59 protein-coding genes (1 of these 59 running past the window's edge) are annotated in these 57,671 nt (G+C 34.5%); 24 read left to right on the top strand and 35 right to left on the bottom strand.

Annotation, left to right across the window (positions count from 1 at the left end; translation table 11 throughout):
• From ettA to A9G11_RS06105, 3 genes are all read left to right on the top strand, one after another.
• Nucleotides 1-68: the 3' end of an energy-dependent translational throttle protein EttA gene (gene ettA, locus A9G11_RS06115; protein WP_065618613.1), read on the top strand. Its footprint begins 1,600 nt before the window's first position; 68 of the gene's 1,668 nt are visible here — the last part of the coding sequence; the start codon falls outside the window, past its left edge; it ends in the stop codon at nucleotides 66-68.
• Nucleotides 69-240: 172 nt separating this feature from the next.
• Nucleotides 241-489: a type II toxin-antitoxin system RelE family toxin gene (locus A9G11_RS06110; protein ID WP_065618612.1), complete on the top strand. Its 249-nt coding sequence runs from the start codon at nucleotides 241-243 to the stop codon at nucleotides 487-489.
• On the top strand, nucleotides 473-814 hold the full coding sequence (locus A9G11_RS06105; protein ID WP_065618611.1) for a helix-turn-helix domain-containing protein: 342 nt from the start codon (nucleotides 473-475) through the stop codon (nucleotides 812-814). The genes A9G11_RS06110 and A9G11_RS06105 overlap by 17 nt, the downstream gene beginning before the upstream one ends.
• 85 nt (nucleotides 815-899) lie before the next feature.
• Here A9G11_RS06105 and A9G11_RS06100 read toward each other — a convergent pair whose 3' ends face one another.
• From A9G11_RS06100 to A9G11_RS06060, 9 genes are all read right to left on the bottom strand, one after another.
• Nucleotides 900-1,625 carry an HNH endonuclease gene (locus A9G11_RS06100; RefSeq protein WP_065618610.1) on the bottom strand — a complete coding sequence of 242 codons (726 nt, stop codon included), beginning with the start codon at nucleotides 1,623-1,625 and terminating at the stop codon, nucleotides 900-902.
• Nucleotides 1,626-1,628: 3 nt separating this feature from the next.
• The gene (locus A9G11_RS06095) at nucleotides 1,629-2,801 is read right to left on the bottom strand and encodes an AAA family ATPase (protein WP_065618609.1); all 1,173 of its coding nucleotides are present in this window, start codon (nucleotides 2,799-2,801) and stop codon (nucleotides 1,629-1,631) included.
• A gap of 236 nt (nucleotides 2,802-3,037) precedes the next feature.
• On the bottom strand, nucleotides 3,038-4,666 hold the full coding sequence (locus A9G11_RS06090) for a DUF2813 domain-containing protein (protein WP_065618608.1): 1,629 nt from the start codon (nucleotides 4,664-4,666) through the stop codon (nucleotides 3,038-3,040).
• 15 nt (nucleotides 4,667-4,681) lie between these two features.
• On the bottom strand, nucleotides 4,682-5,485 hold the full coding sequence (gene rfaP / locus A9G11_RS06085; RefSeq protein WP_065618607.1) for a lipopolysaccharide core heptose(I) kinase RfaP: 804 nt from the start codon (nucleotides 5,483-5,485) through the stop codon (nucleotides 4,682-4,684).
• The gene (locus A9G11_RS06080; RefSeq protein WP_065618606.1) at nucleotides 5,478-6,602 is read right to left on the bottom strand and encodes a glycosyltransferase family 4 protein; all 1,125 of its coding nucleotides are present in this window, start codon (nucleotides 6,600-6,602) and stop codon (nucleotides 5,478-5,480) included. The genes rfaP and A9G11_RS06080 overlap by 8 nt, the downstream gene beginning before the upstream one ends.
• Before the next feature lie 632 nt (nucleotides 6,603-7,234).
• Complete coding sequence (locus A9G11_RS06075; protein WP_065618605.1) at nucleotides 7,235-7,624, bottom strand: nuclear transport factor 2 family protein; 390 nt, start codon at nucleotides 7,622-7,624, stop codon at nucleotides 7,235-7,237.
• Between the two features lie 9 nt (nucleotides 7,625-7,633).
• Nucleotides 7,634-8,560 carry a TIGR01212 family radical SAM protein gene (locus A9G11_RS06070; RefSeq protein WP_065618604.1) on the bottom strand — a complete coding sequence of 309 codons (927 nt, stop codon included), beginning with the start codon at nucleotides 8,558-8,560 and terminating at the stop codon, nucleotides 7,634-7,636.
• A gap of 80 nt (nucleotides 8,561-8,640) precedes the next feature.
• Nucleotides 8,641-9,051 (bottom strand): hypothetical protein, encoded by a 411-nt coding sequence (locus A9G11_RS06065; RefSeq protein ID WP_065618603.1) that lies wholly within the window; start codon nucleotides 9,049-9,051, stop codon nucleotides 8,641-8,643.
• 181 nt (nucleotides 9,052-9,232) lie between these two features.
• The gene (locus tag A9G11_RS06060; RefSeq protein ID WP_065618602.1) at nucleotides 9,233-9,640 is read right to left on the bottom strand and encodes a hypothetical protein; all 408 of its coding nucleotides are present in this window, start codon (nucleotides 9,638-9,640) and stop codon (nucleotides 9,233-9,235) included.
• Between the two features lie 492 nt (nucleotides 9,641-10,132).
• Between A9G11_RS06060 and A9G11_RS06055 the strand changes: the two genes are divergently transcribed.
• The 10 genes from A9G11_RS06055 to A9G11_RS06010 all read left to right on the top strand — a co-directional run bounded on the left by A9G11_RS06055 (nucleotide 10,133) and on the right by A9G11_RS06010 (nucleotide 19,716).
• Nucleotides 10,133-10,771, top strand: coding sequence for a nitroreductase family protein (locus A9G11_RS06055; RefSeq protein WP_081298438.1), 639 nt, complete (start codon nucleotides 10,133-10,135; stop codon nucleotides 10,769-10,771).
• Between the two features lie 11 nt (nucleotides 10,772-10,782).
• Nucleotides 10,783-11,979 (top strand): FTR1 family iron permease, encoded by a 1,197-nt coding sequence (locus A9G11_RS06050; protein ID WP_218056069.1) that lies wholly within the window; start codon nucleotides 10,783-10,785, stop codon nucleotides 11,977-11,979.
• Between the two features lie 134 nt (nucleotides 11,980-12,113).
• Complete coding sequence (locus tag A9G11_RS06045) at nucleotides 12,114-12,680, top strand: iron transporter (RefSeq protein WP_065618601.1); 567 nt, start codon at nucleotides 12,114-12,116, stop codon at nucleotides 12,678-12,680.
• 82 nt (nucleotides 12,681-12,762) lie between these two features.
• Nucleotides 12,763-14,013, top strand: coding sequence for a Fe-S-containing protein (locus A9G11_RS06040; protein ID WP_065618600.1), 1,251 nt, complete (start codon nucleotides 12,763-12,765; stop codon nucleotides 14,011-14,013).
• Between the two features lie 24 nt (nucleotides 14,014-14,037).
• Nucleotides 14,038-15,324 carry an ABC transporter permease gene (locus A9G11_RS06035; protein ID WP_065618599.1) on the top strand — a complete coding sequence of 429 codons (1,287 nt, stop codon included), beginning with the start codon at nucleotides 14,038-14,040 and terminating at the stop codon, nucleotides 15,322-15,324.
• A 14-nt stretch (nucleotides 15,325-15,338) separates the two neighbouring features.
• Nucleotides 15,339-16,484, top strand: coding sequence for an ABC transporter permease (locus A9G11_RS06030; protein ID WP_065618598.1), 1,146 nt, complete (start codon nucleotides 15,339-15,341; stop codon nucleotides 16,482-16,484).
• A gap of 10 nt (nucleotides 16,485-16,494) precedes the next feature.
• Entirely contained in the window at nucleotides 16,495-17,154 is a 660-nt protein-coding gene (locus tag A9G11_RS06025; protein ID WP_065618597.1) for an ABC transporter ATP-binding protein, read from the top strand.
• Nucleotides 17,155-17,176: 22 nt separating this feature from the next.
• A complete protein-coding gene (locus A9G11_RS06020) occupies nucleotides 17,177-17,632 on the top strand; it encodes a DUF4418 family protein (RefSeq protein ID WP_141674357.1) in 456 nt (151 codons plus the stop codon).
• A 207-nt stretch (nucleotides 17,633-17,839) separates the two neighbouring features.
• Nucleotides 17,840-19,051 carry an ABC transporter permease gene (locus A9G11_RS06015; protein WP_065618595.1) on the top strand — a complete coding sequence of 404 codons (1,212 nt, stop codon included), beginning with the start codon at nucleotides 17,840-17,842 and terminating at the stop codon, nucleotides 19,049-19,051.
• The gene (locus tag A9G11_RS06010) at nucleotides 19,051-19,716 is read left to right on the top strand and encodes an ABC transporter ATP-binding protein (protein WP_065618594.1); all 666 of its coding nucleotides are present in this window, start codon (nucleotides 19,051-19,053) and stop codon (nucleotides 19,714-19,716) included. Before A9G11_RS06015 ends, A9G11_RS06010 begins: the two co-directional genes overlap by 1 nt.
• Before the next feature lie 20 nt (nucleotides 19,717-19,736).
• Here A9G11_RS06010 and A9G11_RS06005 read toward each other — a convergent pair whose 3' ends face one another.
• Nucleotides 19,737-20,318, bottom strand: coding sequence for a Maf family protein (locus tag A9G11_RS06005; RefSeq protein WP_065618593.1), 582 nt, complete (start codon nucleotides 20,316-20,318; stop codon nucleotides 19,737-19,739).
• Complete coding sequence (locus A9G11_RS06000) at nucleotides 20,315-20,725, bottom strand: GNAT family N-acetyltransferase (protein WP_065618592.1); 411 nt, start codon at nucleotides 20,723-20,725, stop codon at nucleotides 20,315-20,317. The genes A9G11_RS06005 and A9G11_RS06000 overlap by 4 nt, the downstream gene beginning before the upstream one ends.
• Before the next feature lie 281 nt (nucleotides 20,726-21,006).
• Here A9G11_RS06000 and A9G11_RS05995 point away from each other — a divergent pair, with 281 nt between their 5' ends.
• The 4 genes from A9G11_RS05995 (at nucleotide 21,007) to A9G11_RS05980 (ending at nucleotide 23,743) form a co-directional block, all read left to right on the top strand.
• Nucleotides 21,007-21,498, top strand: a complete 492-nt coding sequence (locus A9G11_RS05995; RefSeq protein WP_081298437.1) for a GNAT family N-acetyltransferase — start codon at nucleotides 21,007-21,009, stop codon at nucleotides 21,496-21,498.
• 86 nt (nucleotides 21,499-21,584) lie between these two features.
• Nucleotides 21,585-22,013: a universal stress protein gene (locus A9G11_RS05990; protein ID WP_065618590.1), complete on the top strand. Its 429-nt coding sequence runs from the start codon at nucleotides 21,585-21,587 to the stop codon at nucleotides 22,011-22,013.
• A 453-nt stretch (nucleotides 22,014-22,466) separates the two neighbouring features.
• Nucleotides 22,467-22,937, top strand: a complete 471-nt coding sequence (locus tag A9G11_RS05985) for a hypothetical protein (RefSeq protein ID WP_065618589.1) — start codon at nucleotides 22,467-22,469, stop codon at nucleotides 22,935-22,937.
• A gap of 317 nt (nucleotides 22,938-23,254) precedes the next feature.
• Nucleotides 23,255-23,743, top strand: coding sequence for a hypothetical protein (locus A9G11_RS05980; protein ID WP_065618588.1), 489 nt, complete (start codon nucleotides 23,255-23,257; stop codon nucleotides 23,741-23,743).
• A 266-nt stretch (nucleotides 23,744-24,009) separates the two neighbouring features.
• Here the strand turns inward: A9G11_RS05980 and rlmKL are convergent, their stop codons facing one another.
• The 5 genes from rlmKL to A9G11_RS05955 form a co-directional block, all read right to left on the bottom strand.
• Nucleotides 24,010-26,130 (bottom strand): bifunctional 23S rRNA (guanine(2069)-N(7))-methyltransferase RlmK/23S rRNA (guanine(2445)-N(2))-methyltransferase RlmL, encoded by a 2,121-nt coding sequence (gene rlmKL / locus A9G11_RS05975; RefSeq protein ID WP_065618587.1) that lies wholly within the window; start codon nucleotides 26,128-26,130, stop codon nucleotides 24,010-24,012.
• A gap of 193 nt (nucleotides 26,131-26,323) precedes the next feature.
• On the bottom strand, nucleotides 26,324-26,875 hold the full coding sequence (locus A9G11_RS05970; RefSeq protein WP_065618586.1) for an MltR family transcriptional regulator: 552 nt from the start codon (nucleotides 26,873-26,875) through the stop codon (nucleotides 26,324-26,326).
• A gap of 9 nt (nucleotides 26,876-26,884) precedes the next feature.
• A complete protein-coding gene (locus tag A9G11_RS05965; RefSeq protein WP_065618585.1) occupies nucleotides 26,885-28,048 on the bottom strand; it encodes a mannitol-1-phosphate 5-dehydrogenase in 1,164 nt (387 codons plus the stop codon).
• 82 nt (nucleotides 28,049-28,130) lie between these two features.
• The gene (locus tag A9G11_RS05960; RefSeq protein ID WP_065618584.1) at nucleotides 28,131-30,026 is read right to left on the bottom strand and encodes a PTS mannitol transporter subunit IICBA; all 1,896 of its coding nucleotides are present in this window, start codon (nucleotides 30,024-30,026) and stop codon (nucleotides 28,131-28,133) included.
• A 759-nt stretch (nucleotides 30,027-30,785) separates the two neighbouring features.
• Entirely contained in the window at nucleotides 30,786-31,070 is a 285-nt protein-coding gene (locus A9G11_RS05955; protein ID WP_065618583.1) for a hypothetical protein, read from the bottom strand.
• A gap of 521 nt (nucleotides 31,071-31,591) precedes the next feature.
• On the opposite strand from A9G11_RS05955, the gene A9G11_RS05950 reads away from it, so the two are divergent.
• Entirely contained in the window at nucleotides 31,592-31,936 is a 345-nt protein-coding gene (locus A9G11_RS05950; protein ID WP_065618582.1) for a DUF7079 family protein, read from the top strand.
• Between the two features lie 141 nt (nucleotides 31,937-32,077).
• Here A9G11_RS05950 and glmS read toward each other — a convergent pair whose 3' ends face one another.
• A complete protein-coding gene (gene glmS, locus A9G11_RS05945; protein WP_065618581.1) occupies nucleotides 32,078-33,910 on the bottom strand; it encodes a glutamine--fructose-6-phosphate transaminase (isomerizing) in 1,833 nt (610 codons plus the stop codon).
• Between the two features lie 10 nt (nucleotides 33,911-33,920).
• The gene (gene glmU, locus A9G11_RS05940) at nucleotides 33,921-35,300 is read right to left on the bottom strand and encodes a bifunctional UDP-N-acetylglucosamine diphosphorylase/glucosamine-1-phosphate N-acetyltransferase GlmU (RefSeq protein WP_218056068.1); all 1,380 of its coding nucleotides are present in this window, start codon (nucleotides 35,298-35,300) and stop codon (nucleotides 33,921-33,923) included.
• A gap of 152 nt (nucleotides 35,301-35,452) precedes the next feature.
• Between glmU and hemG the strand changes: the two genes are divergently transcribed.
• Together hemG and typA are read left to right on the top strand one after the other, a co-directional pair.
• A complete protein-coding gene (hemG, locus tag A9G11_RS05935) occupies nucleotides 35,453-35,986 on the top strand; it encodes a menaquinone-dependent protoporphyrinogen IX dehydrogenase (protein ID WP_065618619.1) in 534 nt (177 codons plus the stop codon).
• 153 nt (nucleotides 35,987-36,139) lie between these two features.
• Entirely contained in the window at nucleotides 36,140-37,966 is a 1,827-nt protein-coding gene (gene typA / locus A9G11_RS05930) for a translational GTPase TypA (protein WP_065618580.1), read from the top strand.
• Nucleotides 37,967-38,027: 61 nt separating this feature from the next.
• Here typA and A9G11_RS05925 read toward each other — a convergent pair whose 3' ends face one another.
• Entirely contained in the window at nucleotides 38,028-38,780 is a 753-nt protein-coding gene (locus tag A9G11_RS05925) for an RnfABCDGE type electron transport complex subunit B (protein ID WP_065618579.1), read from the bottom strand.
• On the bottom strand, nucleotides 38,780-40,486 hold the full coding sequence (locus tag A9G11_RS05920) for a formate--tetrahydrofolate ligase (RefSeq protein WP_065618578.1): 1,707 nt from the start codon (nucleotides 40,484-40,486) through the stop codon (nucleotides 38,780-38,782). Before A9G11_RS05920 ends, A9G11_RS05925 begins: the two co-directional genes overlap by 1 nt.
• A gap of 146 nt (nucleotides 40,487-40,632) precedes the next feature.
• Here A9G11_RS05920 and sohB point away from each other — a divergent pair, with 146 nt between their 5' ends.
• A complete protein-coding gene (gene sohB / locus A9G11_RS05915; protein ID WP_065618577.1) occupies nucleotides 40,633-41,742 on the top strand; it encodes a protease SohB in 1,110 nt (369 codons plus the stop codon).
• Between the two features lie 179 nt (nucleotides 41,743-41,921).
• Nucleotides 41,922-42,320 carry a hypothetical protein gene (locus A9G11_RS14585; RefSeq protein WP_218056065.1) on the top strand — a complete coding sequence of 133 codons (399 nt, stop codon included), beginning with the start codon at nucleotides 41,922-41,924 and terminating at the stop codon, nucleotides 42,318-42,320.
• A gap of 111 nt (nucleotides 42,321-42,431) precedes the next feature.
• Here the strand turns inward: A9G11_RS14585 and A9G11_RS05905 are convergent, their stop codons facing one another.
• From A9G11_RS05905 to A9G11_RS05835, 15 genes are read right to left on the bottom strand one after another with little or no spacing between them, the layout of a single operon-like run.
• Entirely contained in the window at nucleotides 42,432-43,658 is a 1,227-nt protein-coding gene (locus tag A9G11_RS05905) for a beta-ketoacyl-ACP synthase (RefSeq protein WP_065618576.1), read from the bottom strand.
• A complete protein-coding gene (locus tag A9G11_RS05900; protein ID WP_065618575.1) occupies nucleotides 43,655-44,386 on the bottom strand; it encodes a 3-ketoacyl-ACP reductase FabG2 in 732 nt (243 codons plus the stop codon). Before A9G11_RS05900 ends, A9G11_RS05905 begins: the two co-directional genes overlap by 4 nt.
• Before the next feature lie 2 nt (nucleotides 44,387-44,388).
• Nucleotides 44,389-44,865, bottom strand: coding sequence for an ApeP family dehydratase (locus A9G11_RS05895; RefSeq protein ID WP_065618574.1), 477 nt, complete (start codon nucleotides 44,863-44,865; stop codon nucleotides 44,389-44,391).
• Nucleotides 44,865-46,046 (bottom strand): beta-ketoacyl-[acyl-carrier-protein] synthase family protein, encoded by a 1,182-nt coding sequence (locus tag A9G11_RS05890; RefSeq protein ID WP_065618573.1) that lies wholly within the window; start codon nucleotides 46,044-46,046, stop codon nucleotides 44,865-44,867. Before A9G11_RS05890 ends, A9G11_RS05895 begins: the two co-directional genes overlap by 1 nt.
• Nucleotides 46,047-46,619, bottom strand: a complete 573-nt coding sequence (locus A9G11_RS05885; RefSeq protein WP_065618572.1) for a DUF3261 domain-containing protein — start codon at nucleotides 46,617-46,619, stop codon at nucleotides 46,047-46,049.
• 49 nt (nucleotides 46,620-46,668) lie between these two features.
• Entirely contained in the window at nucleotides 46,669-48,984 is a 2,316-nt protein-coding gene (locus tag A9G11_RS05880) for an MMPL family transporter (RefSeq protein ID WP_065618571.1), read from the bottom strand.
• Entirely contained in the window at nucleotides 48,962-49,567 is a 606-nt protein-coding gene (locus tag A9G11_RS05875) for a LolA family protein (protein WP_065618570.1), read from the bottom strand. The genes A9G11_RS05880 and A9G11_RS05875 overlap by 23 nt, the downstream gene beginning before the upstream one ends.
• A complete protein-coding gene (locus A9G11_RS05870; protein ID WP_141674356.1) occupies nucleotides 49,564-49,992 on the bottom strand; it encodes an acyl-CoA thioesterase in 429 nt (142 codons plus the stop codon). Before A9G11_RS05870 ends, A9G11_RS05875 begins: the two co-directional genes overlap by 4 nt.
• Entirely contained in the window at nucleotides 49,976-51,736 is a 1,761-nt protein-coding gene (locus A9G11_RS05865; protein ID WP_065618569.1) for a glycosyltransferase family 2 protein, read from the bottom strand. The genes A9G11_RS05870 and A9G11_RS05865 overlap by 17 nt, the downstream gene beginning before the upstream one ends.
• The gene (locus A9G11_RS05860; protein WP_065618568.1) at nucleotides 51,727-53,460 is read right to left on the bottom strand and encodes an ApeI family dehydratase; all 1,734 of its coding nucleotides are present in this window, start codon (nucleotides 53,458-53,460) and stop codon (nucleotides 51,727-51,729) included. The genes A9G11_RS05865 and A9G11_RS05860 overlap by 10 nt, the downstream gene beginning before the upstream one ends.
• Nucleotides 53,430-53,993 (bottom strand): hypothetical protein, encoded by a 564-nt coding sequence (locus A9G11_RS05855; RefSeq protein WP_065618567.1) that lies wholly within the window; start codon nucleotides 53,991-53,993, stop codon nucleotides 53,430-53,432. The genes A9G11_RS05860 and A9G11_RS05855 overlap by 31 nt, the downstream gene beginning before the upstream one ends.
• Before the next feature lie 5 nt (nucleotides 53,994-53,998).
• Nucleotides 53,999-54,247 carry an acyl carrier protein gene (locus A9G11_RS05850; RefSeq protein WP_065618566.1) on the bottom strand — a complete coding sequence of 83 codons (249 nt, stop codon included), beginning with the start codon at nucleotides 54,245-54,247 and terminating at the stop codon, nucleotides 53,999-54,001.
• A gap of 13 nt (nucleotides 54,248-54,260) precedes the next feature.
• Nucleotides 54,261-54,515: a phosphopantetheine-binding protein gene (locus A9G11_RS05845; protein WP_065618565.1), complete on the bottom strand. Its 255-nt coding sequence runs from the start codon at nucleotides 54,513-54,515 to the stop codon at nucleotides 54,261-54,263.
• 22 nt (nucleotides 54,516-54,537) lie between these two features.
• Nucleotides 54,538-55,308, bottom strand: a complete 771-nt coding sequence (locus tag A9G11_RS05840) for a lysophospholipid acyltransferase family protein (protein ID WP_218056064.1) — start codon at nucleotides 55,306-55,308, stop codon at nucleotides 54,538-54,540.
• Complete coding sequence (locus A9G11_RS05835) at nucleotides 55,308-56,027, bottom strand: beta-ketoacyl synthase chain length factor (RefSeq protein WP_065618563.1); 720 nt, start codon at nucleotides 56,025-56,027, stop codon at nucleotides 55,308-55,310. Before A9G11_RS05835 ends, A9G11_RS05840 begins: the two co-directional genes overlap by 1 nt.
• 167 nt (nucleotides 56,028-56,194) lie before the next feature.
• On the opposite strand from A9G11_RS05835, the gene A9G11_RS05830 reads away from it, so the two are divergent.
• Both A9G11_RS05830 and A9G11_RS05825 read left to right on the top strand, forming a co-directional pair.
• Nucleotides 56,195-57,262, top strand: coding sequence for a class I SAM-dependent methyltransferase (locus A9G11_RS05830; RefSeq protein ID WP_065618616.1), 1,068 nt, complete (start codon nucleotides 56,195-56,197; stop codon nucleotides 57,260-57,262).
• 38 nt (nucleotides 57,263-57,300) lie between these two features.
• A partial coding sequence (locus tag A9G11_RS05825; protein ID WP_065618562.1) for a hypothetical protein occupies nucleotides 57,301-57,671 on the top strand: 371 nt, incomplete at its 3' end.

Here is a 57,671-nt window from a genome sequence, read left to right as displayed (position 1 = left end):
AAAAACGTACGCTTGGTGCCGAAGCCTTAGAGCCAAAGCGTGCTAAATATAAAAGAATCACCAAATAGTTCTATTGATCAATTCCCGCCGATATCATATCGGCGGAACACTGTTACTAAAATTGCATTTGGTTTATAAAATATAACAAGCAGATCTTTGACCAATCATTAGTTTTTACTCATCTTGAATATTCTTATATATCTTATATAATACTTATAGTGAAATTCTTAAGAAAACAAAATGAATAAAATCATTTATCAAATAAAAGCATTAAAACAATTGCGAAAAATTCAAAATAATGCTTTGATTCGCAATAAAATTGATGAGCTTGCTAACATGCCTAATTGTATTAATGTTAAAACTCTCATTAATCATAAATATCAATACAGGTTAAGAGTTGGTAACTATCGAGTGTTTTTTAATTTTGATGGCTATATTCATATTGTTTCTATTGAAGAGGTGAAAAAACGCGATGACCACACTTACTAATATACAATTTATTAATAATGAGCAAGGGCAACCACAATTTGTGGTTATGCCTTACGCACAATATTTAGAACTTTCAAATAATAAAAAAATCAATATTGAAACAGGTGTACCTAGCAAAGTTGTGAATATGGTTTTTGATAACAACTATTCACCAGTACAAGCATGGCGTGAATATTTAAAATTATCTCAAATTGAAGTAGCAAATAGAATTGGTATTAGCCAGTCTGCATACTCTCAATATGAAAAAAGTCAAAAGTTAAGAAAAGCAACTAGAATAAAAATCGCTAATGCTCTAAAGATTAAACCTGAGTTACTCGATTTCTAGGATAAAACCACCGAAAGGTGGTTATGTCTTTTTGGTATAGTATATTTTTTGTATTTGTTCAATTATTGTACCATCTTGTTATTAGTTATCTTGGATCTAATGCTATTTTTTTACAAGTCTTATACATTTCACTAAGATCATCATCCCATAAGTTATTATCTATTAATAATTGTTTGATTATTTCTGTATCTTGGTTATGAAGTAAAGTAAAAGAAAGAAAAGCTGAAAAAGCTTTATCTGGTTGGCAAAGTTGTAATGTTGTGCTCATACCATTTCTAACCAATATAATATCATCTATGTTACGAGCTAACTTAATCATATCTCGGTTTATATTTTTACATACATTAAATATGGCTAACACCAATCTTTCATCATTTAAGTCTAAATAGTCTATAGTTCTTTGACCTTTAGAATCTTCACCGCCTTTAGCGTACAAATAATAATTTTCTATAGATAAATATAGTTTAGGATCTTCTTCATAAGGGTTAATAATTGGAGTTGTAACAACATTTAAAGAACTTTTTTTATTATTACATCTTTTACAGGAAGGTAATAAATTATCCCAGTCTATAACACTCTCAGGATATAAGCTTTTACACTTAAAATGTTCAACTTCCATGTATGAATCTTCTAATTGTAATTGGCATTCACAATAAGCGCATTTGAAGTTACTACTTTTTAACAAATACTCTATTATTTCAGTATGTTTCCATACAGTATATTTTGGGTTTAATTTAAACTTTTCAGTTAATTCTTTAACTTTTTCCTCCTTTAAATAAGGAGGTTTCTCCCCTTTCTCTAGCTTAATCATGGATTAACCCTTAAGTCCATCCAATTGCATTTTAAAAAGGGCTCTTAAAGGGTATGTAGGATGAAGCATTTGATTTAATTTATCATAGGCTTCTGTAGCAGCTTTTACGTCTTTATTTTTAAGAGCACTATCAAATTTCTCTTTAACATCTTCATACAATTGTGTTCGAAGGTCTTTCATGCCCATTACATCGGTAAGGATTTCTTCTATCGTCCATCCTTTAAAACCACATGGTGCAATATCTAAGGTTCTTTTTTCAAGATTACCATTTTGCCCAGATAGAGCTATAACTTCATTTACTTCCGCTGTTTGAATAACATGAGGACTATGTGTGCTGATGATAAATTGAACATTAGGGAATAAAGTAGTTAAAGCATTACAAATTTTTCCTTGCCATTCAGGGTGAAGATGTAGCTCAATTTCATCGATTAGAATTACGCCATTAAAATCTCCTATATACATATTAGGAAAGCGAATTTGGACCTCTCTAATAATACCCCATACGATGGAAATACATGTTTTAAAACCTGAGGATAGGTATTCATAAGGAATAATTCCCGTTGGGGTATTAACATAAATTTCCATATCTTGTTTAAGTGCAGAGAAGGAATAAGATTGATTTAAAATACCAAATGCTTTTTTAGCAAATTCGATTGAATTTTTATCATTTTTTGCAGTATATATTTGGGAAGATAATAACTCATTTTTAATAAACCAATCTTTTGCATTCTCATTTGACACGCCGTCTAAATTATTTAGATGGCGATCTGCTTGTTCGTAAATATTTAGACTTTCTATCCATTTGTGCAAAAATAACCTTTCTGTTTTAAAATATATTAAATAAGGATTATTATCATTAAAATTCGTCAATGATTTTGATCGAAAATCAAAAGGGTTATTGTTATAATCCCTTGGTTCAAAAGACGCTATTAAACAGGTATAAGGGTCATTTCGATTAAAATCACATTCTATAGTTACGTATCCGTTTACACAATTTGATTTTTTCTTTAGAATAAAATTTGAAAATTGAGTAAAACAATGCGCTATTGAATCCAAAATGTTCGTTTTACCAATCCCATTTTCACCACAAATAATATTCATTTTTGGGTCAAATTTCTTAATTGATAAACTTGATATACCGCCAACATTTTCTATTTTGAGTGACTCAATTTTCATCGCTGTATCCTTTTTATTCCCGTCATCAGGATAATAGCATAATATTTCAATAAGATAATTATTAAATGATAGCTAGTAATCCAACAGTCATCTTAATTTTAGCTGTTTCAAATTTATTGATACTGTTTCAGTGATTGTTTCGAATGATATATTGTCAGGATCATAACAAGTTTCATTTGAAGTGGTTGCTGACAATATATCTGATTTAGGTGAATTTCTTCATTAGCTGCGCTTTATTAATCCCAATCTTTTGACGCTTTAACCACTTTAGCAAAGGTTTCTTTTAATAAGTGTGGAATCGCTTCTACACCACGGGATTTTGCATCATCACATACAGCAATAGCTAAATCGGGTTTTGAGCTTTTGTGAATAGCTTTTTGAATAATCTTGGGTACTGACATATCAATATGCTGCACTGTATTACAAGCCGCTAATTTATATACATGACTAAATCCATGTTTAAACAAAAAGTTTTCAATGTCGCGAGCCGGTAATACAGTTAAGCAATCATCGGGATTCTTCTCTTCAGGACAAAGTGATTGCACGGTTTCGGCATATTTTTTACCAGCCATATCACCATCGGTGATAACATACCAATGGATCCCCATTTTATTTGCATATTTGATTAGCGGTTTTAAACCACATTGAGCGAATTCAAGTAATTGAACCCCTTCAGAACTTAAGTGATAACCACTTTGCTCGGCCAGTTCTCGTAGTAGCCATACTTCAGTCTCACCTTCAACCAGTAACCAACAGCGAGCAAAGAGAGCCAGTGGACGGCGATAAAGCACATGAAATAAAATACGGCGACTAACACCTGCACTGAGTGAGTTTGGAGCAATATATTTTACAACAATTTGATCGGGCAGACGGATTAAACGATAAATACACTCTAACGGAAAAAGTGAAACTAAATCACTCGAATTTGAAGTGATGATTTTTTGAGTTGGTAGATGATGCAATAAACGAAAACCGACCGATAAAATAATCGGATGCAACTGACTTTCAGGCTCTTCTAAAATTAAAATAGGTATTGAACTTTGTGATAATGCATTATCTCCTTTGGCATTAACAATAGAGCCAAAAATACCTAATAACGCAGTTCGCAAGTAATCATTATCCAGATCATCTAACACATTATTAATACGTTCCAGCGAATCCCAATCTTCACTACGAGGACTTGTCTTTTTGGCGATCTGTTTATAGTGATAGCGATGCTCCTGATCGACAAAATAGTATTCTAATAATGACTGGGCAGCTTTTAAACCTCGATGTAATTCATCTTGACTTAATTGGGTAGAACTCTCTTTTAATTGATTAGAAAGTTCCTGAATAAAGTATTCAGATAAAGGCTGATTGGTAATAGGTATATTTTCAGCATTTATTGAACTTTTGAGCGTCATAACGGGGTTTAGACTAATTAAAATAGCAATTAATAACTTATGATTTTCAATATGATAGGGTTTATCGAACTCATCGACTAATAGATGTTGCGTAATAATAGTATCATTTTGTTTATCAGCGGTAATAAGGTAAGTGATACGAGATAAATTATCTTGATTGGATTGATAAGTAACTGGCAATAAAGCTTGATAAGCTTGGCTGGCAAGTTCACCTGAGTGAGATTCACAATAGGTCACTTTAATATGGATTTTATCACCATAATTTTCATATTGGTCATGATAAAAATCTGAATCGACAAATTGATAAAACTTATTATCAAGAGATAAAAGTGTTAGCACACTGATTAAACTTGAACGTCCCCAGCGATTTTCACCAATAAGCACACTTGATTTGGCATTCAGTTTTAAAGATAGTTGACTAATACCTCTAAATCCAATGATATCTACTTGTTCAATAAACATGGCATTTCCTTATATTTAAAGATGATACTTCTCTGTACGTTTAGCAATTCTCGCGGCTTTTTGTTGTGTGCTATTAATTAAATTATGCTCATCATGCAATATCTCTTTTAATGGTTTATTAAAATAGGTTTTTAAAAATAACCAAATATCCCGATTAGTTAATCCAATTTTAGTGGAGGAAAAATACAGACCAATTAAATCCTTATCACGCCAGCGCGTAGGTACTTTATTCCGCGTTTGCGCTCGGTGTAAATCGATAATTGATAGTTTTATCTGTTGCTTGTTTTCAAACAGTGGAATATCCAATAAAAAATGGCACAAATAACAATCACGATGATTCACTCCAGCGGCGTGCATGTTAGCGGTCATTTTAGCCAGATTGATAATCAGTGAACGCTTAAGGTGATAACTAGGTGGGTTTGTTAACCATGGCTTAGTAAAATCTTCTAAACTAATAGTCGGATTAAGATCTTTAGTAATAATAAAAGAGTGCCGGGTCAACGGATTTAATCCTTTACGACCAAAAGCACGGCCGTCCATGGTATTAACTCCAGCTTGTTCTAAGCGATGAATCGCATTCCACTCTTGTTTTGCATCTAAAACAGGTAATCGGAGTGAAAGGAGGTTTTTAACGATCTCTTTGACAGTGGTGCCGCGGTGGATCTTAATAAAATAAGATTCATCTTCGAGATGAAAATTTAACGTTTTACGCTGTTTTACCGCACGATAAATTTCACCTGAAATTAATTCTACCTCTGTGAAAGGATCTTTATCTTTCCATAACTTATCAAAAGGTGACTTAAGTTCAATTTCATTCATAATGACGACAACCTAAAATAATGTCAGCTGCACGGTCAGCTAAGTGATATAAATCTGCGCTTTTACCGTAATTAATGGCATTGTCATGCCACATTTGGCGCTGTTTAGTATTGGTTATGGCAGTTTGAAGCGCTTGGTTTAATTCTGATTGTGAATAAGGTTCAGTCAAAACCACCCCCGCTTTGGCATCATTAATATGATAAGCATAACCCGAAATACCTGACACAATCACCGGAACGCCAGCGGCTAAACCTTCGATAAGAACCATACCTGCGGCCTCATGTCTGGCTGGATGAAGAAGGAGATCTGCTGAAAATAAAAAATCAGGGATATCATTGCGACCAGAATAAAAACGTACTTGATGCTCAATACCGAGCTGTTTAGCTAATTTTTGATAAGCTTCAGGTTTATCTTGTCCAACCACTAAAAAAATGACTTTTTGTTTTAATTCATCAGGTAATGAAGCAATAGCGGTTAATGAACGATCGACACCTTTACGCTTAAAATCAGATCCAATTTGTACAATAACAAAATCATCCTCTTTTATCTGATTGGCTTGTCTAAATTGTTGACAACGATTGATAGACGCTTGTTGATATTTGCGATCTAAAGCAATACCGGGAGGTAATAGGCTAAAACGGGTTTCTTGAGTGTGATAAAAGTGTTCAAAATCAGCAATTTGTTGCTTAGTTAAAACCATAATTTGTGTATGATGTTGTGGACTAAATACTGCATCTTCAAAAGCTAAATAGTGTTTACAACGTTTGGTTAATTTATATAAAAAACCTTTATGTGAAACCTTTTCAGCAAAACAGGTATCACCAGCAAAATAAACATCTAATTCTGGCATCTTGTTAAAACCCACCACACAGTCAACAGGATTAGCTTGTAAATGTGCTTTAACCCAGTGGTAATAAGATTCATTATGACTATGATTTGATAACCCTTTTTTCGGCACTAAAATGATATCAAACTGCGAGGGTTTAGCCCCTTGCCAATCCATCACATAAACTCGAACCTTATGACCACGAGCTTGACAAGCATTAGCAATTTGCAAAAAATCGCGTTGCAAACCGCCAAAAGGGAAATATTTATAAATACAAAAAGCCAGTTGCATGCAGATTGCCTCAAATGATAAAGGGTTATTATATACTTAGTCTTTATTGTTGCGCAAAGTTTGATTTTTGGGGTGAACGTTGTTAAGACGTCTCACCAGAGACTGTATTTGTAGAAAAGATAGCGTTAAAAGTGTAAAAATAATTCAGGAGTCTATACCGTTTCATTTTTTTATTGACGCTAAATTCAACAATAAAATTAACACTTCACCAAAGCGCATTAATGACGCATTTCAAAGTAGTTTGAATGGTAATATGACTTTTTATTACTTTGATTAAAAATCATTTAATAGGCATCACAATAGGCTTTTGTAGCTTAACGTATATTTTAATATCAGAAGGATTTATTATTTCGTATAGCGATTTTTTTGAGGGAGTATCTATACTTTTAGTGGTTTTAATACCTGGTTTTTTTTATATGTTTACTCCAAAAAAACTAAGACTTACTCGCTATAGTCATTGGGCTTTGGTGCCGAATATTCCATGCTAATCGTTACACCCAAAAGCCGTAAGCAGATTTTATTTATTAACGGAAATGGGAATAAATGGTGGTTTGTTTATTTTAATAGTGATTAAAATCAGTGTAACTGTTTTTTAACATTTCAAAACTATTTCATTTTTAACCAATTTAAAATCAGTGTCTGGAGCCAAGATCCTTATCATCACTATTACCGTGTAATTGACGAGTTAATTCATTGCAAGAGACGATCTTGTGATTAACGATTTTAAATAAAGCAAAAACCTCAAACTCGCTGACACTATTGTCTGTTTTAGTGACTTTAACAAAATGGTGAGTGTGAACCTGATCCCCTGATTGACTTATCGCATCTATGGTAACAGCAAATTGTTTGACCACACTACGCAATAATTGCATATGAGCAGCAAACTCACTAAAGCCTAGTGTTTTACCGTCAACTGTTTGTTGATAATCGGTGGAAAAATAGTTTGCGATTAATTTATTAACATCAAGATCTGAAGTAAGCAAATCACTTAATGCATGTTTAACTATCTGAATATTATCCATTAAATCCTCCTAAGCTTTAAAACAGTAACTATCGCCAATGGCGCTGCCTTGTACACCAAATTGGCGTAAATTGTGATCGACCGCATTCATCGATTGCCAATGGTTTTCACACCAATCGGGCGCTAATAAAGTAGGCTTTCTGGCATTGGCGGAAATGCGGTGATATAAAATGTTAGCTGGTGTTTGGCGAATGATATCGCCAGCAATATCTACATACTCTGCCAATGACAGCACATTTAACCGTCCAGCACGCCACGCCTTAGCCATAGTGCTACCTTCAACTATATGTAACGGGTGCAGTTTTAAACCATCCACACCACTATTTAATACTCGTTCTAACGTAAACAAATTATCTTGCTTGCTCTCTTTTGGCAGACCAATGATTAAATGTGTACAAACTTTAATCCCCAGTTTACGGGCTTTTTGTACTGTTTGATGATAATCAGCAAAAGTGTGTCCACGGTTAATATCATGCAACGTTTTATCAAGTGCGGTTTGCAAACCAAGCTCTAACCAAACTTCATATCCATTTGCTTGATAAGTGGCTAATAAATCAAGCGCCTCATTCGGTACACAATCCGGGCGCGTCCCGACACAAAGTCCGACAATATCGGCACTGTTTAATGCCTCTTCATACATATTTTTAAGGATTTCAACTTCGGCATAGGTACTGGTATAAGCTTGAAAGTAGGCAAGATAACGTTTCGATTTTTTCATTTGCTGGGCTTGCGAAGTCAGCTGATCGGCAATCGATTTAACTTGAATAGATTCATCAATAATTGAAGCAACATTACAAAACGTACAACCACCTACACCAATGGTGCCATCGCGATTGGGGCAACTAAATCCACCATGTAATGTTAATTTGTAGATTTTTTCACCATAGCGACGTTGCAGATCTGAACCAAAAGTATTGACGACTAAATGAAGTTGCATAATAAACCTGAAAGATAATTTTGTGTATTGTACGCCTGTAGATATACTCGCTTCAAGCAATGTAGTTTACTGATAGGCTATTATGGTAATGTATACTGTTCATTATGATCATCATCTTCAATAATAGTATGCAATAAACTGATTGAATGATCTTTTGTGGCTTTAGTTAACTTATAAGCATTAATTAAGGTCGCCGGTAAAGTAACCGATAACTCATATGGTTGGTTATTGGTTAATTGACAACCGCTATCAGCCCGTCCCGCTATTTCTGATTCAGTCACCCAAATCTTCAATTGAAAATTTTTTATTTTCTGTGGTGAAGTAGGCGTACTCTCACCAATAACTTTACTATGATCCGATGAACTACTGGCGATTATAGGATCTTCTAATAGTTTTCCCGTTAATAAACATCTGTTTTCATAGGAGGCAAAACAGCATGTGCAAAAGGAAAAAATAATAAATAAAACAAGTAGCCGGATCTTATTTTTCATGTGCATCTATTGTTTTAAATAATAATTAGTGATTATATATTCTTACAATCATTCATGTCTATTAATCGCAACAAGGTTAACGACTAATTAATGAAATAACCAAAATTACACTTTCATTAACAGTAGTAAGCCAATAACAACTCAGTTATAAAGCGTTAACGATTAAGCCTGTTTAGAGAAGTTATTGTTGTAAAATATACTCTTCGTTGGTTGGCGAATGACTACTATTTTTAATGATATGTAATAATTTAATCTGATCACCTTTTTTTGCATCAGTTAATTCATAAGCGTTAGCTAACGTAATTAATAGCTCATAGGGCTGATGATTGGGTAACTGACAACCACTATCAGCGCGTCCTGCTATCTTTGACTCTGTGATCCAAAGCTTTAATTCAAAATCACTGGTTTCATATTCAGAATTAGCCATAATCTCACCGCTATTATCGACACGATTGATTGATTTAATCATGATAGCAGGTGCCTCTAATAACTCTCCTGTTAATAGACAGGTATTTACATATGATGCATAAGCAGCGTGTACAAAAGGAAAAATAATCAATAAAACAAACAATCGAATGATACTTATCATGTGAATATAACACTTCAAATAATTTGCTAATAATTATACAGTTTTAAAATTCATCATGTCTATCGATAGAATTAAAACAACTACTAATTAAATATGACAAACTTTTCACTTTCATTAATCAATAATCATCCAAAGGTAACCCGGCTTATTATTAGTCATCAAGATTAATCAATGAAGCAGGCAATAAACGGCAATATATCAATTAAATAACAGTGAATAACCTATCATCTGAAACTTATATCTTATGTCAATGATGATAACCATTTTAATGGGTATTTTTATTACAGAAGATGATCACTTGATGTAACTACACCCATAAAAATTTGTAAAAAGCTGTGTAAATCCTTACCAATTCGTGTGGTTATTTAACAAAAATTAGCGAAAATGTTGGTGAATTGCTCATCAAATGATAATTATTATTATTTGATGTTGATAATTGTGATCATTAGCAATAAGATATGGCTATTGTTACAAAAATGTTAGAGGTGAACTATGCCGTATCTTATGCGGAATTTAGTTATCATTCTATTTTCATCACTATTTTCTTTATCTTTATGTTATGCCGATATTTCATTACCGACACCTCAAACTAAAGATGGGATGAGCCTATTAGAAAGTTTGAAAAAACGAGCGTCAACTCCAGGTGGCGGATTTCCTGCCGGCAAAGTTTCTGATGATGAACTTTCAACGATTCTTTGGGCTGCCAGTGGTCTAAATCGTGGTAAAACCGGTTGGACAGTGCCAATGGCAAATGGTAAACCGCCCTATGTACGTATTTATGTTGCCGGTGAAAAAGGTGTCTTTTTATATGAATGGGAAGGACATTATTTGCGTGAGATCACCAATAAAGATATTCGCGCTGACATTGGCATGCAGAATTTTACTAAGCGTGCAGCATATTCTTTGATATTTATTCCCGATACCAATGCACTTACCGATCTCTCTCCTGAACAAGCAAATCAATTTAGGCAAATAGCAGTTGGTGCAATGAGTCAGAATGTTTATCTTGTTGCCGCATCACTAAAATTAAGTGCTAGATATATCCATTCTATTAAACCAGAAGTTATCGTCCAAGAGTTACAGTTGCCTGAAAATAGTCAACCAATTGGATTAATGCTATTAGGAAAATAAGGGGTTGCGGCGTGAAACGATTTCTAACTATATCATTACTACTTATTGCCAGTTTAATGGCTTTTGCATCCCCATCGAATGCGACCCAGAAAAAATATGATAGTTGGAATGCAATCATTGATGAGATGGAAGTGATCTTAAATGATTCGTATGACATCTATTTTATGAAAGACAGTGAAAAAGCTAAAGCGCGGGTCAATGAGGCTTATTTTGGTTTTTATGAAAAGCATGGTGTTGAACGTGCGGTCATGTCTTATATTTCGGGTAAGCGTGGTACAGATACGGAATACCAGTTTGCCAAAATAAAACGGCTCATGACTGATGGCGCATCAAATAAAGTAGTTCGGGCTGAAATTGATACTATTATAAAAATGTTACACGAAGATGCTAACGAATTAGATGGTAAAAAAGAGAGTGGTTGGAGTGTTTTATTAGCTTCATTCATCATTATATTCCGGGAAGGATTAGAAGCCATATTAGTTATAGCTGCAATTTCAGCTTACTTGGTACGTTCTGGTAATATGCCAATGGTAAAAATGGTTTATTTGAGTTCACTAGTAGCAATATTTGCTAGCATTTTAATGGCGATTGCACTGCATACTCTTTTTGATATTAGCGGTGCTAATCAAGAGATGCTCGAAGGTGGAGCAATGTTGCTTGCCACGGTCGTACTATTTTTTGTTAGTAACTGGATGTTTTCCAAAGCTGAAGCAGAGGCATGGAAGAGCTATGTTGAAGGTAAGGTGCAGTCTGCTGTCTCATCGGGAAGTAGTTTTGCTTTAGGTTTTGCCGCTTTCTTAGCGGTGTTCCGCGAAGGTGCTGAAACTATCTTATTCTATCAAGCAATGCTGGCTGAGGCTAAAGAGCATATGGACATGGTGTGGTATGGTTTAGGTGTAGGCTGTGTGGTGCTAGCAATTATCTTTATCCTGATCCGTTTTGGTACGATGAAATTACCAATTAAACCATTCTTCATTGGTACTAGTGCATTAATGTATATTATGGCGATTGCTTTTGCCGGTGGTGGTGTGAAAGAGTTACAAGAAGCGGATATTATTCCTGTCACCCCAGTTGATTTTGTCCGTTCAGTTGATATTTTAGGCATTTATCCAACTGTTGAAACATTAATTCCACAACTGTTTATGGTATTAATTGTGGTAATTTCTGTGGTGTATTTAAAAGTGAAACACAGAAAAAAAAGTAGTTAATAAATCATTAAATTTTAGTTAAGATGTTGCCTGAATTTTTTTCGGTTAACATCTAAAAACTAATTTACTCGTAAAAAAGTAGTAATTATAAAAAAAGTCTTAAGTAGTTAACTAAAAAAGTAGAGGAGTTTTCAATGAAAAAATTAGTATTAACAGCAGGGATCTCATCAATATTAGCATTATCTTCATTTGCTTATGCTGCTCCTGCGCCGGCACCAGGAGAACAAAAAGGTTTTGAAGAGTTCCCTATTGGTGATGAAGTAACTGTTGGTCCATTACATATTGGTGCGGTTTATTTCCAACCTGTTGATATGGAGCCTGCTGGAATGGGTGGATTACCTGCATCAAAATCAGATATGCATATTGAAGCAGATATCTCAGCTGCTGAAGGCAATAATCTAGGTTATGGGGTTGGTGAATTTGTACCTTATTTAACCGTTAAATATCAGATCCTAAAAGAAGGTAGTAAAAAAGCGATCGAAGGTAACTTCATGCCTATGAATGCTTCTGACGGTCCTCACTATGGTAACAATATTAAATTAGATGGTGCTGGTAAATACAAAGTTACATTTACTATTGAAAATCCAGAAAAACAAGGTTATTTATTACACGTAGATAAAGAAACTGGTGTTGAAGGTCGTTTCTGGACTAAACCAATTACTGTTTCTTGGGACTTTAATTACGTTCCACGTGCATGGTAATCATCGCGTTACATAAAAATATTACAAATATTGGCGGGTATCAAACTCGCCAATCATATACGGCAATAACTGGTCAATCATTATGCTTCAATATCTTATCAAGATCACCGACAATACTTTTATACCTGTAATCATTGTTGCGCTACTTTGGGCAGTAATATCCAAATTAAATGCAAGTGATAGTAAAAAAATAGTGATCATTGGTTTGGTATTAGGTTTTATTGCGGCACTGATTTATGCAATTTTAAAACGTAATACCGGTTTTGCTGTACGTGAATTTTATGATCTTGGTGTCATCATCCCTTGGGTGATAGTGTCTGTTCCATTATTGATTAGTATCTGGATGTTAAAAATTTTCCCTAATCGCTTTTGGAAATTTCTGTTTATTTTATTATCTACTATAAGTATTGGATTAGTCATTGCACAGTGTCTACCAAATATCATGCTTTATCCATTTGAATTTGCTGTTGGTATGGACACCATTTTCAATAATGACTATCTGTTTAAATGTGTTGGTTATGGCTTTGCTTTAATTGTCATTTTATTAATTGGACTATTTACTTATCGAATTTGTGACCGATTAGCCGATAAATTTGTTTTGGCGATTGCTACTCTTTCCCTGATTATATTTACTATTCAAAATAGCATAAATATCCTGCAAATCTTCATTGTAAGACGTTTTATTTCATCACAAGCATGGATGATGGAGCTGGTTATTTTTATTTTAGGTCATGTTAATTTCTTTATCTTTATTTTCATGGCAATTGTGCTGTTTTTAGCACTTGTTTTATATATTAAATCTAAAACGACTTCATTGGTTGGTAGTAATCCGGCCAAAGTCCGCAAGATGAAAGCACAACTACGCAAAGACAGACGAACTTCACTTTTAGTGTTTGCTGGTCTGGCAATTACTGCTTATACAGTAACGCGGGCGCGTTATATTTTCGAAAAAGGGGTAGAACTGACTCCTGCAGAACCGATTTCACCTAATGCCGATGGCTTAATTGTCATCCCTCTTGATAAGGTCAATGACGGTAATTTGCATCGCTATGGCTATGAAGCCTCAGATGGCACGGTAGTTCGTTTTATTATTATCAAAAAGAGTGAAAATGCATACGGTGTTGGGCTTGATGCCTGTGATATTTGTGGTGCCACTGGTTATTATCAACGAGGCGATCAAGTCGTTTGTATTTTATGTGATGTGGTCATGAATATTGCAACTATCGGATTTCCTGGCGGCTGTAATCCGGTACCACTTAAATTTGAAATTATTGAAGGAAGCATGGTGATTAGGCCTGCTCATCTTGAAGCTGAGAAAAATCGCTTCAAATAAAAGCGTAATATAAGTGAGAAAGTTATGTTTCGTAGAATGTTACTAAGTGTATTAGTTCGGCAAAAAAAGAAACTCGTTTTAATTGCTGTTACGGTCGCTTTAGGTGTGTCTTTAGCAACAGCTATGTTAAATGTGATGTTTGATGTAGGTGATAAAGTTAACCAAGAACTAAAAGCTTACGGTGCGAATTTAAATATTGTGCCAAAGGGTACCGCATTGGTAAATGAAATGTACCAACTGGACAATAGTGACAAACAGCAAACAATGCAATTTATAAAAGAAGATGATTTAGTCAAAATTAAGATGATCTTCTGGGCCTACAATATTGTTGATTTTGCGCCTTATCTCACCACTCAAGCTACATTTAATGATAAACCTATAACTGTTGTGGGTACTTGGTTTAATAAACACCTGAATATTCCAACCGGTGATGAGGTTGATACAGGTATGTTGGCCATGAAATCATGGTGGACAATTGACGGTAATAAAATGACCGATGATAACCTACAAGGTGTAATGGTGGGTGAAACTGTCGCCAATCAATGGCACTTAAAAATAGGAGATAGCATTGCATTAACTTCCCCACAAACTAATGAAACAATCACATTAACAGTGAATAATATTTTTCATAGCGGTGGTGCGGAAGACTTACAACTATTTGTCTCTCTACCGGTGGCACAACGACTGGCGAATAAAGCAGGATTAGTTGAACGGGTTGAAGTTAGCGCATTGACTACGCCGGAAAATGAATTAGCGCGAAAAGCGGCTCAAGATCCTAACAGTTTATCAAGGACGGAATGGGATACATGGTATTGCACCGCTTATATTAGCTCAATTGCTTATCAGTTAGAGGAGTTAATGCCTGATGTACGAGTCAAGGCAATAATGCAAGTCGCTGAATCAGAAGGCTCAATATTACAAAAAACTCAGTTATTAATGTTGTTATTAACTATTTTATCATTGGTTTGTTCCGCGCTAGCTATTTCGAATTTAGTGACAGCCAATGTTATTGAACGCAGTACTGAAATTGGTTTATTAAAAGCACTTGGGGCAACCAATACCTCAGTTGCATTACTGGTATTAACTGAAATACTTGTTATAGCCTTTGTTGGAGGTATTTTTGGTTATTTTATTGGACTTGGATTTGCACAAATTATTGGGCATACCGTATTTGGCTCATTTATTGAACCGAAAATGGTCATTATCCCACTGGTGATCATCATGGTATTTTTAATTACTCTGTTAGGTAGTTTACCCGCACTACGAATGATGATGTTTTTGCGTCCAACTGATGTGTTGCACGGACGATAAACTGGAAGGCAGATATGATCATAAATAAAAATCGCCGTTTTATTATTAAAACGATTCTTAGCTCACTGATTCGTCGCCGTTCACGTATTGCCGTTGCTTTACTCGGTGTGGCAATTGGTGCAACAGTATTACTTGGTATGGTAACCCTCTGTTATGATATTCCTCGGCAAATGGGGCAAGAGTTCCGTTCTTATGGTGCTAATGTGTTATTTATGCCAACCAATAATCAACCCACTATGGATATGGCAGAAGTTAAAAAGGCGGTCAGTTTATTACCACAAAATAAAATATTAGGGGTGACACCGTTTCGTTATGACACTATTCGCAGTAATCAACATCCTTATACTATTGTTGGTACCGATTTTAATCAAGTAACAAAAACAAGTCCATATTGGCAAATTGAAGGTTCATTACCACAAAATCCGCATGAAATTATGATTGGTATCGATATTGCCAATTTTGCGATGTTAAATATTGGTAGTACTGTTTCAATTTCGGGTAAATCTAAACAAGATTCTCGCTTTGAAGAAGAGATGAAAATCACTGGTATTGTTAAAACAGGTCGCAGTGAAGATAATTTTATTTTTATCAACCTACACGATTTAGAACAGCTCCTTGAAGAGAGTGATCAAGCCGAAGTAGTGGAAGTGAGCATTACCGCTACCGAAGCAGAATTAAAGCAATATATTGAAACTATAAACGCTAATTTAACAACGATTGAACCCCATTTAATTAAATGGGTTACCCAATCTGAAACATCGGTATTAGGTAAACTCTCATCACTTCTTTACTTAGTCACATTAGTGGTATTAGTGTTAACCATGATTTGTGTAGCAACTACCATGATGACAGTGGTTATGGAACGTCGAAAAGAGATAGGCCTTAAAAAAGCCATTGGCGCAAATAATAAGAGTATTGCTAAAGAGTTTTTGGCTGAAGGATTAGTGTTAGGTATTATCGGTGGTACCATTGGTGCTTTTTGTGGGCTTATTTTTGCTCAAGTCATTAGCGCCAATGTTTTTGGTCGTTCAATAATCATAGAATTTTATTTAATACCAATCACTATTGTTATTTCAGCAGTAGTAACGGTTATTGCCTGTTTAATTCCAGTCAAACGGGCGGTTGAAGTAGAACCTGCGTTAGTCTTGCGTGGCGAATAGGATATAAAGAATGAATATACTTGAAGTAAATAATGTGTCTAAAATTTATGGTTCTCTGCATGCACTTTCTGAGGTAAATTTGACTGTCGAAGAAGGAAAATGGTTATCCATAATGGGGCCATCGGGCAGTGGCAAGAGTACTTTAATGAATATTATTGGCTGTATGGATAAACCTTCATTAGGTTCTGTAATTCTTGATGGTCAAGATATTACCCAGCTTTCATTATCAGAATTAACAGAGATCCGCCGTGATAAAATAGGATTAATATTTCAACAATTCCATTTAGTCTCTTATTTAACCGCCTTAGAAAATATCATGGTGGCTCAATATTATCATAGTATGGTCGATGAAAAAGAAGCAATGCAAGCATTAGAGCGAGTAGGTTTGGCTGCCAGAGCTAAACATTTACCGCGTCAACTCTCTGGTGGTGAACAACAACGTGTTTGTATTGCCAGAGCGTTGATTAATTATCCGAAGCTAATTTTAGCTGATGAACCAACCGGCAATTTAGATGAAACGAATGAAGAGATGGTCATGAATTTATTGCATCAACTTCATGAGGAAGGAAGCACAATTATTGTGGTTACTCATTCACCTGAAGTTTCAAAACATGCTCAAACAACGGTAGTTTTAGAGCATGGTAAAGTAGCTCGGTTTGTTAATAATTAATATAGAAAAAGGCATTAAATTTATGAAAAATCGTCTCGTCTCATCACTGCTTTTTATCATACTAGGATTATTACTTATCTTAGTACCTTTATATATCATACCAGTTTGTCCAACATCTGATGTTATGCCTATGCAAATGGGTGAAATGAATCATGAAATGGCTCATGGCACGGGTAAAATTATGACCTGTTTTTGGACAGCAAGAGCTGAATTAGGTATCGGAAGTGTTATTGTATTAATCGGTCTACTGATGTTATTTACGCGTACCGTGTTTGTCCGAATAGGATTAAGTATGTCGCTTGCTTGTATTGCACTATTTAGTGCTGCGATCCCAACTATTTTAATTGGTGTTTGCCCAAATGAAATGATGTTATGTAATATGGGTACTAAACCTGCATTAGTTATAATATCAGGCATATTATTTGTGATTGCTATTATTAATACCTATTATTTAAATAAAATATCCAAAAGGATTTAATCTAGTTTAACAAGGTAGAGTTATTTATCTGATAGTTATTTTTTTATAAACCTAAAAAAGTGATGAAAGATCGACATCTTTAAACTAACTATTTTGTGAGTAGCAAAGTTATTTGTGAGCAAAATCAAGTTAAAGATAAAAAGTCACTCAAACCAAAGTTATTTGGTCAAAAAGCAAGATTGAAAAAGAACTCAACAGGATTTAAACATGCAGGAAAAAACTATCACAATATCGAACTTAGCATGGAAAAATGTACAACGGCGTCCGTTTCGTAGTTGTTGTTTAATCGTGATTATCATGCTTTTCTCTGCCACGCTTTTTGGTGGTAGTGTATTGATGAAAAATCTAAGTTTAGGTATCTCTGGCATGGCAGATCGTCTTGGTGCAGACATTCTTATCGTGCCTTATGGTTATGAAAAAAATCTTGAAGTTGCATTATTGCGCGGTGAACCAAGCAGTTTTTATCTCAAAGTCGATTTAATTGATAAAATCAAAGATATCAAAGGGATTGATGCTATTTCACCACAACTGTTTATTGCTTCACTCAATGCTGGTTGTTGTACCACAAAAGTTCAATTAATTGGTTTTGACCAACATAGCGATTTTGTGATTAAACCTTGGTTACAGTCACAACTTTCCGCTCCACTTACTGATAATCAAGTCGTGGTTGGATCTAAAATTACATCAGGTGTGGGTGATGAGATTATGTTCTTCAATCATCCATTTAAAATTGCAGCAAAAATGGATAGCACCGGAATGGGGTTTGATACTTCAGTTTTTATGACCATGCAAGCTGCACAATCATTAATGAAAGATGCCAAATTAATCGAGGGAGATGTCGATCATTTTGCTAACTATGTCTCTTCTATATTTATTAAGGTGAATCCTGATTATCAACCGAAAGATATTGTAAATCAAATTATGCCAAAATATGCCATTGATTATAAGATAGACTTTGTCATGACTAAAGGCATGTTAAGTAATATCTCAAAATGGTTAAATAGCTTCTCAACCATTGTATATAGCTTATCGGCAATTTTTTGGTTTCTTGCCATTATTGTTATTTTTGTGATTTTCTCTTCTATGTTAAATGAACGTAAACGTGAAATTAGTTTGTTACGTATACTTGGGGCTTCAAGACTCACTTTAGTTAAAATGTTATTGCGTGAATCCCTGATTATTAGTGCATTAGGTGGTATCGCTGGTATTTTAATTGCCTCACTATTACTTTATGCCTTTAGTTTATTAATTTGCCAATCGATCGGTTTACCTTGTGTGAATATTTCTCTATTTGATGCCATAATTTATGCCGTTATTGTCTTTGTCCTTACCTTAATTATTGGGCCACTTTCAAGTATCTACTCTGCACTGTCTATGACCAAGTTTGATACTTACAGTACACTGAGGGAGGGTGAATAATGTTACTTGATGTTAAAAATCTACGTAAAGACTATACTCGAGGGCAACAAACTTTTCCGGCGGTAAATAATGTGAGTTTTTCAATGGAGAAAAACGAGTTTATTTGCATTATGGGGAAGTCGGGCAGTGGTAAAACTACGCTACTTAATATGATCGCAGGATTACTCACCCCAACACAGGGAAAAATCACCATTAATGGTACAGACTTATTTGAACTCGATGATCGGCAGGTTTCAGCTTTTCGTAATCAGCATATAGGATATATCCCTCAAGGTAGTAGTTTACTGCCTAACCTAAGTGCGATAGATAATATTCGTTTACCCTTTTATTTAACTAAACGTGAAAATCAAACATGTCTAAGTTATGCGCAAAGCTTGCTGGAAAAAGCCAAAATTAGTTATTTACAAGATGCTTATCCTGCCAATATGTCAGGTGGTGAAATGCGACGCATAGCTATATTGCGCGCCCTCATTTGTAAACCACAGATCATTATTGCCGATGAGCCAACCAGTGATTTAGATGACGAAAGTTCCGAAGAGATTATGCAACTACTAACTGAAATCAATCAACAAGGTACAGCACTTTTAATTGTTACTCATGACAATGATGTTGCACGTTATAGTCAAAAAGTAATGAAAATGACCGCTGGCAAACTTTTATCTTAAAAGATTGCCAGTGTTATGATTTACATTAATAGCGGATTACATCCCATTTGAATCATAATTTTGTTTAGTTTCAATAGGGGTAAACCTACTAACGAATTGATATCATCGCCTTCTAATTTTTCAAACAAAGTGATGCCAAGCTCATCACATTTAAAGCTACCCGCACATTGTAATGGTTGTTCTTTAGCGATGTAAGCGTCAATTTCGGCATCAGTTAATTGACGAAAAGTCACTTTAAATGGTTCACAAACAGTAATCGATTGTGCAGTTTTAGTATTAATAACAGTCATGCCGGTATAGAAATAAAAGGCTTTACCACTACTGTTTTGTAATTGTTTACGCGCATTTGCAATCGTATGTGGTTTACCCACAATCTTATCATCTAATACACCGACTTGATCTGAGCCAATAATCAAACTATCAGGATAATATGCAACTAATGATTGTGCTTTTAGTTTAGATAAACGTAAAACTAGCTGCTCGGCAGATTCACCCTCTAACGGTGTTTCATCGCAAATTGGTGGTACACAAGCAAAATCAATAGCTAATTTGTTAAGCACTTTTTTACGAGATAATGAAGTCGAAGCTAAAATAACTTTCATGGTAATAACTCACCTAAAGTCCATGCAGAAAGATGTGGTTGAAAACCAATATGGGGATAATAATTAACAGCTTGAGGTGCAGCTAATAAGGTTATTTTACAATTGCTTTCGGTATGTTTTTGAATCTCTCTAATTAATTGTTTACCAATACCTTGTTGTTGAAAACGATCATCAACAGCCAGATCAGCTAAATAAGTAATATAGACAAAATCAGTTAAACAACGTGCGATACCTATAAGCTCTTTATCATTCCAAGCAGTTATAATTAAATTAGCATTATCTAACATAGCTTGAAAACGTTTTTTGTCTGTGATTGGACGGCGTTCACCTAAAGTACAATGGCTGTATAAAGCAATTGTTTCATCTAGGTTTGGTTTAATATCATAACGATAAATAATTCTATTCATTTCGTTCCCATTAACATTTTAATCATTATATGTGAAGCGTTTATTCATTGATTTATATTATAAAAAAAGTAAAAGTAAAATGTTCAATTAAAATATCAATGTCATTTTATGGTACAAATGACGCTATATTTATATCATTTCATTACTTATTATCCAATTTACTCGTTGAACTTTATTTAATCAATGAAACTTATCTGGCAAAATAATCATACCAATAAATGCTATGAAAAATGATAAAAATATCTATCTTATTATAAAATGAACTGTTTTATCAGGAGTAAATGACGATGCCGTTAGTCACTTATCACGTTGCGCAAACTGATTTCGATTTTGAACAAGGCAAACAACTTTTTATTGAATATACCCAATCTTTGGGGATTGATCTCACTTTTCAAAATGTTGACGCTGAATTTGAAGCAATAGCAAAAAAGTACTATCATCCAGAAGGTGCATTAATTCTTGCCTATGTGACCGATGCAAATTCCCGGCAACTTGCTGGCTGTGTTGCCGTCCGCCGTTTTGAGCAAACTACAGCTGAGTTAAAACGACTATATATAAAACCAACGTTTCGGGGACATAAAATTGCAAAAGGTCTGATTAAGTTAGCACTAGAACAAACAAAATCATTAGGCTATAAAAAAATTTATTTAGATACTTTATCTACCATGCAAGCAGCTCATTCACTCTATCTACAGTCGGGATTTTACGAAATTAAGGCTTATTATCATAATCCACTCAATAATGTCATCTATATGGAAAAAATGATTAGATAATTCAACAAAAATCCGTATGATAGTAATAGTTGTTCCCATTTTGTTATATGAGAATAGTGGGATTGTAATCTAAATAGGGGGTCATTATGTACAAAAAGATTTTAGTTCCTGTTGATATTTTAGAAGAAGAGTTAACTCAAAAAGTTATTCCCCACTTAGAATGTCTGGCAAAATTATCTAATGCTGAAGTCATTTTTTTCCATACCTTACCTGTTGCTTCAGCAATTGTTAACGCGTATTCATTCGGGTTTGATGAATTTAAAGATCAAGCAACGGTACAAACAGAACAGTGGTTACATAAATTAATTGATACTATTAACTTACCTAGAGAAAATTTATCATTTTCAATTGCTTTTGGTAATCCGCGCGACGAAATTCTTGCTATAGCAAACGAGATTAAACCAGATCTCATTATTCTCGGTTCACGTCGTCCAAATATCTCAACGCATCTTTTAGGTTCGAATGCGGCTGGCGTGGTTCGCGGCGCTAAAACCTCCGTATTAGTTGTACGCTAGAGGTAATTTAATGATGAAAATGATAGATTTTTAGGTTATATTTATACTAAAACGTATAGTTAACCTGAAACATCTTTACAATCTATCAACGAGGTTTTGGTTTCAAACATTTTAAATTGTTTATTAAAACTGCGTTCAGTCTATATCTAAGTTAAGGGAATTTTGTTAATTCCCTTAGCAATAATATATATCATCATGATAAGACATGCCTTTTTAAAACCTATCTTCATGTAGTTCATTTCTGCAAATTTCTGTCAACAGCTTTTTTAGATTTAAAATCAAATAAGTTACCATTACACCAATATATCGTTAATAGCACTATTTAACTCAATTCATTATCAACATAATTTTGATCATCAAGAAAAGAAGAGAATTATTCAACCATTTCTGCTATTGCAGTTAGTAATATAATTATCTATTATTAAACAACTTTTAAATCATAAGGATAAAGGAATGAAAAAGTTACTATTATTAAGTTTAATCGGAATAACATTGGTAGGATGCGGAGAAAAAGAGGGCGAGAAAAAAATTAGCAATGAGATGCTGGTAGGTGAGTGGTCTTGCGATTATAGTGATTTAAGAGCGCAATGGGAAAAAGGTCAATTTCTGGATTATGTAAAAGAAAAAAGCGAAATAGTTAAAGTTAAATATTATATGAAAGATAATACTTTAATGGCTACTTACAATGATGACGAAGAGCATTCTAGACCTTTTAGTATAGAAGAAATTCAAAAAGAAAGTGGTAAAGAAGAGATATCTTCAAATCTTAAAATAAAGACTATCCTTGAATTAAACTATATCTCAAATGACGAATATAATTTTAACGAAATTCGAGAAGTCACCTACGTGAATGGAACTGACGAACAAAATGAAGATAATAATGAGAAACGAAAACATGAATTAATCTGTAAACGCACAAAGTAAATGATCTATTTTGAGGAACACAAAAAGTTCCTCATTTCCTTCCAGATCTTCATCCAAAACAATCGCGACAATACCGCTTGCCATTTAATTGGTTTTTATGCATGGTTTATAATTAATCATTGTGAAAACAATTTGTTAGATCTGTTCACATGCGAACAGATGCATGGCAATTAACTTACACGCCCACTTGAATAGTATTAAAAAAACGAATAAATCAATCTATTACTAAAGCTAATTTTAAAAGGCATCAGAAAACATGTCTGCTTTTAATTTCCTTATTATTATAGTTAAATATTCATAACAACAGGGAAAGATAAATGAAAAAGATTCTATTATTTAGTTTGCTATGCATAGCGTTAGTTGGATGTGAAGAGAAGAAAGTGACGAATGAATCACTTATTGGTGAGTGGGAGTGTAGTGCATTTAACTTAATTGCAGTTTGGGAAAATGGTCAATTCAAAGATTATGATAAAGGAGGAAGTAATGGTGTGAATTTTTACGTTAAATATTACATGAAAGATGATATCTTAATGGGGCATTACATCGTTTTTCCAGAATATGACACTGTTATTAACCCTTTTAATTTGGATGCATATCAAAAAAATAATAGTAAAGAAGAAGTCATCAATGGAATTAAAAGAAAACTTAGTAGTGGGTTCAACTATATGCAATCGGACAAATTTAGTTTTTATACTTCAGAAGAAATAATCGTTTTAAAAGGGACAGAAGAGATTAAACAAATCATTAATAAAAAAATGAAAGAGGAAATTGCTTGTAAACGTATAAAGAATATTGATAAATATTGAAAATCGTTATTAGTTTTTTACTCTCTCAAGTTTCGAACCTCAATAACTTTCAAGTGAACACTAGTTATCGTTAGTATTGATTTTTAACAAAGTACTCAATTATCAAATATCTTGTATTACTAGCTAATCAGCTTAAATTGTCGTCATTTCACATGAAGTGAGAAGGGCAGATTATATTTTAACTAAATGGTTATTCGTTTTATTCAACACACTATAAAGTAATAAATACCGCCAAATTGGCGGTATTTCTATGCTGAATTCAAGTATTATAAATGTTTGATAATAAAACAGCAGTGAATTTGTTTGTTACGTTTAAAATCAAGGGATAAGGTTTGACTGGTGATGTCTTGATATGACAAACCAAGATTTTTCATACCAATATCATCCATTTTAAAACCGCGTTTATTATTAGAAAACATAATAACGCCATTCGGTCTTAATAACCTTTTTAAATCAGCCATTAATTTTAAGTGATCGCGCTGTACGTCAAACGTATCATTCATGCGTTTTGAGTTAGAAAATGTCGGTGGATCGATAAATATCAAATCAAATTGTGCATCACTTTGGGCAAGATAAAGTAAGCAATCAGCTTGAATCAAACGATGATTTTTGCCAGTTAACCCATTTTGTTTTAAATTGCGATCTGCCCATTGTAAATAAGTTCGAGACATATCAACAGTAGTGGTTGATTTAGCTTTGCCAAGTCCTGCATAAACAGTTGCACTACCGGTATAGGCAAACAGATTCAAAAAGTCTTTTCCGGCACTCATTTCACCAATCATTTTACGCGCCAGACGATGATCTAAAAATAAGCCAGTATCAAGATAATCAGTCACATTAACCCAAAACTGTGTTTTACGCTGGTTTATGGCATATTCATGGACTAAAAAGTAGTCCTGTTGTTGGGCTAGTTTTTGATATTGTTGTTTACCTTTTTGCTTTTCGCGCGTTTTTAGGATTAACTGATCGGCAGTAAGTCCTAATACTGACATGGTGGCGTTAATAATATCAAATAACCGCTGACGGGTTTTTTGTGGATCGATATTTTTAGGCGCAACATATTCTTGCACTACGATCTTATCTTTATAACGATCAATTGCCACATTGTATTCAGGTAGATCGGCATCATAAAGCCGATAACATTCCAACTGTTCTTGCTTTGCCCATTTTTCTAATTTCTGGTTATTTTTACGTAATCGGTTAGCAAAATCGGTAGCCGGCAAGTTTGGCGTTTGTGTGTTTTGTTGAGGATCTCGTTTGGCAATAACGTAATTTTTCTGGACACAATCTAAAGGCCCATTTTTGGCTTTAAATTGCCGTTCGGCACGCATTTGTAAACAATCTAATAGTTGTGATGTACCACTAAAAAGTGATAAACGCCAGCCAGCAAAGTTATGTTTAATTTGTTGACCAAGTGCTGTATGCAGTGCAATAAGTGCCGGTTCACTCTCTAATCGTTCACCATAAGGGGGGTTACTGATAATCATTCCTGTGTTTTCAGGTGGTAATGGATTTGTTAGTTGGGTCACATCTTGTAATTTAAAGGTGATCAAATCGCTAACACCTGCTTGAATTGCATTTTGCTTTGCACGTTCAAGTACGACCGCATTATTATCATAGCCGATAAATGGTGTGTTAGGTTTACAGACATTATGTTTGGCGGCAAACAGTAACTCATTCCAAAGAGTCGGATTAAAGCCTTTCCAAGCAAAAAAGCCCCACTGTTTACGCTGTAATCCAGGCGGAATTTTACTAGCAATCATGGCGGCTTCAATTAGTAAGGTTCCTGAACCACACATGGGGTCGAGGAGTGGCGCTGTCACTTGCCAGCCTGAACGTAAGATAATAGCGGTTGCTAGATTTTCCTTCAATGGCGCTTGTCCGGTTTGTTGACGATAACCTCGTTGATGCAGACTATCTCCACTTAAATCTATCGATAACGCGACCCGATTTTTATTTAAATAAGCATGTATACGAATATCAGGATCTTGTTTAGCTACATTCGGGCGTTGATTCATTGTGCGTGAAAAGTGATCCACAATGGCATCTTTAATTTTAAGTGCGCCATATTGGCTATTGCGAATAAAGTCATTGACGCCAACAAAGTTAATGACAAATGAACTATCAACAGCAAAAATATCTGACCATTTGATATTAAAAGCACAAGAGTAAAGATCTAAGTCACTATAGATATCAAATTCGGCAATCGGTAATAAAATACGTGACGCCAAACGAGACCATAATAATGATTGATATAATGTCTTCTCATCAGCATCAAAATAGACACCGCCTTGTACAATTTTACAATTAACGGAGCCTATCTCCTCTAACTCCTTTTTAAGCAACTCCTCAAGTCCACGAGAGGTGCTGGCAAATAACGTTTTCATGAATAATCCACTTTACGATAAAAATTGGCGTCATTATAGCGACTAATTACAGAGGTGGGAAATAAAGCCCGATAAAGCTACCGTGCTGGTTAAATAAAAAACGTCAGTTATTGTAAATTAGTTTCAGGTTAACTATATGTTTGAGTATAAAAACGCGGTGTTAAATAGTTATTAATTGTTATTAAATAAGTCGTTATGGAAAGTAATTAATTTTTTGTTTATTGGTAATGCGGACAGTAAGGTCGGTAATGGCGATGATAAGAGCTGAACGTATCATCTGTTGATAACGATTTTGGTACATGGATGATTTTAACGCATCAACAATACCTGCTTCTTTGGCATCGTCTTGTTGTAATGCCCAATTAGGTGGTAATACCATATCATGCAGTAAGCTAATAGGACCTAGAATTTCATCATCAAGATAAGTATATTTTTTATCATCCAGTTCAAGTTCATCTAAAATCGCCATAAGAAGTTCGATATCTTCATACTCTTCTCGCGTGATAATACCCAGAGCATAAAGGAGTTTTAAACATACAGACGTATCATTAAGCGGGCCATTTTTACCAATGAGTGACGGAATAACAAATTTAATTGCGTGACGCTCTTTACGAAAGACTTTGAGAATCAATTTATTCACACTATCATTAATCAACTTAATTGCCTCAGTCAGCAAGCTGTGAATATCAGCTTGCTGATTGAGTTTTTCTAAAATAGTATCTTCTTTTAATATCGATTCTGACATCGGTTGTTGTTACACAAATTGATGAGTTTGCATTGCAGTATAAATTTGTTCAATCTGCTTAACAATAGGATTGTTGATCTCAATACCCGATATTTGACAAAATGCTGGCTTAATACCTTTATCTTTTATCATTTTTTCCAATTCAACCGCTTGCTCATCCTCGTTATTACGGTAATTAAGTGCAGCAGCAATACCAATTAATAAATTAGTATTTTTAACTTGATACTCAAAAGTCCCAAGTAATGGTTTAATTAAACGATCACCTGCACCCAGTTTACGAAGTGGTTGACGACCAACACGAGCTGTATCATCATGTAAATAAGGGTTTTCAAAGCGAGATAAGATTTTTTCTATATAAGCCATGTGTTTTTGCTCGTCAAATTGATAACGTTTAATAAGCACTAATCCACTCTCTTCCATAGCGCCACGTACAATCAAACGAATACGTTCATCTAAAATCGCATCTCGAATAGTGCCAATATTATTATAAAAACCAAGATAAGCAGTAATTGCGTGACCGGTATTTAGTGTAAATAATTTGCGTTCAATAAACGCCATAAGATTATCAACTGGCTCCATGCCTTGAATTTGAGGAATAGGGCCAATAAACTGGGTTTGATCGACAATCCATTCTGAAAATGTTTCAACCGTGACTTCTAAAATATCACCTGTTTTTGATGTAGCAGGTGGCACAATACGATCTACTGCTGAATCGACAAAACCAATATGACTATTGACCCAATGATGAAGATCTTCTGGTAACGCTTTGAAAATCTCTTGTTTAAAGTGACTTGTACCCCGAACCATATTTTCACAGGCAATAATATTGAGTGGTTTAGTATTACCTTGTTGATGACGCGCGATAATGCCTTTGGCAACGCTTGCTGCTATACGAGCTAAAATTTGCGGTCCCACAGCGGTAGTCACTAAATCAACTTTTGCAATATAGTCACTCACTTGTGTTGATGTACTATTTATTGCATCAACATTTTTAACGATTTCTGTTGTCGATTGTTCGCCTACCACATTGACCGGATATTCATGACGTTTGGCAATTTCATCAATGACTTGTTGATTTACATCGGCAAAAGTAACATGTACGTTTGCATCAGATAATAGTTTACCAATAAAACCACGCCCAATGTTGCCGGCGCCAAAGTGTAATGCTTGCATAATAAAAAGCCCTTAATGTTATCTTTAAATTGAAATCTTTAACTGATTTTCCCGCTGATGAGCGGGAAATGCTTTTTTGCTTTTAGCTAAGTATTGCTAATACTTCTTCAATGCTGTTAGTACTTGCAAGTTGCGCAATAATGTTTGGATCATCGAGTGCATTAGTTAATTTCGCTATGACATCAAGATGCTCATTATTACGAGCAGCAATACCGATGACAATTTTAGCTTTATCCTCAGCTTCTTCACCAAATTGTACTCCAGCCGGATATTGGCAAAATACAATACCTGTTGTAATCACACTATCTTTAGCCTCAATTGTACCGTGTGGCACTGCTATTGATTCACCTAAATAGGTTGAAGTTAATGCTTCGCGTTCAAGCATTGATTCAATATAAGCTGGTTCAACATAACCATTATCAACTAATTTTTGTCCGGCAAAGCGAATTGCTTCTTCTTTACTGTTGGCGGTTAATCCTAAAAAGATATTTTTATCCGACAATTTAAAAAGTGGTTTAGTTTCAGATGATCCTTGATGTGAAATCGATGCAGTTTTTTCTGTGATACCTTGAGCCGCTAAAAGCTCTGCGACTAATTGAGTATATAACCCGCTGTCTAAGAAATTGGTTAATGAAATATGATGTGCGTTTGGTGCATATTGTTTTGCTCGTTCCGTTAGATCTTTATGGGTAATAACAATATCGACATCATCAGGTAGATTATTAATAGCTAAATTAACCACATCAATATCTAAATTAGCATCTTGTACTTTTTTACGTAGCACGCCTGCTCCCATCGCGCTAGATCCCATACCAGCATCACAAGCGACAATAATCTTTCTTACCTTAGCAAGATTTAACGTACCATTAACAATACCTTTTGCTTCACTTTTCATAGCTGAAACATCAGATTTTGCATCTTCAAAGCTCTTAGCACTGGCCTTGGTGGTTTTTAATAAAATAGCTGAAACAACAAATGATACTACTGTGGCAGCAATAACCGCTAAGGTAACACCCATATAAGAGCCTTTTGCCATGCTCATTACCGCAAAAATTGAACCCGGTGATGCAGGAGCAGTTAACCCAGCGTTAAATAGAGTTAAAGTAAATACACCTGACATACCGCCTAAAATTACGGCAATAATCAAACGTGGATTCATTAAGACATAAGGGAAGTAAATTTCATGAATCCCACCAAAGAAGTGGATGATAGCCGCACCACTTGCAGAACCTTTAGCATCACCTTTACCAAAGAACATATAAGCAAGCAATAACCCCAAACCCGGCCCCGGATTTGCTTCAATTAAAAAGAAAATAGATTTACCGGTTTCAACGGATTCATTGATACCAAGAGGAGTAAACACCCCGTGATTTATTGCATTGTTTAAAAATAGAATTTTAGCTGGTTCAACAATAATCGAAGTAAGTGGAAGTAGATTATTATTTACCATAAATTTAACGCCAACAGCTAATGCGTTAGAGGCAACTTCAACAAATGGACCAATAGCGGCATAGGATATCAGCGCGAGAATCATACCGATAATACCAGCCGAGAAGTTATTGACTAACATCTCAAAGCCGCTTTTGATCTTACCGTCAACCAGTTTATCAAATTGTTTGATGACCCATCCACCTAAAGGTCCGGCAATCATTGCACCAAGGAACATTGGAATTGAAGAACCAACCACAACACCAATAGTTGTTACTGCACCAACTACGCCACCCCGTTCACCATATATTAACTTACCGCCGGTATAACCTATTAATAAAGGTAATAAATAGGTGATCATCGGACTAATAAATGATGTTGAGATTTTTTCATTAGGGAACCAGCCCCCAGCTGTTGGATCTTTTGTATTATATAAAAATATAGCTGTAATAAATCCCCAAGCAATAAATGCGCCGATATTTGGCATCACCATATTACTCAGGAACCGCCCAAAGTTTTGGACTTTTAATTTTATATTTGATGTAGTCATAATATTAACCATTCCTTATTGATTGATATAATCATAATGGTGTTATTGTAGAAGCAACTGCTGAGAAGATTCATCAAAAATAGTTAATAAATGTGATGTACATCACACTACATAAAGTAGGGTATTTTTAAATTATGTGATTTAGATCACACTTATTCAGTATAAAAGAAAAGAACATCATAAAAATATACTAAAACATATACTTAACCTGAAACTTTTTAACAAATAGAAAATGATTATAATTTAAATTATTATTCTATATAACTTAATTCGTAGCTTATAAGATAATAATTTTTTATCAATGATGAGATACATTGGAGAATTTACACTTTAGGATTAGCTTTAATAATGGAAAAATAAAACAAACGTGGTGATTTTGGTTTACATTGTATTTTATATTATATATTTTGTACCGCTTTATTTAGGTATACGTTATATAAATTATAACGAAAAGCATTTCAGAAGAATAAAGAACTTAAGAAAAGTACTCTGGATAATAAGATTCTATTAATTTTTTATTTTTATTGCTTATTTTATTATTTGGCATTTTCGTAATGAAATTCTAAGCTATTCTAAAGATTATGATCTATTAATTTTTTCGACACCAATCATTATAGTATTTAATGCGGTGTTTGCGATGCTATGTCTATTAATTAAAAAAATAATTGGGAAAAATAAACATATCCATATTAATAAAAACGATACCCAAAATAACAAAAGTAAAAACAATTAATAGATCAATGATGATGTTAATTTATATTAGTTATCATCTTTTTTATTTTTTTTAGCAAGTTTATATTTCTCTACTAATTCATTAGTTTGTGCTTGCTCTTTTTTTGCAGAAAAATATCCTATAAAAGAAGAGGTAACAATTATTAAAGATCCTAAAAATCTTAAATTCAGTATAAAATAACATACTAATGATACAATCAATGCTAATATTATCAATAATGCTTTAATTGGTTTATGGTTAATTTTCATTAACTCTTTTTCTAAATCTTCATCAAGATGTTCATCTGTAACTTCGGTTTTCTTTTCATCCATTTTTGTTTCTCCATTTTTTAACTAATAATTTACATTCATTTTTTTGATAATGACCTTGTTAAAATTATCACATAATTATCAATAGTTTTATATTTTTTAAAGTTGTTTAGGATTTGTTATTCTTTCAGTTTAATCAATCAACAAAGGTAATAAATATAATTTTATGTGAGTACTAATGTGCTTACCTAGTTTTGAAAAGGCTTATCATATCTTGTTGCAATTTTTTTACTGGGGCTAACAGGCTTTACACTTTATCTCTTATTTTATCTCTCAGATCTTCACTGTCACTGATTTTACCAAATTATGTGGCTGATCTACGAAAGTTACTTTTAATTAACGCTACAAGGTAGGCTAATAACTCAGTTGAGACAGTATAATAAATTAGTGCAGTCAGTTTTTGAATATATGAAACAGATGTACTTATTGGCATTATAATGTTGGTTATAGTTGTAACCTCAGAGACAAAAATAGTGGTTCAGCTACCATTATAGTTTAGATGATACATTAGAGGAATTAATTAAATGGAACATGTGCTAAGTGAAGAAAAACTTTATGAAGCCCTATCGGATCTTTTTGTTGATAATGAAATTGATTATAAACAGATCGCTTCAGTCGCAAAATTATTTCCAATAAATCATGTTGAATTAGTTTTATTTAATTATGTTGCACCTGTTTGTTTTTATAATTTAACAACGCCAGTTCCGCCCGTTTGGCAGGGATTTGATTCAGATTATTTAATAAATGAGATTAATAAAATAAAAAAAAATGAAAATACCTATTTAGGTAAAATGAAAATACATATGTTATCTAAATATCTTCGATTCAAATTTAGTTATGAATGGAAAATGTTAAAAAAACTATTATAAATAAACCTACAATCTTCCGTAGGAGTGAGTGTTTTTTAATTCGAGACGGTCGGTTTTCCCTTATCCAATCGATTTAATGTGAGAACGTTGGTTCTGATTTGGATATCAAAACCAACATTGTTACATTTAATACAGCGAAATTTACTCCACTGTCACTGATTTTGCCAAATTACGTGGCTGATCAACATCGGTACCTTTAATTAAGGCGACATGATACGCCAGTAGCTGTGTTGGTACAGTGTAGTAAATTGGTGCGGTCAGTTCTTCTATATGAGGTAGGTTGATAATATGCATGGTGTCATCACTGACAAATCCCGCATCTTGCTGTGCAAATACATAAAGTTGTCCACCTCGCGCTCGCACTTCTTCGATATTCGATTTTAATTTTTCAAGCATTTCGTTCGTTGGTGCCATGACAATGACCGGCATATCGGCATCAATTAATGCTAAAGGCCCGTGTTTTAATTCTCCAGCAGCATAGGCTTCCGCGTGAATATAGGATATCTCTTTGAGTTTTAAAGAGGCTTCCATAGCAATAGGATATTCATCACCGCGACCTAAAAATAGGGCATGATGTTTATCGACAAATTGCCTTGCTAGTTGTTTGATTTGTGGTTCAGCCATTAATGCTTGTTCAATTCGGTTCGGTAAAATTTGTAGTGCCTGAACGATGTTTTGCTCAGTACTTGGAGCCATGTCATTTAATCGTCCTAATTTGGCAACTAATAGCAATAATACGGTTAATTGGGTGGTAAAGGCTTTTGTGGATGCCACGCCAATTTCAACGCCAGCTTTAGTTAATAACACAAGATCAGCTTCACGTACCAAAGTGGATGCCGCCACATTACATACAGCTAAAGTACTGAGGTAATGATTTTCTTTCGCTAATCGTAACGCTGCTAGTGTATCGGCTGTTTCACCTGATTGTGAAAGCGTAATAAACAAGCTATTTTTGCGGCGAGCTGGTTTACGGTAACGGAACTCAGAGGCAATTTCGACATCACAAGGAATGCCAGCTAAGGCTTCAAACCAATAACGAGCTACCATACCAGCATTATAGGCAGTACCACAGGCAACAATTTGTACATGTTCAACTTGTTTAAGAATATTTTCGGCTTGCTCTCCCAGTTCAGATAAATCAACTTTACCATGCGCCATGCGCCCTTCAAGTGTGTTTTTTATGGCATTGGGTTGTTCATAAATCTCTTTTTGCATGTAATGATTGAAACCCGCTTTACTACCCGCATCATATCTCGCGTCTGACTCCACTTTGGGACGAGTAACTTCTTTGAAGTTTTTGTCCAGAATCGAAACAGTGCGGTGAGTGATAAGTGCGATATCTCCTTCTTCTAAAAAGATAAATTGACGTGTGACAGGTAATAATGCAAGTTGATCAGAAGCAATAAAATTTTCACCCATTCCACAACCGATAACTAATGGGCTACCAGAGCGGGCAGCAACAAGAATATCGGGATTGCGGGTATCCATTATTACTGTACCATAAGCTCCACGTAGTTGTGGTATCGCTTTTTGTACAGCTTCAAATAATGAGCAATCATCTGTTGAGATGATATCGTGAATTAAATGAGCAATAACTTCAGTATCGGTTTCTGAACGGAATTGGTAACCTTTAGCAATAAGTTTTTCGCGTAAAGGTTCAAAATTTTCAATGATGCCGTTATGAACCACTGCAATGAAATCTGATATGTGTGGGTGAGCATTATGTTCGGCTGGTTCGCCATGTGTAGCCCAACGGGTATGGGCAATGCCGATAGTACCTTTAAGAGGATGAGCCTCAACTGCATCTTTTAGTGCTTGCACTTTGCCAACACGCCGGATTCGTTGTAGTTCTCCTTTAGGTGAAATAACCGCAATTCCAGCAGAATCATAACCTCGATATTCTAATCGTTTTAACCCTTCTAATAGAATTTCTGCGACATCACGTTTAGCTATCGCGCCTACAATTCCACACATAATTTATTCCTCATGATTTGATTTTTGTTGGTCGTTTCCAACCAGCCAATTGTTTTTGTTTAACTCTACTTATAACTAATTCATTGTCATTAACATCATTGGTTACGGTGGTACCGGCAGCAATAGTTGCACCTTTACCAATGGTTACCGGTGCGATCAGTTGTGTATCAGAGCCGACAAATACCTCATCTTCTATGATAGTTTTAAATTTATTAGCGCCGTCATAATTGCAAGTAATAGTACCTGCACCAATATTGACGTTACTGCCGATTTCACTATCACCAAGATAACTCAAATGTCCAGCCTTACTCGCTTTGCCTAAATGTGTTTTTTTTAGTTCGACAAAGTTACCAACATGGACTTGTTCATCAAGCTTATTACCTGGTCTTAATCTAGCAAACGGTCCAATAGTGCAATTATTAGCTAGCGTTGAATCTTCAATAATACTATAAGGACTAATTTGAGAATTATCGTCAATAGTACAATTTTTTAAGATACATCCAGCACCAATGAACACGTTATCCCCGAGTTTGACATCGCCTTCAATAATCACATTGCAATCAATAGTGACATCTTTACCATGAATGAGCGTACCTCGTAAATCGAAGCGAGCAGGATCAAGTAAGGTGACACCAGCTTGTAGAAGATGCTGTGCTTGTTGTTGTTGGTATTGACGTTCTAATGAGGCTAATTGTAAACGGTTATTGATACCTTCAACTTCAAATTGTTGCGCTGGGTGTGAGGTTAAAATGTCATAACCGTCTTGATGAGCAAAAGCGATGATATCGGTTAAATAGTACTCTTTTTGGGCATTGTTATTGGTTAAACGAGATAACCAATTTTTTAATAGTTTGCCGTTAACAATCATAATACCGGTATTAATTTCGTTAATTTTTTGCTGTTCAGCATTAGCATCTTTTTGTTCAACAATGGCAACGACTTTACCATTTTTACGCTCAATTCGACCATATCCTGTTGGATCGTCAAGTAAGACTGTTAGTAATGCAATACCTTGTTTGGGTTTAATCGCAATCAGATTTTGTAAGGTAGCTACTGAAATTAACGGTGTATCAGCATATAATATTAAAATATCTTCATCATCTTGAAGATATGGGATAGCTTGCTGAACGGCATGTCCCGTGCCTAATTGTTCCGCCTGATAAACCAGTTGCACAGGTTGATCTTTTAGCGCATTTTCCAGTTGTTCTTTGCCATGCCCATAAACAATATTAATTTGATTGATATTGAGTTGTTCAACCGTATCGATAACATGTTGTAACATCGGTTTAGCACCGATTTTATGTAAAACTTTAGGGATGTTAGAATACATCCGTGTGCCTTTTCCTGCCGCCAAAATAATTGCACTCAGTTTTGGGGATGAAATTGCCATAATTAGTTCCGTTATAGTTTGTTAAGTTTACTACTATAATAAAAGTTTATGGTTAAATCACCCCGAATTTATTAATTTTTATAGTAAAAAAAGTAATCTTGGTTCAAACTGAGTATTATAATTAATAAGGAATCAATATCATGAGCATTGATATGAAAGTTTTATTACTCTATACCACACATGAAAAGCAAACGCTTAAAATTATGCAACGAATAAAAACACGTTTAGATGAAAAATTTGATTGTGATTTGATTGAGCTGTTGCCTGATACTCAAGTTGATCTTGCAAAATATCAAGCAGCTCTGCTTGGTTGTTCAATTCGTTACGGATTTTATAGTAAGGTAATGAAAAAATTTATTGATAATAATTATCAAAAATTAAATAGCATGCCATCGGCCTTTTTTGGTGTGAATGTGGTGGCGAGGAAACCAAATAAAAATACACCTGAAACCAATTTATATACTAAAAAATTTCTGGCTAAAATAGCTTGGAAACCGACAATTACTGCGGTATTTGCAGGCGCACTCTATTACCCTCAATATAATTGGTTCGACCGTAATATGATCCGTTTTATTATGTGGCTAGGTAAAGGTGATACTGATGTGACTAAACCAGTCATTGAATATACTGATTGGTCTAAAGTCGATGAGTTTGCAACTAAGCTTTATACTGAAACATATAGTTGACCTGAAACTTCTTTACAAAATAGTAATTATTTTTTGCCTTTATCTGCTCGTAAAGTTCTTTTAAAGAAACTTTGTGATATAGATCAACATTTCAAATAAAAAGGTGTACAATATCGCGCCTAAAGAATCTGTCTCCTAATTGGGATTTTAATTGTGATTGAAAATTTAAGAAATATAGCCATTATTGCTCATGTTGACCATGGTAAAACAACATTGGTTGATAAGTTATTAAAACAGTCAGGTACGCTAGATAATCTGCGTGGTGATGATAATGAAAGAATAATGGACTCTAACGCGCTTGAAAAAGAACGCGGTATTACTATTTTAGCTAAAAATACAGCAATTAACTGGAATGGCTATCGAATTAATATTGTAGATACTCCGGGTCATGCCGATTTTGGTGGTGAAGTAGAGCGTGTCATGTCAATGGTTGATTCAGTATTACTATTAGTTGATGCAATGGATGGACCAATGCCACAAACGCGTTTTGTTACCCAAAAAGCCTTTGCTTATGGTTTAAAACCTATTGTAGTAATTAATAAAGTTGACCGTCCAGGCGCACGTCCAGATTGGGTTGTCGATCAGGTATTTGATCTCTTTGTGAATTTAGGTGCAACAGATGAACAATTAGATTTCCCTATTGTTTATGCATCGGCTTTAATGGGGATCGCCGGTCTAGATCATGAACATATGGCTTCAGATATGACACCACTATTTGAAGCGATTGTAAAATATGTTGAGCCGCCTAAAGTTGATTTAGAAGGCCCATTCCAAATGCAAATTTCGCAGTTAGATTATAATAATTATGTTGGTGTAATTGGTATTGGTCGAATTAAACGCGGTCGAGTTAAACCAAATCAACAAGTAACAATTATTGATAGCGAAGGTAATAAACGAGCAGGTAAAGTTGGTCAAGTATTAGGTCATTTAGGCTTGCAACGTTATGAAGCGGAAGTTGCCGAAGCAGGTGATATTATTGCTTTGACAGGTCTTGGCGAACTGGGTATCTCTGATACGATTTGTGATAATAGTGCTGTAGAAGCTTTACCAGCATTAAGTGTTGATGAGCCAACTGTTACTATGTTCTTTAATGTTAATAGTTCTCCTTTTGCCGGTAAAGAAGGTAAATATGTGACTTCTCGTCAAATTCTTGAACGTTTAAATAAAGAACTGGTGCATAATGTTGCTCTTCGTGTAGAGGAAACACCTGATCCCGATGCGTTCAAAGTGTCAGGTCGAGGCGAGCTACATTTATCTGTGTTAATTGAAAATATGCGCCGTGAAGGTTATGAGTTAGGCGTTTCTCGTCCAAAAGTTATCTACAAAGAAATCGACGGTAAAAAACAAGAGCCATTTGAACAAGTTACGCTTGATATTGAAGAACAACATCAAGGTTCAGTAATGGAGGCTCTTGGTTTACGTAAAGGCGATTTAACTAATATGTTACCTGATGGTAAAGGACGAGTACGTTTAGATTATGTTATTCCAAGCCGTGGTCTTATCGGTTTTAGAACTGAGTTTATGACAATGACCTCTGGTACAGGTTTACTTTATTCGACATTCAGTCATTATGATGATGTTCGTCCGGGCGAAATTGGTCAACGCAATAATGGTGTGATGATTTCTAACGGTACTGGTAAAGCGTTAGCTTATGCTCTTTATAGCTTGCAAGATCGTGGTAAATTATTCCTAGGTCACGGTGCTGAAGTTTACGAAGGTCAAATAATTGGTATTCATACTCGTTCGAATGATTTAACGGTTAACTGTTTAACCGGTAAAAAATTAACTAACATGCGAGCATCAGGTACCGATGAAGCAACAACACTTTCACCACCAATTAAGATGTCATTAGAACAAGCGTTAGAATTCATTGATGATGATGAATTAGTGGAAGTAACACCTTTATCTATTCGTTTGCGTAAACGGCATTTAACTGAAAATGATCGTAAACGTGCATTTAGAAGTAATAATAAAGACTAAGTGGCTTTATTGTATCAACAAGCAATTTGTTGTTGATCATATATTGACATAGAAAACCTCGCTAATTAGCGAGGTTTTTTTTCGCTTTAACTCTGGCAATCGCATCAGCAACCGATTGTTTATGGTCTTCTAAGGTATTCGCATGGCTGTTTGTCACATCAGGTGCGGATGATGCAACGGGGAGGTTTTTTTTCGCTTTAACTCTGGCAATTGCATCTGCAACCGATTGTTTGCGATCTTCTAAGGTATTAGTATGACTGGTTGTCACATCGGGTGCGGATGATGCAACAGCGAGGTTTTTTTTCGCTTTAACTCTGGCAATTGCATCTGCAACCGATTGTTTGCGGTCTTCTAAGGTATTCGCATGGCTGTTTGTCACATCAGGAGCGGATGATGCAACGGCGAGGTTTTTTTTCGCTTTAACTCTGGCAATTGCATCTGCAACCGATTGCTTGCGGTCTTTTAGCGTATTACTATGAGTGTGAGTCATTGACATCGTACCAGGAAACAAAATAGTTGGTGGTACCAGTTGATTATGACTTAACCTTTGTTGTTTCTTCTCTGTTAGTTGCAACTCTTCATTTTTACTGAGTGCTAAGCCCAAAGTACTTAAGGTAATACAGTCAGTCGGGCAAGTATTGATACAATTGCTACAGGAAGTACAAAATTGTGGCAAAATAGTATGTAATACTTGTTTACTTCCGACAATAGCATCGGTTGGACAAACACGGATGCATTTTCCACAACCAATACAATTTTCTTCGTCGATATACGCTTTATATTGTTGTTCGTTTTGCATAATAACTTCTTGCATTAACTTAAACCTACAATATTACCATCTTTGTCAATATCAATATGTCGATAAGCTGGGTTAGTTCCTAATCCAGGCATAGTCATGACATTACCCGCATAAACGCGAATAAAACCTGCTCCTGCTGAAATAGCCAAATGACTAATATCAACATCAAAATTAGTTGGTACATTTTTTAAATTGGCATCAGCACTGATTGACATTGGTGTTTTGGCAATACAAAGCGGTAAGTGATCGAGTTTCAATGCTTCTATCTCTCTAATATTTTTCAATGCTTGTTCAGATAAATTGGCTTTATTTGCACCATATTTTTTTACCATAGTTTGGATTTTATCCAGTAAAGGCATATCATCAGTATAAGGTAATTTAATTTCGCTTGGTATCTCACAAGCTTTTATAACGTGCTGAGCCAATTTTTCTGTACCTTTACCCCCTTGGGTAAATGCTTCACTGACTTCACAAGCAAATGCACCATGATCAATGGCATATTTTTGTAAAAAAGCGAGTTCTTCTTCACTATCATGAGGGAAACGATTAATGGCGACAATAACTTGTAATCCATAACTTTTCGCATTGTTAATATGCCAGGCTAAATTCGTTGCACCCAGTTCCAATAGTTCTACATTAGGCTCTGAAACTTCTTTAGGAATGCCTTGACCGGGTTTGATGTTATATTTACCACTATTAGATTTTAAACTACGTACCGTTGCAACTAATACAATACACGAAGCTTTAATGCCAGCTTGACGATATTTAATATTAAAGAATTTTTCCATGCCCATGTCCGAACCAAAACCAGCTTCGGTGATCACATAATCAGCAAGCTGTAGGGCAATGCGATCAGCAATGACCGATGAGTTACCATGAGCAATATTAGCAAATGGCCCAGCATGAATTAATACCGGTGTATTTTCAACTGTTTGCATTAAGTTTGGGTTAATCGCATTTTTCAAAAGTACTGTCATAGCACCCGCTACTTCTAATTGTTCGGCAGTAATCGGATTACCTTGCGTATCATAAGCTAAGATTATTTTGCCAATACGCGCTCGCATATCATGTAGATCAGAAGCTAAAGCTAAAATCGCCATTAATTCTGAAGCTGCGGTAATTTCAAAGCCGTCACGACGTTCAATACCATTGACACCACCACCCATACCAACAGTAATATGGCGTAAAGCACGATCGTTATGATCAATAACGCGTTTCCAGACAATGCGGTTTAGGTCGAAATTCAAACGAGGTAGTCCTGTTTGCGCAGTGAAATCATCACCAAGACGATCTTCATGATAAAGCCTTGCATCGAGTGCCGCCGAAGCTAAGTCATGTGCTGCGGTAATAGCATGAATATCACCAGTTAAGTGTAAATTTAATGTCTCCATAGGTAACACTTCAGCTTGCCCACCACCGGCAGCTCCGCCTTTTACACCAAAAACAGGACCTAAACTTGGTTGTCGGATACAGGCAATGGCTTTTTTACCAATGTAATTTAATCCTTCACTTAGTCCAATGGTATTGACTGTTTTGCCTTCTCCAAGTGGGGTAGGGGTAATTGCGGTAACAAGTACTAGTTTCCCTTGAGGTTTGTTGGTACGTTCATTGATGATTGATAAATCAATTTTGGCGACATGTTTGCCATAAGGTAAAACAAATTTATCTGGGATATTACACTGTGATGCAATTTCAGTAATTGGACGTAAAGACATTTTCATTCTCTTAGATTAATAGTATAGATTGTCAGTATAATTAATTTAAATTGTCGAAGAAAGTGACAATTTTATCTTTATTAATTATAGGCACAATTAATGATTATCTTGTTATAATAGCGTGTACATTCAAGCAGAAGGATAATTAATAAATGAATTGGTTTTCACAATATTCTCTTTTTTTGGCAGAAACTGTGACGGTCGTGTTAGCTATTTTAGCTGTACTTATTTTTATATTAAGTCAACGGCGAAAATCGGCCACGGTTGCTGGACGTTTGTCAGTTAAGGATATTAGTAAAGAATATGAACAAATTAAAGATGACATGCTAATGTCTAGTATGGATGAACTTGAAGCGAAGCAGTTTACTAAAGATCTTAAAAAGCAAAAAAAGCTCGAGAAAAAACAAGCAAAATCAGTCGTTAAACAAAAAAAGAAACACGTCAAAAATAATGAATCGTCTGAAAATCAGACCGTTTCACAAACGCCGACAACACTGACTAGTGGCGAAACGGATGATAAAGTAAAACCTAAACTGTTTGTTTTGTCTTTCAATGGTAGTATGGATGCCCATGAAGTTGAGGAGTTGCGTCAAGAAATAACCGCTGTGCTTGCTATTATTAAGCCAGAAGACGAAGTAGTGGTTAAGCTAGAAAGTCCCGGTGGCGTAGTTCATGGTTATGGATTGGCTGCTTCACAACTATTACGTTTTAGAACACGCGATATTTCCTTTACAGCAGTGGTGGATAAAGTGGCTGCTAGTGGCGGCTATATGATGGCCTGTACAGCTAATAAAATAGTGGCTGCACCTTTTGCCATTGTGGGTTCAATCGGTGTGGTTGCACAAATTCCGAATTTTAATCGTTTGCTTAAAAAGCATGATGTTGATATCGAGTTACAAACTGCGGGTGAATATAAACGTACACTTACCATGTTTGGTGAAAATACAGATGAAGGTCGTCAAAAATTCAAACAAGAACTTGAAGAAACCCATCTATTGTTTAAAGATTTTGTTAAAGAATATCGACCTAATGTGGATATAGAACAAGTGGCGACAGGTGAACACTGGTTTGCCAGCCAAGCCAAAGATAAAGGTTTAGTTGATGAAATTAGTACCAGTGATGATTTTATTTTATCTCACTTAGCATCACATAAAATTGTTTCGGTAAAATACCAACGTAAACAGAAACTATCGGAAAAGATCTCTAAAAATGTGGTAAAAAGTCTTGAGCGATTATTTCTCAGACAAGGAAAAGGGCTATAAAGCCCTTTTTTTATGATGAAAATGTAGGTATATACAAATCTTAATTTTTAATCAATAATGTAGTAGTTTTTGTTGATTTGGTGTTTTTTTTAGTCGAAATAAATTAGCACTAACTAAAAAATAAGCCCAGTTAGGTGGGTAACTAATTATAAAATAAATCAATACATAAGAGTATCTTAATGAATTTTGAACATCAACAAATTAGCATCATTCGTTCAGATAAAATTGAAAATGCAGATATTTATTATGCCATTGCTGAACAATGTACACTAAAAATTGTCTTTCACGATCAACAATCTTACGAAGTGACGGATAATGATCTGTTTACCTGTTTTTGTACTTTAAGAACTGTTTTTCCTACTATCACTTTTCTTTGCAAAGGGGCTAAACAAAATGTTTACCCATCAAGAATGTCGCGAGATATGGCGGGTGGTCGCGTCGCTTATGAATATCAACAAGGTAAAAATGCTTCAACAGATGATCTTGTTTCTATTTTTGATTTTGAAGATAAAGATATTGTTTCACCTGAAAAACAACAAGAGAGTTTTTGGGCATGGATCAGATCTGAAAGAAATTAAATGATAGCCTGTTTGGTTATCATCTCATTTATGACTTTGCGATTATGATTAACGAATGGTAATAAATAGCAATATTTTGGATACTGCTATTTATTATTATGAACCAATTATTTATAGGCGTTTGATGATAATTGAAGTATTAATCCCACCAAAAGCAAAATTATTGGTTTGTAGATACTCAATATCTAAATGACGACCAGAACCAACAATGTAATCAAGGTCACCGCAATCTGGATCGATATTATTTAAGTTGATTGTCGGATTGAACCAACCTGAATGCATCATCTCAATCGATAACCAAGCTTCTAATGCGCCACAGGCGCCAAGCGTATGTCCAAAATAACTTTTTAATGATGATATAGGTGTTTTATTTCCGTATATGTTGGCAACGGCATTACTTTCGGCTATATCGCCTCGCGTTGTGGCTGTACCATGAGCGCTGATATAACCAATTGCATTAGGCTCCAAACCGGCCTGCTTTAGGGATTGTTCCATACAATATTGGATAGTTTCTTGTCGTGGTTGAGTGATATGGCTAGCATCACAATTGGTGATAAAGCCGATAATTTCACCATATATCTTGGCACCGCGAGCTTTAGCATGTTCATATTCTTCTAATATTAAGGCACCAGCACCTTCACCGATGACTAATCCGTCTCTATCTCGATCATATGGCTTTGGTGTAAGCTTGGGTGTATCATTTTTTTGACTTGTAGCAAATAGAGTATCAAATACAGCTGCTTCAGAGGGGCATAACTCTTCAGCGCCACCGGCTACCATAACCGTTTGCATACCAAATTTTATTGCTTCATAGGCATATCCAATTGCCTGACTTCCGGAAGTACAGGCACTGGAGGTGGTAATTAATCGTCCTCTTAACCCAAAAAAGAGTCCGGTATTTACCGCAGTAGTATGAGGCATCATTTGTATATAGGTTGTGGCAGTAATGTTATCAGTGTGTTTTTCATTTAACATGGTAGCAAATGAAGCGACAGGTTGAGTACTTCCGGTTGATGAGCCAAATGCTATTCCAGTTTGTCCATTAGTAAGAACAGGATCATTAAGTAATCCTGATTTTTCCAATGCGATTTCTGTTGCCTTGGTTGATAGTAAGGAGACTCGTCCCATTGAGCGAGTTTTTTTTCTGGTGTAATGCTCAGGTAATTCAAAATGATCGATAGGCGCACCTAATTTAGTATGCAATCCGTCATAAATTTCCCATTCAGGCATATATCTAACGGCGTTTTCTAATGTTTTTAGTCTGTCTTGGATATTATTCCAGTCATTACCAAATGCAGTGACACCACCCATTCCAGTGATAACTACTCGTTTTGTCATATCATCCCTCCGTTGATAGATATTACTTGACGTGTCACATATCCAGCAATATCAGACATAAGGTAACTTGCCAGTCCTGCAACTTCATCTATTTGACCCATTCGTTTTAAAGGGATCATTTTCATGGCTTCTTGTAAAGCAATAGGTTCCATATCTAAAATCCCGGTATCAATTAAACCCGGCGCGATACAATTAACCGTAATTTTTCGTTTAGCAAGTTCAAGCGCCAGTGCTTTAGTTGCACCAATTAAACCCGCTTTAGCAGCGCTATAATTTACTTGCCCTCGATTACCAACTATTCCCGACACAGAAGAAATAACAATAATTCTTCCGCCAGAACGCAATCCTATCATAGGCATGACACAAGGATGTAATACATTATAAAAACTGTCAAGATCGGTATGAATAACGTCTTGCCAGTCATTCTCTGTTAAAGCAGGAAAAGCACCATCACGAATTATACCTGCATTATTAATGACGCCGTAATATGCCCCATATTGTTCAATATCAGCTTCAATAATTTGTTGACATTGTGAGCGGTGACTAATATCAAATTGCAGTAAACGCGCCTCTCCACCTGATTGTTTAATACGATTTAGTGTATCAAGAGCGCCTGGTTTATCACTGTGATAATGTACAACAATATTGAATCCATCTTGTGAAAGTTTAAGTGCAATGGCTTTGCCAATCCCTTTACTTGCTCCTGTGATAAGTACTGTTCGTTTCATTATTATTTTACTCCTAAGCATCTATCACCAAATAACTGTTCCAACTCTAAATGATCAGGTTCATAAACATTAAGTTTGCCTGATGCTACACATTGTTGGTCTATGGTGATTTGGCAATCAAAATTAGCTAGTTTGGCATCACAAAGAACTAAATTTACTTGTATGATTAACTCGCTATAGAGAGGAAAAGAAGTCAATGTTGTTTTAATTGATCTTCCTCCTAATAGCATTCCTAGTAGTGGTTTTTCATTCTTAGCCATTCCATGATAACCATTCCAAACTCCAATAGTTTGAGCCATTAACTCAATGGTGTAAAAATTGGGTAATGAATTATCTTTGTCTAAAAATGGGGCTAAAATTCCACCATTGTTGACTTGCACACTACAAATACAACGTTCTTCATCGATTAGATGAACTTTTTCTATCATTACCATTGGTGTTTCATGTGGTAAATAATCAATCGCCGGATAATATTGCATTATACTTTTCCAATAATAAGTGATGCATTGTTACCACCAAATGCAAAAGAATTTGACATTACTATAGGCGTTTCAAGCACCATGTCTTGTGTAACTATATTAATTTTATCGAGATTTTTATCAAATGGTGATATCGAAAAATCTTGTTGAGGCAAATATATTTTTTGATTAAGTAGCAAGTAACTAATTGCAAGTTCGGTCGCAGCTGCGCTGCCTAAGGTATGACCAGTAAGATGTTTGGTTGAACTACAAGGTACTGGTTGTTGATTAAATAATCGGTAAACCGCTTTGCTTTCTGCTATATCATTTAATACTGTTGCTGTTCCATGTAAGTTGATATAACCAATTTGGTTCGAATGTAACTTGGCATCTTCAAGAGCCATTTGCATCGCTTTTTGCGCACCTAAACCTTCTGGATGAGGTGAGGAAATATGATAAGCATCTGATGATTCGCCTGTACCTAAAATAGCGATGTTATCTGTTTCTTGTTTGGTTAACAGGAATAAAGCACTTGCTTCCCCGATATTTATACCATTACGCTTTTCAGCAAATGGCATACATGGATTGGAGGAAATCGCTTCAAGCGCATTAAATCCATTAATAGGCATTCTGCTCAAACTGTCAGCACCGCCAACAATTGCTGCGTCAACCAATCCTGATTCAATCAATTTTTTACCACTTATAATAGCTTTGGCACTTGATGTACAAGCTGTTGAAATTGTATAACTAGGGCCGTGTAATTTCAGTAAAGCGGTTAAAAAACTAGAGGGATCACCTAACTCTTGCTGATTATAGGTGTAGTTAGGTGGGAGGGCATGAGTTTGTTGATAATGCTTTACCGCAAGATCGCCTTCATCAATACCCGAAGTACTTGTACCCATAATAATGGCTATTCTGTCGCGACCATACTGTGCAATGACTTTTTCTATCTCTTGCTGGATTTGTAGATAAGCAGCATATAGCAGTTGATTATTCCGTGTCGAATATTGGGATAAATGTTGAGGAATTGGGGGTAAATTGTCATCAACTTTGCCTAACCAAGTTTGTTCGCCATTTAACAACCAACCTGCTTGCTTAACTAAACAGTGCCTAGCCCGATATTTTTTCATTAAATTTTGCTGAATTTCAGTTATGGTATTACCCAACGCATTAATGGCACCAAGTGCAGCAATATATATCATTTATTTAGCTTCCATACTTTGTATTGCAATTTGATACCCAAAAATATAGTGTTGTATATGAATAGGTTTTCTTATTTTATTTGTAGGACTTTCCTGATAGGTTATATCAATCACGGTTTCTTGCTTATCATTGATTAATTTTCTGTGCAGTTGCTTATCAAATAGTTGCCAACCTTCTGGTAATACTGCTTGCCATTGCTGTATTGGTAAAATACTTAACATGATATCGGATAGAACTTGCTGTGGAGCAGGGAGTTCTTTGATAAATATATTTTGTTTAGTTTTAATGATTTCACCATTATATTCAATTTCAAATAATCGAATTCCGAGTACGGAAAGACCAATAACTTTGAGCTGGTTTTGGTTCACATCAACTAAAGTAATAAGGGAATTTTCTTGGTTTTTATATTTAAATTTCAATAATTGTTGATCATGGTAATTTTGATTTAAATTAGGTATCGGCAGGTTAACTTTGGTTTCTTTAGTAAGCCAAGCTTCAGCTTTGGGTTTGCTTGTACAGGCAGTAACTAGCATTGCTAACAGTAGTATGGTAAAAGTTAAATATTTTTTCATCCTGAATCACCTAATTTTTTGAGTACTTTTTCATTTTACTTTTTAAACATTATTTATTTTGTACCGCTAATGGTGCAAATAAGAACGCAGCGAAAATTCCACTCGTTAGTACTAAACCAAATCCCATGATAGCACTGGTATGACTTACTATAAGTAGCCCAAAGGATAATAGTGTGGTTAATGCAGCCATAGTTACCGCTAATAAAGCACTTTGGGTTTGGCTTTTATAATTGCTTAAAAATAGACTATAGTCGATACCGATTCCAATAACAAGGATAAGAGCTAACATTGAGAATAAGTTGAGAGGTTGATGAGTAATGCCATGTACAGATAATGCAACACCAATCGATAAAAGTGTCGGTAATGTACTTTTCAATGCTGTTTTAAAGCCATGTTTACGGTTATAGAGTATAAAGCAAAGACAAATAATTAATACGGCAACAGTTATTAATCGTGATAAATGAACTCTGTAATTTGTAAACATGGTATTAAATTCTGAACGACGATCTAACCAATAAATACCTTTGTCTATTTGAGATAACTTTTGAATTTGATCTAATTGATGAATACCCGTTATTGGTATTAGTGTAGCACTTTTACCATTTGCTAATGACAGCCAAAGTAAATTTCGTCCGCGACTAATTGCACTTTGTTCCCATAATTCTGGAGTAATAAAGGTAGTTTTATCTTGACTGAAATAAGGTAATTGAGCCTCTAAGTTAATTTTTTTGAGTGAGGAGATGATTTCTGGCGCGTATTGTTCAATTGTAGCAATATTTTGTTGCTGTTTTTTTATCGAAGGTAAATTAATTGATTGATATTGTTCAAAGACGCCATTTAGTTTAGCTTGTTCTAATTTAGGTAAAAAATCTTCTAGCCTTTGTAAAGTTTGTTCTGGTGATTGACCAAATATGATAAACCATTTTTGATCTGATGATTGATGTGTAATATTAATTATTTTTTGTTCTTCTTGCTGTAACTCTGTAGGTAAAGCTTGCAATTTTCCAATATCATCGTCTATTGTAAGTTTATTTAAACCATAACTTATAAATACTAAAACAGATGCTATCATGAAAAATTGCATAGTTTTCTTCTGCCAAAGATTAAGCCAATAGGTTAATAAGCCTTGTGCAATATTTTCTCTTACTGGTAATTTCTTGACAAGAAATGGATACCAACAAATTACTGTCAGAAATGCACCAATTAAACCAAACATTGCAAATATTGCGAGTTGTTTTAATCCCGGGAATGGGGCAATTAATAAAATCAAATAAGCAATAAAACTGGTACTCAAGGCAATCGTTAATGTTGATATCAATTTTTTCAGACTTTGATAAGGTGATTCTTGGTTACCATGTAGTAATCTTTCAGTCAGGTAATGTAATGAATAATCAATTGTTATACCAATGATGCTAGTACTCATAACTAAAGTGATGACATGGATTTCGCCAAATAAAGTGAGTACTGCAATTAAACCACAAATAATGCCTATAAAAATTGATAATAACGAGAGTAGAATAGGTTTAACCGAACGAAAGATAGTTATGATTAATATCACTATCCCTATAATCGATAAACTACCGATTGTTGAAATATCTTCCTGCGCTTGTTTACTTGCATAATCACTATAAAATAAAACACCTCGCTTCAATATGATTGTTTCAGGCCAATTCTTTTTTAATTCATCAGTGAGTTGATTTAATTGCGTCACAATATAGTGTGATTGATTCATATTAAATGAAGAACCATTGAGTTGAGCATAAATCATATACCAGACTTCACCTTGCTCATCTTTGCTCATTAACCAGTTATTTTTAACCATTAGGTTACTAGTATTTGCTAACTGGTTTAATTGTGATGCGCGCGTGAGTAATAACGGATCATGCGTTATTTCACTAGCACTTACACCAGCAAATGGTGAATATAATTGGCTTTGGATCCAAGCGAAGTGTTGATGGGTTTTAAGGCGTTCAAGCGTTTTTTCATCTATTAGTTGATAACGATACTGATAGGCAAATGTTGCCCATTCTTGTTGAAAATTAGCATCAAATAACCCATTAACTTGATAAATAAATGATTGTTGTTGTAAATTTTTTAACCACCACATTACCGGTTCAGTATTATTGGCATCAACTGGTTTAATTAGCCAAATTAGCTGTTTGTCGAGCCTATCTTGAAAGCCATTAATAAGTTCAGCTGGAACGTTATTGGTTTGTTCTTTTGGTAATAAAGATAATACACTACTATTAAGTTTGCTATTAGGGATAAGATAACAAACTGTTAATAGTAAACAAATAACCATAATTAGCCATAATATGGCTGCAATTTTAAGTTTTACTATCTTATTTAAATAACGATTGTTCATTTTTCTTTAATGGTGTTGTTTGATGATTAGAAAATGAAATATCCGTTTTATCATTTTGCATATCGTCAATAATAATTTTTTGCAGGTAGGTTTCGCCATTTAATGTTATTTGTTTAAAAATTTTATTTAATGGTGCTAACTTAGGTTGTAATAGTAAAGTCCATTGTCTATTTTGTTGGGTAAGTGTTATATCGAAATTATCCTCTAACATCTTTTTATCAGCAGTAAATATGGCTGTCAGCAAATGGTTAAATTGGAATAATTGAGGTTGATTTTCAGCAGTAATGATCTGTGGTTTTTGATCTTCAATCGATTGTTCCATTCGTTGTTGATTCATTTTTAACGTCATTACAAATGGTGTTGATTGTTGCCACCATAATCCCAGTTTTTGCGATAGAATCATTTTACCTGTCGAATGTAAGGAATTGGGTAAACCATTAATATAACGGTCTTGGGTAAAATCCGATCGCACAATCTCATTTTTACTAAATTGCTGTTGAAGTTCTTCAAGGGTGATAGCTTGACTGAAAGTGGCAAAAAATAGTCCCAAAAAGCTAATAAAAACTATTATATATTTCTTCATTCTGATAATCCAAATCGTTCTAATAATATATGAGGAGTGACAAAACTCATTTCCTGAGTGGTAGCGGATATTGCAACTTGAATGGTATATCCGGAAGTTGTTTTTTTTCCGGTTTTTGCATCGACTATCTTGTAATTGATTTTTATACGATGTTCATATTCTTCTAATTCAGCCGTGATTTGTAACGTTTGTTCAGCTACTGTTGAAGCAGTATATTTTATACGAGCATCGACCACCGGCCAAAGAAAACCAGATTCCATCATCTGTTTATAACCATAATTATATTTTTGGAATAAAGCTTCTCTCGCTTTTTCAAAAAATTTTAAATAATTGCCATGCCATACAACCCCCATTGCATCAGTATCATGAAATGATGTTGTATATTCAATTGTTACATGGCAGTTAACATTACTTTTCATTTTCATCGTTACTTATCATTATGTGATTGGGTTTAGGTTGACTAAATTGCCAAAAATCAAAAAAATTAAACCAATCGAGAGGCGAGATAAGGCAATAATGCTCTAATCGCTTGGCATAGTTTTGTACTATTGATTCAAGTTCACTTTGGCGATTTGTTCTGGTTAAAGTTAGTCTATCGGAAAAATGTTCAAAATAGAATTGAAAACGTCCATTAGGTTTTAATCCCCAAACTAAATAGATTGGACATTTTAATGTTGCTGATAAGATAAAAGGCCCTTTGGGGAAAGGGGCTGGTTTACCTAAAAAATCAGCCCAAATAACAGCGTTTTCTTGCATTCTCTGATGTGTATTGCTTGATGTTCTATCCCCTACAATGGCAATCCATTCACCGGCATCAAGTTTTTGTTTTAATAAAATTGCTGTATCCGCACCTAACGTGTCAACCTGAATTAAATTAATGGCAGAGTCTGGATTAACTTCCTTTAAAACTTGATTAAAACGGGCGGCATGATGAGTAAATACTAAGGCATTAATTGTTACTTTATGGGATAATTGTGCAATTGCTCGGCACATTTCAATATCACCAAGGTGTGAACAAAGTAAAATAACACCTTGCTTTTCAGAGATAACTTTTAAGCACTCTTGCTTATTTGGATAATAAAGATCTTCGATTTTTATGTCACCTTGCCAACTAGCAAGTTTGTCGAGCATTGATTCTCCAAAACGTTGAAAATGTTGAAATGTAGTAAGGTGCTTTTTATCTACCAAAGGAATGCGGTTATAATGTTGTTTAATTCTGTTTAAATAATCTTTCGATGCTTGACGTTGTTTTTTACCGGTCAACCAGAAATAACTAATAACAGGAAACATAATAAATTGTGCAACTTTTCGACCAAATAAACGATAAAGCAGTAGAATAAATTTAATACCAAATAATCCTTTTCTTTCTTTGGTTTGAGACCAGTGGGTTTGCTGGTTATTTTTATTTAGATTCCGTTTTATTAATGAAATTGATCGCGGTAACATGCCAAAAAAGAGTTTTGTATGCATCCAAGAAATAAGTAGATTATCTTTTAATGCTTTAAAATGTGATACGCCACCTTCTGGGTAGATGACCTTTGTCGGTACAAAAATAACCGGGGAACCTTGCCAATATAATCGCACCATTATATCGATATCAAAATCCATTCGTTTACCAATTTTGCTTTGACTAATTAAATGATATGTTTGTTGGAGTGGATAAATACGAAAACCACACATACTATCTTTAATTGAAAAAGAGAGTGTTTCTATCCAGACCCAAAAATGAGTGATATATCTGGCTATTAGTCGGTGTTTGGGGATAGATTTGTCATAAACTGGACAACCTGATATTAACGCATTTGGTGTTAACTTAGACTGGTTTATCAGTTTAGTAATATCTTGGCAATTGTGTTGACCATCAGCATCGATCTGAATTGCATGAGAATAACCTTGTTGATAGGCATATTTTATCCCAGTCATTACGGCAGCACCTTTACCTTGGTTTGTTGCTAAACGTATCAATGTTACCCATGGATATTGCTTTGCAATTTGTTGGAGTTTTTGTGCTGATTGAATGTCACTACCGTCATCAATTAAAAAACAGGTAAATTGATAGGCCGCTATATTTTTAAGTACGTCAGGTAATCCCTCGCTATGATTGTAACAAGGAATAATAAAACTGTAGTTTGCGGGTGACGATTTCGACTCTGAGGTAATTACTGACATAATGTAAGTTTTCCTGAGCTGGCAACTTTATTGATATTATCGGGTGAGATAAGAGTATAAGAAAAGGATAATTTTTGAGTGTGATTATTCCAATCTAGATGCAGCATTAAACGATCTTTTGGAAGTATAGGTGATTGAAATTTTATCACGTCAATTGAAGATAGGGATAATTTAGTATTGAAATATTTTTGGACATAGTAAATGACCCAATTAAGTTGGGCAACACCCGGTAATAATGGTTGTGTGGCAAAATGGCCATTGAACCAAAATAGATCTGCTGGAATATTAAGTTCAATATCTGCCTGATGTTGTTTGATATCCAGATTTATTTCTTCAGGAAATTTTTTACTCATCTTTGTAACATCAAATAATTTTTTTAATTCAATATAGGTACATTTACCTTGAGCATTTTTAGGAAGATCATCTATGAAACGCCATTTTTTAGGCATTTCGCTTAATAATAATGTATCTTTTAATAATTGTCGAAAATATTGTGATAATTTGAACGAATCATACCTTAATAGTAGATGTTGTCCTGATAGTGACAATTTAATAATTACCGCAAGAATGGTTCTGTTTTTTTGTTCTAAAGGTATAACTATGGCCTGTTCAATCTCATTGAGTTGATTGAATTTATTCTCAATATAGGTCAATGAGATTCGTTTTTCCGATATTTTAATAATTTTATCGACACGTCCCGCTAAATGAAAAGATTGGCTATCTGTTAATTCGATTTTGTCATGCAATGGTTCGGGTTTTTCTAATATTGGTGAGAATAATAATGGCGTTTTCATGGGTTCAATTTTAATCTTCATCGAAGAAAATAATTGCCATGGTGTATTAGGTTGTTTTTGTTGTCGAATCGCTATAATACCGGTTTCACTTGAGCCATATATTTCATCTGGTAATACTTTGAAGTTTTGTAAGCAAAATTGTGCTTCGTGATAACTCAATTTTCCACCTGAAGAGATCACTTTATCACATTCAATAGCAGGTAACTTATTATCTAAATTTTTGATAATTGAAGGAGTCGTGATGTAAATGAGTTTTTTATGCTGATAGGCTGTAATTTGTTCTTGGTAAAGGATGTTTTCACAAACAAATGGTATGTGACAACTTAATGCTAACATTATTTTAAAGGTCAAACCATACATATGTTCATGAGATACCGAGGCGATAAATAACTCGTTAGATAGTCCCCCCCAATGAGAAAGGAGTATTAAACTTTCTTGTTCTAATTGGGAAACGGATTTTTCAACTGGTTTAGGTAATCCAGTTGAACCTGAGGTAAATAGAGTCAAGATTTGTTGTTTAAAGCCAATGTCTAAAAAATGATGATCATTATTTAAGTTGTATGTGCTTGGTGAATCAATATGCATAATTCGTTTGTGCAAAAATTGATTGACATTTATTGCACTATTATCAGTCAATATGACTTCATAATAGTGTTGCATTTCTTGATGAAAGGGATTGAGTAAGCGGGGATGTTTACCCAAATAAAGTAGGGCTAGTAATCCTGCTACAAAATTAAAACTGTCCAGCATAAATATTGCCCAATATTTTTCTGGGTACTCAAGCAGTGACCGACTGATTTGTACAACTTGTTGTTTGAGATCGCCAACTGATAATGGTTGGTGGTTTCTAATTGCAATTATCTCATGTTCAGGTCGTGACAGCAGTTTAGATAAAAAAGTTAATCTTGGACTTTTTGTCGAATTAGCCATTCTCCCCCCATTAATATAGCAATGAGAATATAGCTAATCAGTCCATTATAAAGTGTCCACCATGATATATTATTCAAAAGGCAGGTTAATAGGGCTATACTTCCATTTAATATAAAAAATATACACCAGCATAATGTGACTTTTCGGGTATATTGTATTGCTTTTAATGATAAATCTGGGTGGCGAATTTTCGCAAACTTTTCAATTATCGTTTCGGGTTGTGTCAAAGAGTGACAAAAGACTATAAAAAAGACTAAATTTACAGCGACAGGATAATAGAGTAATAGCTGATATTTTGCAAATAACCAACTGATTAATGCTAATAATAAACCAAAGCAAGCAGTGATTTTAGCTAGCCAGCGCATATATGCAAATATATTAGGCAATACAAGTAACCGTAATGTGAAAAAGACCAGTAAACATAAAATTGCCAGATTTATACATTGATATTGCAGAGATAAAAAGATAATAAACGGATAACAGACTAATAAACTGTTAGTCACACATTTTATTATCACTCTGATTTTATCCATGCTTATTATTTTACATTCACTAATTTATCTACAGCATCAACAACATCTTGTACAGTTCTTACTGATTTGAATGTTTCAGGATCGACTTTTTTACCTATTTTCTTTTGTAAATGTACAACCAAATCCACTGCGTCAATACTATCAAGATCTAACTCTTCAAAAAGGTTGGATTCAGGTTTAATATCTTCTGCTGATAATTCAAAAAGTTGGACAAGTGCAGATTGGATTTGTTCAAAAATTTGTTGCTTATCCATGCTATAGGACTCCTTATTGTTGCGAAGAGATAAAATTAGCTAATGTTTTGACTGAGTAAAATGCTTTTTTGGTTTCGTCACTTTCAGCTGATAAAACAATACCATATTGGTTTTTTATCGCAAGACCAAGTTCTAGAGCGTCTATTGAATCTAAACCAAGACCGTCACCAAATAATGGTGCATCAGTTTCAATTTCGTTAGGCGTGATATCTTCTAAATTAAGTACATCAATAATAAGTACTTTAATTTCGTTATGCAATTTTTCCATTAAATTTCCTTTCCTGAATTATTTAAATTGTTTTGGTTAACGCAGAAGTTAAATGTCTGGTTAATCTTCTTGCTGCAACAGTTATATTGTCATATAAAAAATCTTGAATGGTAATTTTCTCTCCCACTGTAATGTTAAAAACCATTTTTTTGACTGGGATTTTATACCATTTTTGGCCTTTTATTAGCCAAGTTGAGCTACACGTTATGTGAACGATACGAATATCAGCTTGACAGCGTAAAGCAATATTAGCCGCTCCTCTTTGTAATTTTATAGGCTGAGAAGGTACAGTTCTTGTTCCTTCCGGAAATATTAATATTCGTCCACCATTTGATAATATATTTTGGCAATGAGGCAAAATTTTATTAACTTCGGCATTTAAGATGTAACCTGCTGTTTTAATAATACGACTAATAAAAATATTTTTTAATAAAGCGCCTTTAACTAAACAGTCACAACGCGGCATCACAGAAACTAAAAGTACAACGTCTAATAAAGATGGATGATTAGCAACTATCAGACAATTGTTATCTTGTTTAAGTTTTTCCAGCCCATTAAATTGATAATCGATTATACCTAATGATTTTACAATCCATAGAAAAATTTTAAAACTTAAACTAATACTTTGTTGTGCAATGATAATCCTTTTTTCCTCATTCCAAATGAATAATCTTAATAAACTAAACCATAATATTGACAATATGACTAACCCATAAAATCCAAATAACATAAATCCAAAAGCAGTAGCCAGTAACCGCCACCACTGATTGAATTTATTAGCAATTTTTTTCATTATGCCTTTATTTTCCATTGCCAATCTTGAAAACTACCTTGTAGTGTAAATTGTGGTTGTTTATTTAAATATGCATATAAAAAAGCTAGCGATTGGGGAAGATCTGTTTGATAAGTCATAAATTTCTTATCTATACTTTGACAAGAGATCTGATCTCCTTTGGTCAATATGTAACCGATAGCATAGGCTGGTATAACTTGTTTGATTTTTGTTTGATATATATCAGGAATTTTTCCATCAAAATCGAGCAATAAAACTCTTTTATTCTCTTTATGTAATATTGTTAATGCTTCAAGTAAACCTTGTTGAAAACTATCAACACTCGCGGAAAGTGAGGTTATTGGTATGGTTCGTTTTGCAATTATCGTTAATAATCCAGAAGCCGTATTATGTACTGATAAAGCAAAATCGGTTGGTGAAATTTCTGTATTTTGATTGAGTGTAGATAATATGCGATAAGTTCTTTCTAACTCTCCATGCCGGCTGGTAAAAATGGCTAAATCGATATTTTCATTTTCAATAAGTTCTAAACCTACTTCAACGGCTAAACGAGAAGGCTCACTCATTCTTCTTGCTTGCATCATGGGTATTTTTTTAGATTTGGGTAAGGGTAAATCCCAGTTATGATTTGGTTGTTTTGACCATAATTGCCAATCAGTTTTATTTGATAATCCGGAAGATAATGCATACCAGTTTTCAATGGAAAAAGAAAAATTCATTTTGATTATATTTTCAATTAACTATATTATTTATACAATAATTTAACAAACGATGAACAATTATATTATATCGTTAGTTACATGATCTCCAAATAAAATGTTAGATATCATGCTATACATACATTAAAACTATATGAAAAGGAATTAAATTGGCTACTCAGGAAAATATTAAGTATGGTTATGATAAAAATGTCCATTCTGCTTTAGAAGCTATTACCGAAGCTCAAAAAATCGCATTCGCACCAATTTTCTTTCAAGCAGTTGTCTGTATGAGAAACAATGGTCTTTTAGCCTGTTTAGATCGTGCAGGCATGCAAGGGATGAATTTTGATGAGATAACTAAAGAAGTGTCATTATCCAATTATGCAATCCAACTTTTGCTAGATGTAGGATTGAGTATGCGGGTTATTTATCAAAAAGAAGATCATTATATTTTGGGCAAAATAGGCCACTACTTATTACATGATAAGATGACGCAAGTTAATTTAAATTTTACCCAAGATATCTGCTATCAAAGCATGTTTTATTTGCAAGATGCGCTTGAAGCAGGTTCACCAGCTGGATTAAAAGTGTTTGGTGATTGGGAGACAATTTATCCTGCGTTAAATTTATTACCCGAACAAGCCAAAAAAAGTTGGTTCGAATTTGATCACTTTTATTCTAATCACTCTTTTCCCGTCGCTTTTCCTCATGTAAATAAACTAGATCCTAAACATATTTATGATGTGGGAGGCAATACAGGTTTATGGGCATTATTTTGTGCTGAACAAAATCCGCAATTAAAAATTACATTACTTGATTTACCCGAACAATTAGCTGTTGCTGAAAAAAATATTAAGCAAGCAGGTTTTGACAAGCGTATTAATGGTTTTGCAGTAGATCTATTAAAAGCACAAACCTTGCCAAATGAAGCTGATGTCTGGTGGATGAGTCAATTTTTAGATTGTTTTAGTGAAGATCAGATCATTCATATTTTGAAGTTAATTCACTCTAGTATGAAAGACAATGCCTATGTTTGCATTATGGATCTTTTTTGGGATAGACAGACTTTTGAAGCAGGGGCATTATGTTTAAATGCTTCTTCATTATATTTTACTTGTTTAGCAAACGGTAATAGTCGTTTTTATCATTCTAAAGTGTTCTACAAGTGTTTAAGTAAAGCAGGTTTCCATGTTGAACAGGATATCGATAACTTAGGTTTTGGACATACCCTGTTAATATGTAAAAAACGTTAAGTTATAAGAGTAATAACAATAAGTTAAGGAGAAATACAATGAAGTTTCTAAAAATTATATTAACCATGGTATTTGTTACATTTTTATTTGGATGTTCAAGTAAATATCAATCACCACAAAATATTCATACCCCTGTTGAAGGTGTTACTAAAGAACAAGTAAGAAAAGCGATTTTGGCAACTACGACTAAAGAACAATCCAATTTTGGCACATGGAAAATGGAGCCAATCGATAAAAATACTATTCGTGGTCATTTATTTAATCGTAACTATGAAGTTGTCGTGAATATTCCTTATTCAGCAACAGGATATTCAATTAATTATGTTTCTGTAAGTAATAACTTAAAAAATAGTCATGGAAATGTACATCGTAACTATAATCGCTGGATAAATAATTTAGATACTAAAAT

The organism is Gilliamella sp. wkB108 (genome assembly GCF_001690195.1).
Lineage (GTDB): Bacteria > Pseudomonadota > Gammaproteobacteria > Enterobacterales > Orbaceae > Gilliamella > Gilliamella apicola_L.
Note: the sequence above shows the minus strand (reverse complement) of the source record. Positions and strands in the feature narration are given on the sequence as shown.

What these genes read in the sequence shown, in the direction of transcription:
- A9G11_RS05840 (WP_218056064.1), bottom strand. Translation starts at nt 55,308, where the DNA reads ATGAAAAAAATTGCTAATAAATTCAATCAGTGGTGGCGGTTACTGGCT.
- A9G11_RS05880 (WP_065618571.1), bottom strand. Translation starts at nt 48,984, where the DNA reads ATGAACAATCGTTATTTAAATAAGATAGTAAAACTTAAAATTGCAGCC.
- rlmKL (WP_065618587.1), bottom strand. Translation starts at nt 26,130, where the DNA reads ATGAAAACGTTATTTGCCAGCACCTCTCGTGGACTTGAGGAGTTGCTT.
- A9G11_RS05905 (WP_065618576.1), bottom strand. Translation starts at nt 43,658, where the DNA reads ATGACAAAACGAGTAGTTATCACTGGAATGGGTGGTGTCACTGCATTT.
- A9G11_RS06055 (WP_081298438.1), top strand. Translation starts at nt 10,133, where the DNA reads ATGCCGTATCTTATGCGGAATTTAGTTATCATTCTATTTTCATCACTA.
- A9G11_RS06020 (WP_141674357.1), top strand. Translation starts at nt 17,177, where the DNA reads ATGAAAAATCGTCTCGTCTCATCACTGCTTTTTATCATACTAGGATTA.
- A9G11_RS06110 (WP_065618612.1), top strand. Translation starts at nt 241, where the DNA reads ATGAATAAAATCATTTATCAAATAAAAGCATTAAAACAATTGCGAAAA.
- glmS (WP_065618581.1), bottom strand. Translation starts at nt 33,910, where the DNA reads ATGTGTGGAATTGTAGGCGCGATAGCTAAACGTGATGTCGCAGAAATT.
- A9G11_RS05950 (WP_065618582.1), top strand. Translation starts at nt 31,592, where the DNA reads ATGGAACATGTGCTAAGTGAAGAAAAACTTTATGAAGCCCTATCGGAT.
- A9G11_RS05860 (WP_065618568.1), bottom strand. Translation starts at nt 53,460, where the DNA reads ATGGCTAATTCGACAAAAAGTCCAAGATTAACTTTTTTATCTAAACTG.
- A9G11_RS05955 (WP_065618583.1), bottom strand. Translation starts at nt 31,070, where the DNA reads ATGGATGAAAAGAAAACCGAAGTTACAGATGAACATCTTGATGAAGAT.
- A9G11_RS06025 (WP_065618597.1), top strand. Translation starts at nt 16,495, where the DNA reads ATGAATATACTTGAAGTAAATAATGTGTCTAAAATTTATGGTTCTCTG.
- A9G11_RS14585 (WP_218056065.1), top strand. Translation starts at nt 41,922, where the DNA reads ATGAATTTTGAACATCAACAAATTAGCATCATTCGTTCAGATAAAATT.
- A9G11_RS06040 (WP_065618600.1), top strand. Translation starts at nt 12,763, where the DNA reads ATGCTTCAATATCTTATCAAGATCACCGACAATACTTTTATACCTGTA.
- A9G11_RS06095 (WP_065618609.1), bottom strand. Translation starts at nt 2,801, where the DNA reads ATGAAAATTGAGTCACTCAAAATAGAAAATGTTGGCGGTATATCAAGT.
- A9G11_RS05995 (WP_081298437.1), top strand. Translation starts at nt 21,007, where the DNA reads ATGACGATGCCGTTAGTCACTTATCACGTTGCGCAAACTGATTTCGAT.
- A9G11_RS06015 (WP_065618595.1), top strand. Translation starts at nt 17,840, where the DNA reads ATGCAGGAAAAAACTATCACAATATCGAACTTAGCATGGAAAAATGTA.
- A9G11_RS06090 (WP_065618608.1), bottom strand. Translation starts at nt 4,666, where the DNA reads ATGTTTATTGAACAAGTAGATATCATTGGATTTAGAGGTATTAGTCAA.
- A9G11_RS05900 (WP_065618575.1), bottom strand. Translation starts at nt 44,386, where the DNA reads ATGAAACGAACAGTACTTATCACAGGAGCAAGTAAAGGGATTGGCAAA.
- A9G11_RS05875 (WP_065618570.1), bottom strand. Translation starts at nt 49,567, where the DNA reads ATGAAGAAATATATAATAGTTTTTATTAGCTTTTTGGGACTATTTTTT.
- A9G11_RS05985 (WP_065618589.1), top strand. Translation starts at nt 22,467, where the DNA reads ATGAAAAAGTTACTATTATTAAGTTTAATCGGAATAACATTGGTAGGA.
- A9G11_RS05865 (WP_065618569.1), bottom strand. Translation starts at nt 51,736, where the DNA reads ATGTCAGTAATTACCTCAGAGTCGAAATCGTCACCCGCAAACTACAGT.
- A9G11_RS06060 (WP_065618602.1), bottom strand. Translation starts at nt 9,640, where the DNA reads ATGATAAGTATCATTCGATTGTTTGTTTTATTGATTATTTTTCCTTTT.
- A9G11_RS06030 (WP_065618598.1), top strand. Translation starts at nt 15,339, where the DNA reads ATGATCATAAATAAAAATCGCCGTTTTATTATTAAAACGATTCTTAGC.
- A9G11_RS06000 (WP_065618592.1), bottom strand. Translation starts at nt 20,725, where the DNA reads ATGAATAGAATTATTTATCGTTATGATATTAAACCAAACCTAGATGAA.
- A9G11_RS05965 (WP_065618585.1), bottom strand. Translation starts at nt 28,048, where the DNA reads ATGCAAGCATTACACTTTGGCGCCGGCAACATTGGGCGTGGTTTTATT.
- glmU (WP_218056068.1), bottom strand. Translation starts at nt 35,300, where the DNA reads ATGGCAATTTCATCCCCAAAACTGAGTGCAATTATTTTGGCGGCAGGA.
- A9G11_RS06010 (WP_065618594.1), top strand. Translation starts at nt 19,051, where the DNA reads ATGTTACTTGATGTTAAAAATCTACGTAAAGACTATACTCGAGGGCAA.
- A9G11_RS06070 (WP_065618604.1), bottom strand. Translation starts at nt 8,560, where the DNA reads ATGCAACTTCATTTAGTCGTCAATACTTTTGGTTCAGATCTGCAACGT.
- A9G11_RS05960 (WP_065618584.1), bottom strand. Translation starts at nt 30,026, where the DNA reads ATGACTACATCAAATATAAAATTAAAAGTCCAAAACTTTGGGCGGTTC.
- A9G11_RS05870 (WP_141674356.1), bottom strand. Translation starts at nt 49,992, where the DNA reads ATGAAAATGAAAAGTAATGTTAACTGCCATGTAACAATTGAATATACA.
- A9G11_RS06005 (WP_065618593.1), bottom strand. Translation starts at nt 20,318, where the DNA reads ATGAAAGTTATTTTAGCTTCGACTTCATTATCTCGTAAAAAAGTGCTT.
- A9G11_RS06105 (WP_065618611.1), top strand. Translation starts at nt 473, where the DNA reads ATGACCACACTTACTAATATACAATTTATTAATAATGAGCAAGGGCAA.
- A9G11_RS05895 (WP_065618574.1), bottom strand. Translation starts at nt 44,865, where the DNA reads ATGCAATATTATCCGGCGATTGATTATTTACCACATGAAACACCAATG.
- A9G11_RS06065 (WP_065618603.1), bottom strand. Translation starts at nt 9,051, where the DNA reads ATGAAAAATAAGATCCGGCTACTTGTTTTATTTATTATTTTTTCCTTT.
- A9G11_RS05990 (WP_065618590.1), top strand. Translation starts at nt 21,585, where the DNA reads ATGTACAAAAAGATTTTAGTTCCTGTTGATATTTTAGAAGAAGAGTTA.
- A9G11_RS05835 (WP_065618563.1), bottom strand. Translation starts at nt 56,027, where the DNA reads ATGAATTTTTCTTTTTCCATTGAAAACTGGTATGCATTATCTTCCGGA.
- A9G11_RS06100 (WP_065618610.1), bottom strand. Translation starts at nt 1,625, where the DNA reads ATGATTAAGCTAGAGAAAGGGGAGAAACCTCCTTATTTAAAGGAGGAA.
- A9G11_RS06075 (WP_065618605.1), bottom strand. Translation starts at nt 7,624, where the DNA reads ATGGATAATATTCAGATAGTTAAACATGCATTAAGTGATTTGCTTACT.
- A9G11_RS05980 (WP_065618588.1), top strand. Translation starts at nt 23,255, where the DNA reads ATGAAAAAGATTCTATTATTTAGTTTGCTATGCATAGCGTTAGTTGGA.
- A9G11_RS05890 (WP_065618573.1), bottom strand. Translation starts at nt 46,046, where the DNA reads ATGATATATATTGCTGCACTTGGTGCCATTAATGCGTTGGGTAATACC.
- A9G11_RS05885 (WP_065618572.1), bottom strand. Translation starts at nt 46,619, where the DNA reads ATGAAAAAATATTTAACTTTTACCATACTACTGTTAGCAATGCTAGTT.
- A9G11_RS05970 (WP_065618586.1), bottom strand. Translation starts at nt 26,875, where the DNA reads ATGTCAGAATCGATATTAAAAGAAGATACTATTTTAGAAAAACTCAAT.
- A9G11_RS05920 (WP_065618578.1), bottom strand. Translation starts at nt 40,486, where the DNA reads ATGAAAATGTCTTTACGTCCAATTACTGAAATTGCATCACAGTGTAAT.
- A9G11_RS06045 (WP_065618601.1), top strand. Translation starts at nt 12,114, where the DNA reads ATGAAAAAATTAGTATTAACAGCAGGGATCTCATCAATATTAGCATTA.
- sohB (WP_065618577.1), top strand. Translation starts at nt 40,633, where the DNA reads ATGAATTGGTTTTCACAATATTCTCTTTTTTTGGCAGAAACTGTGACG.
- hemG (WP_065618619.1), top strand. Translation starts at nt 35,453, where the DNA reads ATGAAAGTTTTATTACTCTATACCACACATGAAAAGCAAACGCTTAAA.
- A9G11_RS05845 (WP_065618565.1), bottom strand. Translation starts at nt 54,515, where the DNA reads ATGGAAAAATTGCATAACGAAATTAAAGTACTTATTATTGATGTACTT.
- A9G11_RS06035 (WP_065618599.1), top strand. Translation starts at nt 14,038, where the DNA reads ATGTTTCGTAGAATGTTACTAAGTGTATTAGTTCGGCAAAAAAAGAAA.
- A9G11_RS06080 (WP_065618606.1), bottom strand. Translation starts at nt 6,602, where the DNA reads ATGCAACTGGCTTTTTGTATTTATAAATATTTCCCTTTTGGCGGTTTG.
- A9G11_RS05855 (WP_065618567.1), bottom strand. Translation starts at nt 53,993, where the DNA reads ATGGATAAAATCAGAGTGATAATAAAATGTGTGACTAACAGTTTATTA.
- A9G11_RS05850 (WP_065618566.1), bottom strand. Translation starts at nt 54,247, where the DNA reads ATGGATAAGCAACAAATTTTTGAACAAATCCAATCTGCACTTGTCCAA.
- A9G11_RS05925 (WP_065618579.1), bottom strand. Translation starts at nt 38,780, where the DNA reads ATGCAAGAAGTTATTATGCAAAACGAACAACAATATAAAGCGTATATC.
- rfaP (WP_065618607.1), bottom strand. Translation starts at nt 5,485, where the DNA reads ATGAATGAAATTGAACTTAAGTCACCTTTTGATAAGTTATGGAAAGAT.